The sequence below is a fragment of the Bacillus sp. Xin1 genome (genome assembly GCF_013314535.1).
Lineage (GTDB): Bacteria > Bacillota > Bacilli > Bacillales > Bacillaceae_G > Bacillus_A.
In genome coordinates this window covers 1-57,671 of sequence record NZ_JABUAE010000005.1, presented here as the reverse complement: position 1 = coordinate 57,671, position 57,671 = coordinate 1, and the positions used below count along the sequence as shown (strand labels likewise).

Annotated in this window: 53 protein-coding genes and 2 pseudogenes (1 of these 55 running past the window's edge); 34 read left to right on the top strand and 21 right to left on the bottom strand. The window is 35.9% G+C overall.

Annotation, left to right across the window (positions count from 1 at the left end; genetic code table 11):
• The 7 genes in view from HRG09_RS07955 to fsa are tightly spaced (at most 35 nt apart) and all read left to right on the top strand, a layout consistent with a single transcriptional unit that may run on beyond the window.
• Positions 1 to 99 carry the end of a LacI family DNA-binding transcriptional regulator gene (locus HRG09_RS07955; RefSeq protein WP_174100280.1) on the top strand. It extends 873 nt beyond the left edge of the window, so the window shows 99 of its 972 coding nt (coding positions 874-972); the start codon falls outside the window, past its left edge; the stop codon is at positions 97 to 99.
• A gap of 13 nt (positions 100 to 112) precedes the next feature.
• The gene (gene rbsK / locus HRG09_RS07950) at positions 113 to 1,009 is read left to right on the top strand and encodes a ribokinase (RefSeq protein ID WP_174100279.1); all 897 of its coding nucleotides are present in this window, start codon (positions 113 to 115) and stop codon (positions 1,007 to 1,009) included.
• On the top strand, positions 1,006 to 1,401 hold the full coding sequence (gene rbsD / locus HRG09_RS07945) for a D-ribose pyranase (RefSeq protein ID WP_174100278.1): 396 nt from the start codon (positions 1,006 to 1,008) through the stop codon (positions 1,399 to 1,401). Before rbsK ends, rbsD begins: the two co-directional genes overlap by 4 nt.
• Positions 1,402 to 1,419: 18 nt before the next feature.
• Positions 1,420 to 2,904 carry a sugar ABC transporter ATP-binding protein gene (locus HRG09_RS07940; protein ID WP_174100277.1) on the top strand — a complete coding sequence of 495 codons (1,485 nt, stop codon included), beginning with the start codon at positions 1,420 to 1,422 and terminating at the stop codon, positions 2,902 to 2,904.
• A gap of 3 nt (positions 2,905 to 2,907) precedes the next feature.
• Positions 2,908 to 3,843: an ABC transporter permease subunit gene (locus HRG09_RS07935; RefSeq protein WP_174100276.1), complete on the top strand. Its 936-nt coding sequence runs from the start codon at positions 2,908 to 2,910 to the stop codon at positions 3,841 to 3,843.
• 14 nt (positions 3,844 to 3,857) lie between these two features.
• Complete coding sequence (rbsB, locus tag HRG09_RS07930; protein WP_174100275.1) at positions 3,858 to 4,781, top strand: ribose ABC transporter substrate-binding protein RbsB; 924 nt, start codon at positions 3,858 to 3,860, stop codon at positions 4,779 to 4,781.
• A gap of 35 nt (positions 4,782 to 4,816) precedes the next feature.
• Positions 4,817 to 5,464, top strand: a complete 648-nt coding sequence (gene fsa / locus HRG09_RS07925; RefSeq protein WP_174100274.1) for a fructose-6-phosphate aldolase — start codon at positions 4,817 to 4,819, stop codon at positions 5,462 to 5,464.
• A gap of 80 nt (positions 5,465 to 5,544) precedes the next feature.
• Here the strand turns inward: fsa and HRG09_RS07920 are convergent, their stop codons facing one another.
• On the bottom strand, positions 5,545 to 6,333 hold the full coding sequence (locus HRG09_RS07920) for a helix-turn-helix domain-containing protein (RefSeq protein ID WP_375335753.1): 789 nt from the start codon (positions 6,331 to 6,333) through the stop codon (positions 5,545 to 5,547).
• A 364-nt stretch (positions 6,334 to 6,697) separates the two neighbouring features.
• Here HRG09_RS07920 and HRG09_RS07915 point away from each other — a divergent pair, with 364 nt between their 5' ends.
• A complete protein-coding gene (locus HRG09_RS07915) occupies positions 6,698 to 7,000 on the top strand; it encodes an RDD family protein (protein ID WP_254610042.1) in 303 nt (100 codons plus the stop codon).
• A gap of 260 nt (positions 7,001 to 7,260) precedes the next feature.
• On the opposite strand, the gene HRG09_RS07910 is transcribed toward HRG09_RS07915, so the two are convergent.
• Positions 7,261 to 8,415, bottom strand: a complete 1,155-nt coding sequence (locus HRG09_RS07910; RefSeq protein WP_174100272.1) for an MFS transporter — start codon at positions 8,413 to 8,415, stop codon at positions 7,261 to 7,263.
• 226 nt (positions 8,416 to 8,641) lie between these two features.
• Here HRG09_RS07910 and bdhA point away from each other — a divergent pair, with 226 nt between their 5' ends.
• The 5 genes and pseudogenes from bdhA (at position 8,642) to HRG09_RS07885 (ending at position 13,903) form a co-directional block, all read left to right on the top strand.
• Positions 8,642 to 9,694, top strand: a complete 1,053-nt coding sequence (gene bdhA / locus HRG09_RS07905) for a (R,R)-butanediol dehydrogenase (protein WP_174100271.1) — start codon at positions 8,642 to 8,644, stop codon at positions 9,692 to 9,694.
• 119 nt (positions 9,695 to 9,813) lie between these two features.
• The gene (locus HRG09_RS07900) at positions 9,814 to 10,158 is read left to right on the top strand and encodes a potassium channel family protein (RefSeq protein ID WP_174100270.1); all 345 of its coding nucleotides are present in this window, start codon (positions 9,814 to 9,816) and stop codon (positions 10,156 to 10,158) included.
• 234 nt (positions 10,159 to 10,392) lie between these two features.
• Positions 10,393 to 11,244 carry a phospholipase CerA gene (gene cerA / locus HRG09_RS07895; RefSeq protein WP_174100269.1) on the top strand — a complete coding sequence of 284 codons (852 nt, stop codon included), beginning with the start codon at positions 10,393 to 10,395 and terminating at the stop codon, positions 11,242 to 11,244.
• A 184-nt stretch (positions 11,245 to 11,428) separates the two neighbouring features.
• Positions 11,429 to 12,602 (top strand): annotated as a pseudogene (locus HRG09_RS07890) (amino acid deaminase/aldolase).
• Complete coding sequence (locus HRG09_RS07885) at positions 12,590 to 13,903, top strand: D-arabinono-1,4-lactone oxidase (RefSeq protein ID WP_174100268.1); 1,314 nt, start codon at positions 12,590 to 12,592, stop codon at positions 13,901 to 13,903. The pseudogene HRG09_RS07890 and the gene HRG09_RS07885 overlap by 13 nt, the downstream one beginning before the upstream one ends.
• A 3-nt stretch (positions 13,904 to 13,906) precedes the next feature.
• Here the strand turns inward: HRG09_RS07885 and HRG09_RS07880 are convergent, their stop codons facing one another.
• The 3 genes and pseudogenes from HRG09_RS07880 to HRG09_RS07870 all read right to left on the bottom strand — a co-directional run.
• The gene (locus HRG09_RS07880) at positions 13,907 to 15,058 is read right to left on the bottom strand and encodes a VanZ family protein (RefSeq protein WP_174100267.1); all 1,152 of its coding nucleotides are present in this window, start codon (positions 15,056 to 15,058) and stop codon (positions 13,907 to 13,909) included.
• 143 nt (positions 15,059 to 15,201) lie between these two features.
• A complete protein-coding gene (locus HRG09_RS07875; protein ID WP_174100266.1) occupies positions 15,202 to 15,504 on the bottom strand; it encodes an antibiotic biosynthesis monooxygenase family protein in 303 nt (100 codons plus the stop codon).
• Between the two features lie 350 nt (positions 15,505 to 15,854).
• A pseudogene (locus HRG09_RS07870) lies at positions 15,855 to 16,055 on the bottom strand (undecaprenyl-diphosphate phosphatase); the annotation flags it as partial.
• A 262-nt stretch (positions 16,056 to 16,317) separates the two neighbouring features.
• Here HRG09_RS07870 and HRG09_RS07865 point away from each other — a divergent pair.
• The 4 genes from HRG09_RS07865 to HRG09_RS07850 all read left to right on the top strand — a co-directional run bounded on the left by HRG09_RS07865 (position 16,318) and on the right by HRG09_RS07850 (position 19,302).
• Positions 16,318 to 17,571, top strand: a complete 1,254-nt coding sequence (locus HRG09_RS07865; protein ID WP_174100265.1) for a 3D domain-containing protein — start codon at positions 16,318 to 16,320, stop codon at positions 17,569 to 17,571.
• Positions 17,572 to 17,674: 103 nt separating this feature from the next.
• Positions 17,675 to 17,902 (top strand): helix-turn-helix transcriptional regulator, encoded by a 228-nt coding sequence (locus tag HRG09_RS07860; RefSeq protein ID WP_174100264.1) that lies wholly within the window; start codon positions 17,675 to 17,677, stop codon positions 17,900 to 17,902.
• Positions 17,895 to 18,368 carry a DUF2178 domain-containing protein gene (locus HRG09_RS07855; protein WP_174100263.1) on the top strand — a complete coding sequence of 158 codons (474 nt, stop codon included), beginning with the start codon at positions 17,895 to 17,897 and terminating at the stop codon, positions 18,366 to 18,368. The genes HRG09_RS07860 and HRG09_RS07855 overlap by 8 nt, the downstream gene beginning before the upstream one ends.
• A gap of 298 nt (positions 18,369 to 18,666) precedes the next feature.
• A complete protein-coding gene (locus HRG09_RS07850) occupies positions 18,667 to 19,302 on the top strand; it encodes a class A sortase (RefSeq protein WP_174100262.1) in 636 nt (211 codons plus the stop codon).
• A gap of 21 nt (positions 19,303 to 19,323) precedes the next feature.
• Here the strand turns inward: HRG09_RS07850 and HRG09_RS07845 are convergent, their stop codons facing one another.
• On the bottom strand, positions 19,324 to 20,709 hold the full coding sequence (locus tag HRG09_RS07845) for a peptide MFS transporter (RefSeq protein WP_174100261.1): 1,386 nt from the start codon (positions 20,707 to 20,709) through the stop codon (positions 19,324 to 19,326).
• A 544-nt stretch (positions 20,710 to 21,253) separates the two neighbouring features.
• Here HRG09_RS07845 and brnQ1 point away from each other — a divergent pair.
• Positions 21,254 to 22,555: a branched-chain amino acid transport system II carrier protein BrnQ1 gene (gene brnQ1 / locus HRG09_RS07840; RefSeq protein WP_395966563.1), complete on the top strand. Its 1,302-nt coding sequence runs from the start codon at positions 21,254 to 21,256 to the stop codon at positions 22,553 to 22,555.
• Positions 22,556 to 22,596: 41 nt separating this feature from the next.
• Here brnQ1 and HRG09_RS07835 read toward each other — a convergent pair whose 3' ends face one another.
• Entirely contained in the window at positions 22,597 to 23,133 is a 537-nt protein-coding gene (locus HRG09_RS07835; RefSeq protein ID WP_174100259.1) for a DUF3916 domain-containing protein, read from the bottom strand.
• Between the two features lie 184 nt (positions 23,134 to 23,317).
• On the opposite strand from HRG09_RS07835, the gene HRG09_RS07830 reads away from it, so the two are divergent.
• Complete coding sequence (locus HRG09_RS07830) at positions 23,318 to 25,045, top strand: DUF2339 domain-containing protein (protein ID WP_174100258.1); 1,728 nt, start codon at positions 23,318 to 23,320, stop codon at positions 25,043 to 25,045.
• 144 nt (positions 25,046 to 25,189) lie between these two features.
• On the opposite strand, the gene HRG09_RS07825 is transcribed toward HRG09_RS07830, so the two are convergent.
• Both HRG09_RS07825 and HRG09_RS07820 read right to left on the bottom strand, forming a co-directional pair.
• Positions 25,190 to 26,746 carry a DNA-binding protein gene (locus HRG09_RS07825; protein ID WP_174100257.1) on the bottom strand — a complete coding sequence of 519 codons (1,557 nt, stop codon included), beginning with the start codon at positions 26,744 to 26,746 and terminating at the stop codon, positions 25,190 to 25,192.
• A 182-nt stretch (positions 26,747 to 26,928) separates the two neighbouring features.
• Entirely contained in the window at positions 26,929 to 28,257 is a 1,329-nt protein-coding gene (locus HRG09_RS07820; RefSeq protein WP_254610045.1) for an amino acid permease, read from the bottom strand.
• Between the two features lie 478 nt (positions 28,258 to 28,735).
• Here HRG09_RS07820 and HRG09_RS07815 point away from each other — a divergent pair, with 478 nt between their 5' ends.
• The 3 genes from HRG09_RS07815 to HRG09_RS07805 all read left to right on the top strand — a co-directional run bounded on the left by HRG09_RS07815 (position 28,736) and on the right by HRG09_RS07805 (position 30,857).
• The gene (locus HRG09_RS07815; RefSeq protein ID WP_174100256.1) at positions 28,736 to 30,028 is read left to right on the top strand and encodes an NCS2 family permease; all 1,293 of its coding nucleotides are present in this window, start codon (positions 28,736 to 28,738) and stop codon (positions 30,026 to 30,028) included.
• Between the two features lie 181 nt (positions 30,029 to 30,209).
• Entirely contained in the window at positions 30,210 to 30,410 is a 201-nt protein-coding gene (locus tag HRG09_RS07810; RefSeq protein ID WP_174100255.1) for a helix-turn-helix transcriptional regulator, read from the top strand.
• A gap of 9 nt (positions 30,411 to 30,419) precedes the next feature.
• Positions 30,420 to 30,857: a hypothetical protein gene (locus tag HRG09_RS07805; protein ID WP_174100254.1), complete on the top strand. Its 438-nt coding sequence runs from the start codon at positions 30,420 to 30,422 to the stop codon at positions 30,855 to 30,857.
• A gap of 36 nt (positions 30,858 to 30,893) precedes the next feature.
• Here HRG09_RS07805 and HRG09_RS07800 read toward each other — a convergent pair whose 3' ends face one another.
• The 8 genes from HRG09_RS07800 to HRG09_RS07765 all read right to left on the bottom strand — a co-directional run bounded on the left by HRG09_RS07800 (position 30,894) and on the right by HRG09_RS07765 (position 39,374).
• Positions 30,894 to 31,331, bottom strand: coding sequence for a GNAT family N-acetyltransferase (locus tag HRG09_RS07800; protein ID WP_174100253.1), 438 nt, complete (start codon positions 31,329 to 31,331; stop codon positions 30,894 to 30,896).
• A gap of 14 nt (positions 31,332 to 31,345) precedes the next feature.
• Entirely contained in the window at positions 31,346 to 31,579 is a 234-nt protein-coding gene (locus HRG09_RS07795; protein ID WP_174100252.1) for a DUF4022 family protein, read from the bottom strand.
• Positions 31,580 to 31,694: 115 nt separating this feature from the next.
• Positions 31,695 to 33,524: a monovalent cation:proton antiporter family protein gene (locus HRG09_RS07790; protein WP_174100251.1), complete on the bottom strand. Its 1,830-nt coding sequence runs from the start codon at positions 33,522 to 33,524 to the stop codon at positions 31,695 to 31,697.
• A 374-nt stretch (positions 33,525 to 33,898) separates the two neighbouring features.
• A complete protein-coding gene (gene qoxD / locus HRG09_RS07785; RefSeq protein WP_174100250.1) occupies positions 33,899 to 34,210 on the bottom strand; it encodes a cytochrome aa3 quinol oxidase subunit IV in 312 nt (103 codons plus the stop codon).
• Between the two features lie 2 nt (positions 34,211 to 34,212).
• On the bottom strand, positions 34,213 to 34,815 hold the full coding sequence (gene qoxC / locus HRG09_RS07780; protein WP_174100249.1) for a cytochrome aa3 quinol oxidase subunit III: 603 nt from the start codon (positions 34,813 to 34,815) through the stop codon (positions 34,213 to 34,215).
• Positions 34,816 to 34,828: 13 nt separating this feature from the next.
• Complete coding sequence (gene qoxB / locus HRG09_RS07775; protein WP_174100248.1) at positions 34,829 to 36,763, bottom strand: cytochrome aa3 quinol oxidase subunit I; 1,935 nt, start codon at positions 36,761 to 36,763, stop codon at positions 34,829 to 34,831.
• A gap of 33 nt (positions 36,764 to 36,796) precedes the next feature.
• Positions 36,797 to 37,672: a cytochrome aa3 quinol oxidase subunit II gene (gene qoxA / locus HRG09_RS07770; RefSeq protein WP_174100247.1), complete on the bottom strand. Its 876-nt coding sequence runs from the start codon at positions 37,670 to 37,672 to the stop codon at positions 36,797 to 36,799.
• Between the two features lie 283 nt (positions 37,673 to 37,955).
• Entirely contained in the window at positions 37,956 to 39,374 is a 1,419-nt protein-coding gene (locus tag HRG09_RS07765; RefSeq protein WP_174100246.1) for an amino acid permease, read from the bottom strand.
• Between the two features lie 413 nt (positions 39,375 to 39,787).
• Here HRG09_RS07765 and HRG09_RS07760 point away from each other — a divergent pair, with 413 nt between their 5' ends.
• The 8 genes from HRG09_RS07760 to HRG09_RS07725 all read left to right on the top strand — a co-directional run bounded on the left by HRG09_RS07760 (position 39,788) and on the right by HRG09_RS07725 (position 47,673).
• Complete coding sequence (locus tag HRG09_RS07760) at positions 39,788 to 40,501, top strand: C39 family peptidase (RefSeq protein WP_174100245.1); 714 nt, start codon at positions 39,788 to 39,790, stop codon at positions 40,499 to 40,501.
• A 231-nt stretch (positions 40,502 to 40,732) separates the two neighbouring features.
• Positions 40,733 to 41,908: a M20 family metallopeptidase gene (locus HRG09_RS07755; RefSeq protein WP_174100244.1), complete on the top strand. Its 1,176-nt coding sequence runs from the start codon at positions 40,733 to 40,735 to the stop codon at positions 41,906 to 41,908.
• A gap of 1 nt (position 41,909) precedes the next feature.
• Entirely contained in the window at positions 41,910 to 42,107 is a 198-nt protein-coding gene (locus HRG09_RS07750) for a DUF3311 domain-containing protein (protein WP_174100243.1), read from the top strand.
• A complete protein-coding gene (locus HRG09_RS07745; RefSeq protein WP_174100242.1) occupies positions 42,104 to 43,576 on the top strand; it encodes a sodium:solute symporter family protein in 1,473 nt (490 codons plus the stop codon). Before HRG09_RS07750 ends, HRG09_RS07745 begins: the two co-directional genes overlap by 4 nt.
• A gap of 120 nt (positions 43,577 to 43,696) precedes the next feature.
• Positions 43,697 to 45,166, top strand: a complete 1,470-nt coding sequence (locus HRG09_RS07740; RefSeq protein ID WP_174100370.1) for a spore germination protein — start codon at positions 43,697 to 43,699, stop codon at positions 45,164 to 45,166.
• A 1-nt stretch (position 45,167) separates the two neighbouring features.
• Positions 45,168 to 46,283, top strand: a complete 1,116-nt coding sequence (locus tag HRG09_RS07735; protein ID WP_174100241.1) for a GerAB/ArcD/ProY family transporter — start codon at positions 45,168 to 45,170, stop codon at positions 46,281 to 46,283.
• Positions 46,267 to 47,457 carry a Ger(x)C family spore germination protein gene (locus HRG09_RS07730; protein WP_174100240.1) on the top strand — a complete coding sequence of 397 codons (1,191 nt, stop codon included), beginning with the start codon at positions 46,267 to 46,269 and terminating at the stop codon, positions 47,455 to 47,457. The genes HRG09_RS07735 and HRG09_RS07730 overlap by 17 nt, the downstream gene beginning before the upstream one ends.
• Before the next feature lie 69 nt (positions 47,458 to 47,526).
• The gene (locus HRG09_RS07725) at positions 47,527 to 47,673 is read left to right on the top strand and encodes a hypothetical protein (protein ID WP_174100232.1); all 147 of its coding nucleotides are present in this window, start codon (positions 47,527 to 47,529) and stop codon (positions 47,671 to 47,673) included.
• A 55-nt stretch (positions 47,674 to 47,728) separates the two neighbouring features.
• On the opposite strand, the gene HRG09_RS07720 is transcribed toward HRG09_RS07725, so the two are convergent.
• From HRG09_RS07720 to HRG09_RS07710, 3 genes are read right to left on the bottom strand one after another with little or no spacing between them, the layout of a single operon-like run.
• The gene (locus HRG09_RS07720; protein ID WP_174100239.1) at positions 47,729 to 49,129 is read right to left on the bottom strand and encodes a ferrous iron transporter B; all 1,401 of its coding nucleotides are present in this window, start codon (positions 49,127 to 49,129) and stop codon (positions 47,729 to 47,731) included.
• Complete coding sequence (locus HRG09_RS07715) at positions 49,107 to 49,829, bottom strand: FeoB small GTPase domain-containing protein (protein ID WP_174100238.1); 723 nt, start codon at positions 49,827 to 49,829, stop codon at positions 49,107 to 49,109. The genes HRG09_RS07720 and HRG09_RS07715 overlap by 23 nt, the downstream gene beginning before the upstream one ends.
• Positions 49,826 to 50,083, bottom strand: coding sequence for a FeoA family protein (locus HRG09_RS07710; RefSeq protein ID WP_174100237.1), 258 nt, complete (start codon positions 50,081 to 50,083; stop codon positions 49,826 to 49,828). Before HRG09_RS07710 ends, HRG09_RS07715 begins: the two co-directional genes overlap by 4 nt.
• Before the next feature lie 512 nt (positions 50,084 to 50,595).
• Between HRG09_RS07710 and HRG09_RS07705 the strand changes: the two genes are divergently transcribed.
• From HRG09_RS07705 to HRG09_RS07690, 4 genes are all read left to right on the top strand, one after another.
• Positions 50,596 to 51,498 carry a phosphate ABC transporter substrate-binding protein PstS family protein gene (locus tag HRG09_RS07705; RefSeq protein WP_174100236.1) on the top strand — a complete coding sequence of 301 codons (903 nt, stop codon included), beginning with the start codon at positions 50,596 to 50,598 and terminating at the stop codon, positions 51,496 to 51,498.
• 70 nt (positions 51,499 to 51,568) lie between these two features.
• Positions 51,569 to 52,459, top strand: coding sequence for a phosphate ABC transporter permease subunit PstC (gene pstC, locus HRG09_RS07700; RefSeq protein WP_174100369.1), 891 nt, complete (start codon positions 51,569 to 51,571; stop codon positions 52,457 to 52,459).
• A 2-nt stretch (positions 52,460 to 52,461) separates the two neighbouring features.
• Positions 52,462 to 53,379 (top strand): phosphate ABC transporter permease PstA, encoded by a 918-nt coding sequence (pstA, locus tag HRG09_RS07695; protein WP_174100235.1) that lies wholly within the window; start codon positions 52,462 to 52,464, stop codon positions 53,377 to 53,379.
• A 177-nt stretch (positions 53,380 to 53,556) separates the two neighbouring features.
• Positions 53,557 to 54,081, top strand: coding sequence for a P-loop nucleotide/nucleoside kinase family protein (locus HRG09_RS07690; protein WP_174100234.1), 525 nt, complete (start codon positions 53,557 to 53,559; stop codon positions 54,079 to 54,081).
• A 75-nt stretch (positions 54,082 to 54,156) separates the two neighbouring features.
• On the opposite strand, the gene HRG09_RS07685 is transcribed toward HRG09_RS07690, so the two are convergent.
• Complete coding sequence (locus tag HRG09_RS07685; RefSeq protein ID WP_174100233.1) at positions 54,157 to 57,201, bottom strand: efflux RND transporter permease subunit; 3,045 nt, start codon at positions 57,199 to 57,201, stop codon at positions 54,157 to 54,159.
• Between the last annotated feature and the right edge of the window lie 470 nt (positions 57,202 to 57,671).

The window sequence follows — 57,671 nt, the reverse complement described above, 5'->3', positions numbered from 1 at the left end:
GCAACTGAATTATTGTTAGAACAAATGGAAGGAAAACCATTAGAAATTGAACATTATCGTTTACCGATTAAAATTATAGAACGAAATACAACGAAGTAAGGAGATGAGATATATGCCAAACATTGCAGTAGTCGGCAGTATTTCAATGGATTTAGTCGCCGTTTCAAAAAAGCGACCGAAAGCAGGAGAGACGGTAATTGGTGAAGCGTTTCATACAGTGCCAGGAGGAAAAGGTGCCAACCAGGCAGTTGCTGCAGTTCGATTAGGTGCGAATGTAGCGATGATTGGAGCAGTAGGAGATGACGCTTATGGTAAAATTGTTAGAAATAACTTAGAGAATGAACGTATTTTTATCGATTGTGTGGTACCGGTTACAGGTGAAACGACAGGAATCGCTCATATCGTTTTGGCGGAAGAAGATAACAGTATTGTTGTTGTACAAGGTGCAAATCGGCTTGTGAATGAGCAAATTGTAGATTGTGCAAAAGATCTTCTCGTAAAAGCGGATATGGTTGTACTGCAGTTGGAAATACCACTGGAAACAGTGGAATATGTTCTTAATATTTGCGAAGAGCATAAAATTCCAGTGATGTTAAATCCAGCACCGGCACAATTTTTATCAGCAGATATTTTGGAAAAGGCAACATATATTACACCAAATGAGCATGAGTGCCGCATCGTATTAGATGATTTTACGTCACCAATTGAAGAGTTACTTGCGAAATACCCAAATAAGTTATTGATGACAGAAGGTAGTAAAGGCGTTCGTTTCCATAATGGTACAGAAGTTGTTCATGTTCCAAGCATTTCTGTAGAAGTAGTAGATACGACAGGAGCTGGCGATACTTTTAACGGTGCATTAGCGGTTGCACTTGCGGAAGGTGAGCTACTGGAAAAAGCAATTCGATTTGCAAATATTGCTGGTGGTCTTTCTGTAACAAAGCTCGGAGCACAAGGCGGTATGCCAACACGGGAGAGACTCCGAGAAGTGCAGGTGATTGTCGGATGAAAAAGCATGGAGTATTAAATAGTGAAATCGCTGCTGTGCTTGCTTCACTTGGGCATACAGATACAATTGTGATTGCGGATTGTGGCTTACCAATTCCTGACGGTGTGAAACGGATTGATTTAGCTGTTGAACTTGGAAAACCATCTTTTCTAGATGTATTACAAGTTGTAGCAGATGATATGGCAGTTGAAAAACTAACATTAGCAGAAGAAATTACTACGTATAATGCAGAGGTAAACCAAGAAGTTGAAGAACGCTTGAAAGAGGCTGCTGTTGAATATGTAGCTCATGAACAGTTTAAAGAACGTACAAAACAGGCGAAGGCAATTATTCGTACAGGAGAAGCAACACCATATGCGAACGTTATTTTACACGCAGGCGTGATTTTTTAATAAAGGGATGTGATGAGAATGCGAATTGAAATGAAAAATATTTCAAAAGCGTTCAATGGCAATCCTGTTTTGAAAAATGCACAGTTTAGCATTGAAACAGGAGAAGTCCATGCACTGATGGGGGAAAATGGAGCAGGTAAATCAACGCTCATGAAAATTTTAACAGGTGTATATACAAGAGATGGTGGTCAGGTCACGATTGATGGACAAGAACGAACTTTTAAAAACGCGAAAGAAGCAGAAGAGTACGGAATTGCTTTTATTCATCAAGAACTAAACATATTGCCGAATTTAACAGTAGCTGAAAATATGTTTCTTGGAAAAGAGCTTATGTACGGAAAAACAGGTATTCTGCGTACGCGTCAAATGAATGCTATTGCGCAAGAGCAATTAGCAAGTCTTGGGCTACATGTAAAAGGGGCTATGCTCGCTGGGGAATTATCTGTTGGGCAACAGCAAATTATTGAAATTGGTAAGGCATTAATGACAAATGCAAGCGTTATTATTATGGACGAGCCTACCGCGGCTTTAACAGATCGTGAAATTGAAACACTCTTTACGGTTATTAATAAATTACGCACAGAAGGTGTATCGTTCGTTTATATTTCACATCGTATGGAAGAAATTTTTTCAATCTGTGACGCTATTACTATTTTACGTGATGGAGAATATGTGGGAACACGGTTAATTCCTGAAACGTCATTTGATGAAGTGGTAAGCATGATGGTTGGCCGTAGTATTGGTGAACGTTATCCAGAGCGAAATGCTAAGATTGGCGAAGTTATTTTTGAAATGCGTAACGGCACGAAAAAAGGAAAGTTTGAAAATATTTCGTTTCAAGTGAGAAAAGGAGAAATTCTCGGTGTCGCTGGATTAATGGGAGCTGGTCGCACAGATATTATGAAAGCGATTTTTGGCTATGAACCATTAGATTCAGGGCAAATATTAATCAATGGACGAGAGGTGAAAATTGACAGTCCAATTGATGCGATAAGGCAACGGATTGCTTTTATTACTGAAGATAGAAAATCCGAAGGGCTTGTATTAGACTTTTCTATTCGTGAAAATTTAGCATTACCTAATTTAGAAAGTCTTTCAAAAGGTAGTGTGATGGATAAAGGAACGGAAGAGCAGTTTACAAGGGATATGATGAAGCTTCTGAATGTAAAGGCGGCAAATGGGGAACAGCCTGTCAAATCACTTTCTGGTGGCAATCAACAAAAGGTCGTTATTGCAAAGTGGCTAGGAATACAGCCGCAGTTGTTAATTCTAGATGAACCAACGCGCGGCGTCGATGTTGGAGCGAAAAAAGAAATTTACTCAATTATGAATAAGATTACTCATCAAGGCGATGCCGTTATTATGGTTTCATCCGAATTACCTGAAGTATTAGGAATGAGCGATCGTGTTCTTGTTATTCATGAAGGAAAAGTAGGCGGCATTTTAGAGAAAGATAAAGCAACACAAGAGTCCATTATGGCATTAGCTACAGGGGGAGAATAAGTTATGGCTAAAAAGGGGAATGTTCTGCAACAACTCGGTTCTTTAATTGGATTAGCACTTATTATCGTAGTTATTACGGCATTAAATCCAGCATTTATTGAAATTCCAAACTTATTTAATATTTTAAGGCAAGTATCGATAAATGCACTCATTGCATTTGGAATGACCTTCGTTATTTTAACAGGAGGTATTGACTTATCGGTGGGTTCTATTTTAGCATTATCAAGTGCACTTGTTGCTGGAATGATGGCAAGTGGCATGGATCCGTTCCTGGCAATGGCAGTTGGACTATTGGCTGGTCTTGTAATGGGGATTGTAAACGGTATCATCATTGCGAAAGGAAAAGTGGCACCATTTATTGCGACTTTAGCAACAATGACCATTTTTCGTGGGCTCACACTTGTTTACATGGACGGACGTCCGATCACTGGCCTTGGTGATCATTTAATGTTCCAAATGTTTGGTCGTGGCTATTTCCTTGGTATTCCGGTGCCAGCTGTAACGATGATGATTGCTTTCGCAGTTCTGTACTTCATTTTAAAGAAAACGACATTTGGTCGCCGTACTTTTGCAATTGGTGGGAATGAAGAAGCAGCGGCATTATCAGGTATTAATGTAGCGAGAATAAAAGTAATGATTTACGGTCTTTCTGGAATTTTGGCAGCGCTTGCGGGTATTGTCTTAACATCACGATTAGATTCTGCACAGCCAACTGCTGGTACTTCTTATGAATTAGACGCAATTGCTGCAGTTGTATTAGGAGGAACAAGTCTTTCGGGCGGAAGGGGTTGGATTGTCGGCACCTTCATTGGTGTACTGATTATCGGTGTATTAAATAACGGTCTAAATTTATTAGGCGTATCTTCCTTTTTCCAACAAGTTGTCAAAGGACTTGTTATCTTACTTGCTGTATTAATTGATCGTCGAAAAGAAGCGTAATGGAGGGACAATTTATGAAAAAATGGTTACTTGTACTCGTTGCACTTATCATGGTAATCACTGCTGGTTGTTCAATGGAACCGCCAGAATGGGCGAAGGATTCTAGCGATAAAGGTCGAAATAAAACTATTAAAGTTGGATTTTCTGTTTCCACTTTAAATAATCCATTTTTCGTTACGTTGAAAAAAGGTGCAGAAAAGAAAGCGAAAGATAGTGGCATTGAGTTGATTGCTGTTGATGCGCAAAATGATGCAGCGAAGCAAACGAATGATGTCGAAGATTTAATTCAAAAAGGCGTTGATGTCGTTGTGATTAATCCAACTGATTCAGATGCGGTTGCTTCAGCTGTAAGTGCAGCGAATGCGGCAAATATCCCTGTTATTACAGTGGACCGCGTTGCAAACTCAGGAAAAGTTGTTTCACACATTGCATCAAATAATGTAGAAGGTGGCAAAATGGCTGGTGACTACATTCGTGAACTTGTTGGTGAAGGAGCAAATGTCGCTGAGTTAGAAGGGATTCCTGGATCTTCTGCTGCTCGTGAGCGCGGGAAAGGATTCCATAACGTAGCTGACAAAGGATTAAAAGTTGTTGCAAAACAAGCTGCCGATTTTGATCGTGCCAAAGGATTATCAGTTATGGAAAACATATTACAAGCAAATAATGATATTAAGGCAGTATTTGCTCATAATGATGAAATGGCATTAGGGGCGCTTGAGGCATTAAAATCTGCTGGGAAAGCAGATGTCGTGGTTGTTGGATTTGATGCAACTGACGATGCTGTGAAGGCAGTTAATGATGGGCGTATGGCAGCAACTGTTGCGCAAAAACCAGGGTTAATCGGAGAGAAGGCGATGGAAACAGCAAAACAAGTGAGCCAAGGTAAAAAAGTGGAAAAATTCATTCCGATTGAATTAGAGCTTATTAAGAAAAAATGAAATATAAACTTACATTTAGGAAGGAAGAAATACAAATGAAATTTTTTATTGATACAGCAAACATTGATGAAATTAAAGAGGCAAATGATTTAGGCGTATTAGCAGGTGTAACAACAAATCCATCACTTGTAGCAAAAGAAGGCGTAGATTTCCATGAACGTATTCGTGAAATTTGCAGCGTTGTAGAAGGACCTGTAAGTGCAGAAGTAATTAGCTTAGAAGCAGATAAAATGATTGAAGAAGGAAAAGAATTAGCAAAAATTGCTCCAAACGTTGTTGTTAAAGTACCAATGACAAAAGAAGGCTTAAAAGCAGTAAAAGCATTCTCTGATCTAGGAATCCGTACAAACGTTACGTTAGTGTTCTCAGCAGTACAAGCATTGCTTGCAGCGCGCGCTGGTGCAACATACGTATCTCCATTCTTAGGACGCTTAGATGATATTGGTCATAACGGTATGGACTTAATTCGCCAAATTGCTGATATCTTTGTAATTCACGACATTAAAACAGAAATCATCGCAGCATCTGTACGTCATAGCGTTCACGTAACTGATGCAGCATTAAACGGTGCACATATCGCAACAATTCCAGCGAATGTAATCGGAGCATTAGTAAAACACCCATTAACAGATCAAGGAATTGAGAAGTTCTTAGCTGATTGGGAGAAAACACAAGGGAAATAAGTATGAAAGAAAATCACAACTCATTTGTTTGAGTTGTGATTTTTTGTTATATAGAAAAGCTTAATCAGTTTGTCGTACTGTTAAAAGTCATTCACCTTTTTTCTCACTTTCTGTTTAAGTTTAAAAAATAAGCGATTACTATGTTCTTCATTTTCTACTAAAAGTTTATATGCTTCTAATATTGCTGCTATGCGAATGAAAATGTAGATACCAACAGCAATTAATGCCACACAAATCGGATAATAGGGAACTAAAACTCCTGAAGTTATATTTTTTTTCTCTAACAAAAATGGTATTCCACCTGCTGCTATTGAACAAATTCCAACTACTATTACTGGAGCATATCTCTTTTTAATAGTTGTATATTTTGCTGCTAACTCTTTAAGAAAGTTTTGATCAAACATCAAAGTCTCTTTTTTAAGGGTTTTATATTTATTATCTTCTATAGATATGGCTGTCACAATCGTTCCGATACCGAGGACAGCAATTATAATGATAAGAAATGTATAGATTGCTGGATCCTGTTTAAAAAGCAAATATGGTACGGAAGATAAAATAAGTAGGCTAAACCCTAAAGCAATATATTTAGAAATTTTTTGTTCATACAACAAATACCCTTCTGCCATTTCTCTACTTACATAATATCCTGGTTCATTTTCACTGCTTTGCTTAGCTGTATCCTTTAGTAAATAATCAACAGATACTTCGAAAATATTTCCAATCATTAAAAGTTTTTCAGTTTCAGGAAATCCTTGACCATTTTCCCACTTACTAATCGCTTGCCTTGAGGTGTTTAATTTTTCAGCTAAAGCCTCTTGAGAAAGGCCTTTTTCTTTTCTTAACTTAAAAAGTTTTTCACCAAAAGCCATATGTATAACCCCCTTTGTTTTGATAACTAAATTGTATATAAACATTGCTGTCTGTTCTATCCTATGAGAAATGCACTTTGTCAACTTACGGTTGCAATTATGTTATTATGATGCATTTTTTATATGATTTAACTGTATAACCAATATTTAGAATTTTCAAGCGTTAAAATCGCCGAATGCTATGTTATAACGATTTCAAAAACAAAGGCTTATCAAATACTGTAGGGAAAAGAAATATTTCCAAGGAAATTGTCGAGATATATGCAAGAGTTATCCAATCTCTATTGGAAATGATGAAAGGGAACCTGCAGGGTTTTGGAAGAGATTTTTAGCTTGTATTGTTGATGGGTTATTGATTGTTCCTATGTATATTATGTTTTTAAGTTTAGATGTATCCAAGTCTCATACGGAAATAATCGTAAATATTTTAAACTTGTTATATTTCTTGATTGTACCTGCAATATGGTTAGGGTTTACAATAGGGAAGAGAGTGATAGAAATCCAAGTTATTCGTATAGATGGCGAAAAGATTACATTATGGACTACATGTAAGCGTTATTTGATAGCTATGATTGTATATATACTTACATTAGGAATTGGCTTTATCATTTTAACCGAGAAGCCCCCTTCCTCTAAACGAAGTGAAGGTGGGGGTAGTTCAATGTAAGTGCATTTATGGTAGGGTTACGTGAGGATAAAAGAGCAATTCGTGATCTGATTGCTGGGACACAAGTGATAGAAGTATTAGATGAATAGAAGATAAAGGCGACCCAAGTTATTACATAGATGAGGATACTAGAATAACTCCTGGATCATACAATATAACATTAACTGATATTCAGGATGGACATGTTACAGCATACGTCCTAGATACAAAGTGCTTTCAGTAAAACACTTACTTGAAAATAAAAAGACAATGATGGGACTCTAGCCCATCATTGTCTTTTTCACTTTTCCTCTTACATAAATCATAGAAGCAAATGTGAGTAAGAATGCGGTTCCAATTACAAAGCTTACGCTCGGTGATGCACCGATTATCCCCACTGTAAAAGATCCTGCGACAACGCCTAATGAGAAGAACGCATAAAATAATCCGAATGCCTTCCCGCGTTTATCTTCAGTTGTATTTTCAACGAGTAAAGCATTAATAGATGGGAAGAGGATGGCGAATCCAATTCCATAAATCATCATCACAACAAAGAGCATACCTTTTGTTGTAAAGATGCCAAGTAATGATAAGGCAAATGCCATGACTGCAATACCAATTAGCATCATTTTTGAACGGTCAAAGCGGTCAAAAATACGATTTGTCGGTAGCAAGAAGAAGAGGATAGCGGTAATCCCAAATACACTTAGCATCATGCCTGTTGTTGATGCTTTAAGCGCTAATGCTTCTACTTTTACGGGTAACATATATGTGACGATTCCTTGTGAAAACATCAATGTAAAAGCGCCAATATATGCTTGTAATAATGGTTCGGATTTTAGTAATCCTATCATATCTTCTTTGTTCATCATTTGAGTTCGTGAAGTATCTTTTCTAGTTACATTGTTTGGTAACAAGAAAAGGGAAACGATTGTACCGAGTACCATTAAAATCGAAATCGTAATAAAAACCCATTCAACGCCTGCAGTTGCTTTCATAATTCCACTGAAGGCAGGACCAACGATAGCTGCTGTTCCGACAGCAGCACCGGATAGTGCCATTGCTTTTCCTTGTTTTGTAGATTTCGTTTGCTTAGATAGGAAAGTAAAGGCTGCAGGGATTAAGAAACCATCACTAAATCCGTGTAAAAAGCGAACGACAAGTAATTGTTCGCCGCTCTGAACAACGGTATACAATAATACTATGAAACTCGTAATTCCCATGCTTATATAAAGTACTTTCTTTGCTCCAAACTTATCAACAGATGCACCTGCGATAATATTGCCGATCATATTGGCAAACGAGTACATTCCGACAACAAGACCGATAATAAGGGGAGTTCCACCAAGGCTTTGCGCGTAAGTACTCATAATTGGTAATTGTGAAAATGTATCTAAAAACGCTACGATAACAATAAAATAAATGAAATATTTCAAGTGATGTTCACCTCTCCTCTGCTATTATGGCACAATGCGAAATTCACCTGCAATGAAATTGAATTAACAGATGTGGGAAAAAAGTACAAAGTGACAAAAAAGTGAACTTTTTCTGTTAAAATTTAGTGAAATTTAGATTAGTATTTTGGAATATATGGATAGTAGTACTATAATAAAATTGTAAACTTCACCAGGTTAAGTATATACATAGAGAGGGATGCATAAAATGAAAGCATTACTTTGGCATAATCAACGTGATGTAAGAGTAGAAGAAGTTCCAGAACCAACTGTACGACCAGGAGCAGTAAAAATCAAGGTTAAATGGTGTGGTATTTGCGGAACAGATTTACATGAATATTTAGCAGGACCTATTTTTATTCCAACAGAAGAACACCCACTAACACATGTGAAAGCACCTGTCATTTTAGGTCATGAATTTAGTGGTGAAGTTGTTGAAATCGGTGAAGGCGTTACAACTCATAAAGTAGGGGACCGCGTTGTTGTAGAACCTATTTATTCTTGTGGTAAATGTGAAGCTTGTAAACATGGTCATTATAACGTTTGCGAACAACTTGTTTTCCATGGCCTTGGTGGCGATGGCGGTGGCTTCTCTGAATATACTGTAGTACCGGCAGATATGGTTCACCATATCCCAGATGAAATGACTTATGAACAAGGCGCACTTGTAGAACCAGCAGCAGTTGCAGTTCATGCAGTGCGTCAAAGTAAATTAAAAGAAGGTGAAGCTGTAGCTGTATTTGGCTGTGGCCCAATCGGACTTCTTGTTATTCAAGCTGCTAAAGCGGCAGGTGCAACACCTGTTATTGCAGTTGAGCTTTCGAAAGAACGTCAAGAGTTAGCAAAATTAGCAGGTGCTGATTACGTCTTAAATCCAGCAGAACAAGATGTGCTAGCAGAAATCCGTAACTTAACAAACGGTTTAGGTGTAAATGTTAGCTTCGAAGTAACAGGCGTTGAAGTTGTACTTCGTCAAGCAATTGAAAGTACAAGATTTGAAGGTCAAATAGTTATTGTCAGCGTATGGGAAAAAGACGCAAAAATCACTCCAAACAACTTAGTATTAAAAGAAAAAGAGCTTGTTGGTATTCTTGGATACCGTCACATCTTCCCATCTGTTATTAAATTAATTAGCTCTGGTCAAATTCAAGCAGAGAAATTAATTACGAAAAAAATTACAGTAGATCAAGTTGTAGAAGAAGGATTTGAAGCGCTTGTAAAAGATAAAAATCAAGTGAAAATTCTTGTTTCACCTAAATAACATATAATATAGAAGAAAGTAGTCTTTTTCTAGAAATAGAAGAAGGCTACTTTTTTTATGTATAGAAAGGTGATAGACTTTCCTTTGAAGAATTAGCTTGAGTATGAAGGGAGAGTCGTATGCTTTCATTTTTACTTACTTTGAAACGAATGTTAAAAGCTTGTTTAAGGGCTTGGAAAGATAAAGAATTTCAAGTGTTATTTGTGTTAACCATTCTAACGTTAATATCAGGGACTATTTTTTACAGTACGGTAGAGGGATTGCGCACAATTGATGCATTGTATTTTAGCGTTGTAACGTTAACGACAGTTGGTTATGGTGATTTTAGCCCACAAACAGACTTTGGAAAGATTTTTACGATCTTCTATATTTTCATTGGAATTGGTTTAGTGTTTGGGTTTATTCATAAACTAGCAGTAAATGTTCAATTACCAAATATATTATCAGGTCGAAAAAAAGAGTAGAAGCAATCAGGTGCATATCTTGATTGCTTTATTTTTTTTACAATATTTTAGCTGTTTCTTTGCAGAGGATTAATATTTGTCCACTACAATGAAAATTACAGGATTAATAATGATATGAACATTTGCATCATTTATTTTCTCAATAAAAATCAAGAGAAAGGTAGTGTATTCTAATCATAGGTTAACTATATGCTATTAATTATATATTAAAAGAATGAGTAATGGGGGTTCCGTATGAAAAAGAAAGTATTAGCCTTAGCAACAGCTATTACATTAGTAGCACCATTGCAAAGTGTAGCATTTGCCCATGAAAATGAGGGCGGAAATAAGGTAAGAATCATTCAATATTGGTCTGCTGAAGATAAGCATGCAGAAGGCGTAAATTCCCATTTATGGATTGTCAATCGCGCAATTGATATTATGTCCCGTAATACAACGATTGTACAACAAGATCAAGTGGCACTATTAAAGGAATGGCGTACAGAGTTAGAGAATGGTATTTATGCTGCTGATTATGAAAATCCTTACTATGATAATAGTACATTTGCTTCTCATTTCTATGATCCTGATACAGGGAAGACATATATTCCTTTTGCTAAGCAAGCAAAAGAAACTGGAGCTAAATACTTTAAACTTGCAGGTGAATCGTATCAAAAACAAGATATAAAACAAGCATTCTTTTATTTAGGTTTATCGCTTCATTACTTAGGGGATGTCAATCAACCAATGCATGCAGCAAACTTTACGAATCTTTCTTATCCACAAGGTTTCCACTCCAAATATGAAAATTTTGTAGATACAGTTAAAGATAATTATAAAGTAGTTGATGGGAATGGATATTGGAATTGGAAAGGAACGAATCCTGAAGATTGGATTCATGGAGCAGCTGTAGCTGCTAAGCAAGATTATGCTGGCATTGTAAATGATACTACAAAAGATTGGTTCGTTTGGGCAGCTGTATCGCAAGAATATGCTGATAAATGGCGTGCAGAAGTTACACCAGCAACAGGAAAACGTTTAGTAGAAGCGCAGCGTGTCACAGCTGGATATATTCAGCTTTGGTTTGATACATATGGGAATCGCTAGAAGGTGCGGTACTTCTTAAAAAAACATATAGGTATAATGAATCATAATCCAATGTAAGTAAACATTTCTATGAAATAGTTAAAAAGTTTCTTCGTAAAGAAGAAACTTTTTTATGTTTAGGAACAGGAAAATGGTAGTTTCTTTCCAATATGTATAAGACATATATAGAAGGGGAGAGGAAAGTGTGGAGCGTAACATATTTCAAAAAGTTCCCTTACCATGTGCATTTCTTGATGAAGAAGCGTTAGAAAGAAATATTCAATCCATTGTTCAATTATGTAGAGGGAAAAAAGTCCGTATTGCTAGTAAATCGTTACGATCTGTTCCAGTGATGAAGAGAATTTTTATCTTCTAATAGTTGTTTTCAAGGCATTATGTGTTTTTCACCACGAGAAGTACCATTTCTAATAAAACAAGGATTTAATGATTTGTTGCCTGGATACCCTGTATATGATGAACAAGCACTGCAAGAAATTAGTTTGCTTACAAAAAAAGGATTTATAATTACTTGTATGGTAGATTGCATCGAACATATTAGTTATTTAGAGAAAATTGCAATAGAAACAGGTGGACATTTTCGAGTTTGTATTGATATCGATATGAGCAGCCGTTTTTTTCAATTTCATTTTGGTGTTAGACGTTCTCCTATACGTACTACTACTGAGGTTTTAAAAGTTATTGAAAAAGCAATTCAATCTTCCGTTTTACAAATAGATGGTGTAATGGGCTATGAGGCACAGATTGCAGGAGTTGGAGACAATGCACCAAAACAAGTTTTTAAAAATAAAGTTGTTTCCTATTTGAAAAGAAAAGCAGCAATGGAAGTAGTGAAAAGAAGACAAGATATTGTAAAAACGATACAAGGGGAAGGAATTACAATGCGCCTTGTAAATGGAGGCGGTACAGGAAGTATAAAAACGACAATGCAAGATGAATCTGTCACAGAGATTACAATAGGTTCTGCTTTCTACTCTCCTAAGCTCTTTGATTATTATAAAGATATTCGTTTTGAACCAGCTATTGGCTTTGCGTTATCGATTGTTAGACAGCCAGACTTTCATATATATACTTGCCTAGGTGGTGGATATATTGCTTCAGGATCAGTTGGGAAAGACAAACAACCTGAAATTTGGGAGCCAAGTGGGGCAAAGTTGTTAGCTTTAGAAGGAGCTGGAGAAGTGCAAACACCCGTTTTTTATAATGGTTCAGAATATCTAACTGTTGGAGATGTCATGTTATTTCGACACAGTAAAGCTGGAGAACTATGCGAGCGTTTTTCATCGTTACATCGTATTGTAAGTAACAAGATTATAGGAGAGTATTCCACATATCGGGGGGATGGACAATGCTTTCTATAAAAGGACAGAAATGGAGAAACTGGACGGGAAATGTAGAGGGAAATCCGCAATATATGATGTATCCTAAAAATATAAAAGATGTAATAAAAGTAGTACATTTGGCAAAAGAAATGGGGAAGCGAATTCGCATTGTTGGTTCATGGCACTCGTTTACACCACTTGTTCAAACGGAAGAAATTCTTCTTTCGTTAGATGAGTTACAAGGGATTTTGAGTATAGATTCACAATCATCAATAGTAGAGGTGTGGGCTGGAACAAAGTTGTCGTATTTAGGCAGAATGTTACAAGAAAAAGGCTATGCACAAGAAAATTTAGGAGATATAGATTCACAATCTATTGCAGGGGCTATTAGTACAGGAACGCATGGAACTGGTATTACATTTGGGAGTTTGGCGACACAGGTTGTGGAAATTACCGCTATTCTTGCCACAGGTGAAATTATTGTTTGTTCTGAGAAGGAGCATCCTGAGTTTTGGAAAGCATTTCAGTTATCACTCGGTATGCTGGGGGTTATTGTAAAAGTGAAATTAAAAGTCGTTCCAGCCTATTTGCTTATGTATAAAAGTAAAAAGGAAACATTCCCCACTGTTATGAACAGACTGGAAGAATATAAAAAACATCGTCATTTTGAATTTTTTGTGTTTCCATATTCAGATGATGTTCAAGTGAAAATTACAGATGAAACGACAGTGAAAGGTATGGATTTAAAGTGGCATAAGTTTAAGACAGAACTACTTGAAAATATAGTCTTTTCACTATTGTCTAAAGGATGCAAGCTGATGCCAGTTATAAGTAAAGAGGTTAGTAGGCTGTCTGCAAAGGCGGTACCGAATGCGCAAACAACGGGTCCAAGCTATCAAATATTTGCGACATCGCGTAATGTTCGTTTTTATGAAATGGAGTATAGTATACCTGCTCAATATATGAAAAAAGTAGTACAAGAGATTCATAATCTTATACAAGAAAAGAGGTTTCAAGTACATTTTCCGATTGAATGCCGCTATGTACGAGGAGACGATATATGGCTTAGTCCCGCATATGAAAGAGATTCAGCTTATATTGCTGTGCATATGTATAAAGGTATGAAATATGCTGCGTATTTTACAGCGATAGAGCGTATTTTTCAAAAGTATGAAGGACGTCCACATTGGGGGAAAATGCATACAATGGGATATGAACAATTGCAACTCGTTTATCCTAAGCTAAGTTCTTTCTTGGAAGTTAGAAAAGAGGTAGATTCAATGGGGATGTTTTTAAATCTGTACGTAGCAAAAATGTTTTCTATTCATGAAAAAAGCTGACAATTATTTGTCAGCTTTTTTGAGTGTAATTGCATTTCTGGTATGGCTTATATGCTCATAAAATAATAATTTATCTCGACTAAATACATGTAATAGTACATGTAGAATGAAGAGACCATTAATTGAGAACATAAACAGTAATATAATGAACATAATTAATGGATTAGTCTGATTCAATATGGAACTACTAGAGAGAATATAGTTCATTCCACCTAAAACAAAATAGAACAGACCGTAACGAATCAATAATTCTTTAATGGTAATTCGCCCATTTTTACCTTTTATGTGAATACGAAGCAACGCTTTCCCAATTGTTTTTCCGTTCGTCAAATATGGAATGACGATGAAGTAAATGAAGACGGCACATATGGTGAAAATAAGTTCATATAGATTCGTATAAGACTGGATACTAGAAATAAAAATAGAATTCCCTTTATTTTTTATAACTGGTACAACAATGGATAAGAAAATCCAATCAATTTGCAGTGCGATTAGGCGGCGAATAAATCCAACTGGTTTCGTAGCTAAGTCGATATGTGCATCTAATTCATTTGATTTAGGAAGGAAGTACGTGAATATTGGTGCAATGAAATAACCAACTGCTCCTCCTAGTGTATTTAAAAATAGATCGTCAATATCGAATAAACGATACGCACAATTATATATACCGTACAATCCAGTTACTTGTGTCACTTCAAAAAATAGTGAGAGACAAAGTGAAAAGAAGATTGTTCGTAAAAAACCAAGGCGGAAATAGTAACGTAAATATATGCCGAATGGAATCGTTAACAGTGCATTGAATGCAACTTGTAAAAAGGCAGATTCTTTTAATAAGTAGAAATAGGTAGCAGGCTTTGCTAATATCGCTGCTGTATGGTTGCTAATTTCTTGGATGAAATAAAACGGTACAAGCTGAACGTGTTGTGTATTAGCTGGCTGCAGGCTGCATGTATCGTAAGTTTGCGGCAGCGGTAAGATAACAAGAAAATAAGCGTTTAGCAAGTAAAGCAGCAAAGAATATAAAATAAATGAACGCCATTTATTTAAATAGCCATATTTTCTGTAATTAAATATTAAAAATGGAATCAATAGAATCATTGCTAAAATGGGGAATAGAATAAATGCCGTTTTAATTGGAAATAAATAAGTTGTCAAAATGTGGATCCTTTCAAAAAAATTCGGAATCTATTATAACTTTAATAAAATGTAAAATCAAATTTTATTTTTTAGATGCCGAATTGTTTCAATAGGAAAGAGGGGTGAAGAAGAGCCTTACTGCAATTTTGCAGAAGGCTTTTTTAGTGCGGATATTTAACATGCGTAGCATTGGATTTTGATGAGAGAATATAGCTTTGGAATTGTTCCTTCCATGGCATAGTTGTAGTTTCTTGTTTTTGAGAAATCCACTCATGATAATCTGATTGTGTTTTCCATAATATACGAATCATATATTCGTTACCATGTTCAGTACGCTTCATACGAGAGAATTCTAGATTAATAAACCCGTATGTACCAGAGTTTGGATAGTATTCTTGTAAAGAACGAATAATTTTTTCTTCATAACCGAATTTAATATGAATGAGTTTAGTAACAATAAACATGATTGCACCCCTTTTGTATTAGTAATGAGAAATTAGAGTCAATATCCTGTTTCAGTCATAACATGTGCAATTCCTCCTGTTATTCTTACGAGGCTATGGTATGTTTGAATAGCGATTTATCCCGTTCGTAATGAAAAGTATAATATATCTAATATTATACTTTTCTGAAAATTCTAAGTAAATAAAAGGAAGACGACAAATTTTTTATCCAGCATTACCAGACAGTAAGGCCCCCACCTCAAAATTATGCAAAAACAAAGAAGTTAGGTGGGAGATCAAGAAAACCCGGCTGATTAAAGTTTCAATTTATAAAAATAGAGCTATCCTCCGATGGGACAACTCTTTCATTCTTATAGAAAAATGATAGCGAGTACACCCACAACGATACAATAGAAAGAGAAGTATTTAAAATTCCCTTTAGCTATAATATTCATAAACCATTTCAATGAAATATATGTCATGATAAATGTCGCAATGAAAGCAACGAGGTAAGGTACAAATAATGTATTTAAATTTGGATCTTTTGCAATGTCTGTAATATTTTGTAACAAGCTGTCAAAAGAATAATTTTGAATCAGTAAGGTTCCTGAAGGATTTGACAATGTTTTTAATGTCGTGTAATCTGTTGTTTCTAATATGTGAATCTATTTTTTTGTAAGATTTGTATGAAAAACAGTTATTAAAAGTTAAGAGTTTATTACATTTTATGGTTTGTTTTGCATTTTTTGTTATGAAAAATAAAATGTATTTAATGAGTTTGTAAACAAACTGTAAAATAAATCATGTATAACTGTATGAGAAGGGAGTCGGATTATGAACTATTTTAAGCGAATCAGTAGTCTAGTATTAGCAGGAATTATTGGTCTTTCTAGTACAGTCGCTGTAAAAGCTGAGTCAAACGACGAGAAACTGAACAACATGCAACAGCAATTGCAGCAGAATGACAATGATATTCAGCAAAAAGAACAAGAGAAGCAAGCTGTTAATAAAGAAATACAAGGTATTGAAAGCGAACTACATAATTTAAATAATACAATTACAAAAAACAAAGAGGAACAAGCTGCTATTCAGAGTAAAATCGATGAAACACATAAGCAAATTGAACAGAAAAAGGGAGAAATTATCGTTTTAGAAGATAAAGTACTTGCTCGTAAAGATATTATGAAAAAACGTATGGTTTCTGTTCAAAATAGCTCAAATACGAGTTTAGTAGTCGAAGTTGTAGTAGAATCAAAGAATTTTGCTGATTTCTTACAACGTATGAATGCAGTATCTACAATTCTAGATGCAGATAAAGAGATTTTACGTCTTCAAGAACAAGATCTTCGTCAAATTGAAGAAGATAAAAAAGTAATTGATGAAAAAGAGGCCTCTTTGGAAGGGGATAAACAAAAGTTAGCAAAGGCACAAGCGAATTTACAAGAAAACTTGAAAAAACGTCAAGAAAACTTACAAGCTGTGCAAACAAAATATAATCAAATTGCAGGTCAAATTAATTTAGCTGAACAAGAAAAAGCAAAAATTGAATCTGATATGAAAGCATTACAAGAAACAATTGCTCGTGAGCAAGAAGCTGCAAGATTAGCAGCAGAAGCTCAAGCAAAAGCAGAAGCAGAAGCGAAAGCACAAGCAGAGGCTTTAGCGAAGGCGAAAGAAGAGGAAAAGGTAAGACAAGCAGAAGCGGCTAAGCAAACGACTTCAGCACCTGCACCTGCACCTGCACCTGCATCTCAGCCAGAACCAGCACCTGCTAAAGGCGGTCGTGAAATTTATGTAGAAGCAACTGCTTATACAGCTGATCCAGCTGAGAATGGGTATAAACCAGGTGAAATTGTAAAAACTGCAATGGGTCATAACTTAACTGCAAACCCAGGAATGAAATTAATTGCTGTAGATCCAAGTGTTATTCCATTAGGATCCACTGTATATGTTGAAGGTTATGGAAAAGCAATTGCAGGTGATACTGGTGGCGATATTAAAGGTCATAGAATCGATGTATTGATGCCGGATAAAGCTTCTTCTAGCACGTGGGGGCGTAAAAGAGTTAAAGTTACAATTTTAAGTTAAAATCAAATCCAACTTTACATGAGGTAAAGTTGGATTTTTTTGTGATTTTAATGTTAAGTTGAGTTTACATTTTGTGAAGTCTAGCATACAATAATAGTAAGGGGTGGTAAATTTGTCCATTTGCAATAGGGTAAAGGAGCTAAGAGCTCGTTTTAACTTCACCCAAAGTGTATTAGCTGAAAAAGTTGGTGTGACACGGCAAACGATTGCTGCAATTGAAAAGGGTGATTACGTTCCATCGTTGTTATTAGCACTGACGATTTGTGATGTATTTGATTTAAAGATGGAGGATGTGTTTGTTTTAAATAAGGAGGGAGAAAAAGTTGAATAGAATTATGTTGTCATATGCAGTGAATGTGTTATTTATCGGATTGGCTAGTTGGGCGTTTGTTGAATTTTATTATGCTGTTATAGAGTTGGAAAATATTATTCAAAGTGAGAAAGTACCATTCGAGGTAACAATAAATATCATACCGTTTTTATTGCTATTGATTATGGCTGTTGTATCAACTATTTTTTATAAAGTGCAAAAGAAAAAATATAAGAAATTATCCTTTTGGATGTTTCCTCTTTTATTTCCACAAGATGATGAGCGTGAGGAAGTCATTACCGCAAAAGCATGTCGTACGACTTTTATGGCACTTTGGTTTGTCGTACCGACTGGAGCTGCACTACTTGTGATGCATCCGATTGTTAGTCCGTATATTCCAGCATACCCATTATATGTTGTATTGTTAATCTTTTTTATACAAATGACGATATTTCATATTTCGCTGTACCGAAATAAAATTGCTTAAAGACGTGCCACGTGTGCGTCTTTTTTTATGCTACTTTTACAAAAAGTTAACGCATATTGAAGGGAAGGTTTACAAATATTTCTTATAATAGAAATGGAATTTATCCATCGGCTGGCGCAGCGCCGGAAGGTATTCATAAAATAAACGGTCGAGACCTATTTGTGAGTGCAGATAAGGTTAATGGAGTGTTGAGCTGTAAATAAATTTCTTTTCCTTTTGGTCTCATACTTGTACATGTAGCTATCTTACTTTATCATCTTATATAGAAGTAATTTTTTGTAAAGGGAAGGAATTATGTATGAATAAGCGGAGAATATATAGTATACTATCAATCCTTTTATTTATTGTAGGTGGCATTTTAATTGGTAAGCCATTTTATGATGGGTATATGGCAGAGAAGAAGCAAAAAGAAAATGTACAAGCTGTTCAGAAGATGGAATATCAAAAACAGGATACACAATTTGTAGATGCATCTAAAATTAACCAACCTGATTTATCAGAGGTAGCAAATGCATCATTAGATAAAACACAAGTAATTGGTCGTATTGAGATTCCAAGTATTTCATTGAAACTACCAATTTTAAATGCTTCTACTGAGAAAAACTTATTATCAGGAGCAGCAACTGTAAAAGAGAAGCAAGAGATGGGAAAAGAAAATTATGCATTAGCAGGACATAATATGTCGAAAAAGGGTGTTTTGTTTAGTGATGTATCCTCGTTAAAAAAGGACGATAAAATTTACCTGTATGATAATGAAAATGAGTATGAGTACGCTGTTACGAATGTGTCAGAAGTAACACCTGATAAATGGGAAGTTGTAGAAGATCACGGGAAAACAGAAGTTACACTTATTACATGTGTGTCTGTATCAGATAACTCCAAACGTTTTGTTGTTACAGGGGATTTTGTTCAGACTAAGAAAATAAAAAGCTGAGGGAGCAATCCCTCAGCTTTTTTAGTCCATCCATTTTACTAGTTTTTTAGAAAGTAATAATAAAACACACCCTAAAACAATAGCGACAGCACCTATAACTGTGAATACTTCTGCATATCCAAGTGAAGTTGTAAAACTAGCGAGCTGTCCCCCTAAAATGTTGGCAATCCCTGAACTAGCTAGCCAAACGCCCATTAGTAATGAAGCAAGTTTTACTGGTGCTAAGGAACTAACCATTGATAGTCCAACAGGTGATAAGAACAATTCACCTAATGTATGGAAAAGATAAGTGAAAACAATAAATAATAGGTTTGCTTTCTCTGTAATGTTGTGTTCATCACTACCTGTTTTTAATGTAGCGATAACAAGAACTATATAACCGATTCCAAGTAAAATCATACCGAGTCCCATTTTAGTTGGGATTTTTAAGTCTCCACGTTTGGTTGTAGCAAGCTTAGCCCATAGTGCTGAAATAGCAGGGGCGAGTAAGATGATAAAGAGTGGATTGACTGATTGGAACCAAGATGTTGGGATTTCCCATCCGAATACAGAACGATCAACAAACTTGTTTGTATATAGTGTTAACGAGCTACCGGCTTGTTCAAAACCAGCCCAGAAGAAGACAACGAAGCAAGTTAAAATAACGATAACTGCTGTATGTTGTTTTTCTTTTTTTGTGAGTGGTGTATTACCAGCTGTTTCTTTACCTGATGCTGTTTGTAGATCTCTTGTTGGTTTTTTACCGATATCGCCAAGGAATCGGTTGGATAACGTTGTAAATAATATTTGACCGATAATCATACCAATTGAAGCGGCTAAGAATCCGTAACGGAAGCCGTAATGAACAACGCCATCTACTGTTGTTTTGAATAAATTTTCTGATAAAAACCCGCAAACGAGTGGAGCTAAAAATGAACCGACGTTAATACCCATATAGAAAATTGTAAATGCACTATCACGTTTTGGATCATTTTCTTCATAAAGTTCCCCAACAAGTGTAGAGATATTTGGTTTGAAGAAACCATTACCAATAATAATAAGCGCTAGCCCAATGTATAGCCCGATTTGATTTTGCAAAGCGAATAACGTAAGGTTACCGATTGCCATTGTAACGCCGCCTATTGTGATTGCTAAGCGTCTTCCAAGAAAACGGTCTGTTAAGTATCCACCAATCATTGGAGTAAAATAACAAGCTCCAGTATAAAATCCGTAAATTGAAAGTGCCCAAGCTGGACTAAACCCAAGGCCACCGCTTACTAAAGCTGTTGTTAAATATAGTGTTAATAATCCTCGTAATCCATAGTAACTAAATCGTTCCCACATTTCAGTGAAGAAGAGTAGATATAAACCTGGAGGATGTTTCTTGTTTCTTTGTTGTTTTTTCTCAAGTTGTATCGCTGATTCCATGTAAGTTTCCTCCTGACACAAACGAAAACAAAGTTAATAGTTTTGTATATTTAATAGTTTACTTTATTAACTATTAAAAGTCAATAAAGGTCGATTTTTCAGAAGAAATTGGAAACCTTCAAAGATATAGAATGGGAATTTCTTTTGTGATAGACTATGGACTATGTTTGTTTTAGTGTATAAGTTCAAAAAAATTGAAGAAACATCTAAAACCTTTCTTTTTTTAGATGGAAGAGAGGATCCGGCGATGGCTAGAAGCGGTCAGTGCCTTTTTTAGCCCCATGCCATGGAAAACAAAAGTAGAAAACGAGTGGAGGTCTGCTTTTGTTTGCGTAGCTGTAACTTATAAGTAGTTAAAAAGCTGATATTCCTCAGAGATCAGTCAGAGACCTTTTTAGCTTCATGCGATGGTAAACAAAGGGAGCAAATGAGTGGAGGTCTGCTTTTGTTTACCTAGCCGCAATTTATATGTTGAAAAACAAAAATAGATGTATATAGGATGAGAAGGATTCCATCTTATTTAAAAGTAAAGAAGGAGAAAGAAATGAAATCATTACAGAAAAAAGAAATTTTGCTTATGAGCCTTATGCTATTCTCGATGTTTTTCGGGGCCGGGAATTTAATTTTTCCACCTTTCCTTGGATATGAAGCAGGGGAACAGGTGTGGGTTGCATTGCTTGGCTTTATCATATCAGCAACAGGACTTCCGATATTAGGTGTAATTGCGATTGCGAAAGCAGGGAGTTTTCAAATTTTAGCAAATCGTGTACATTCTTCGTTTGCAATTATTTTTCCTTGTTTAATTTATTTGTTTATCGGTCCGGGGCTAGGGATACCACGCGCTGGGAGTTTAGCTTTTGAAATGGGACTAGGTCAGTTCTTTCCGGAAGCGGGTAGTGTATTACTACTTATTTATACAGTCATCTTTTTTAGTAATGTATATTGGCTAAGTTTATCACCATCGAAATTGATGGGGCTGTTTGGAAAGCTATTAACACCCTTATTATTATGTATGATTGCTCTTATTTTTATAAAAAGTATGATTACACCAGTTGGAGAAGTTCAAGCACCTATAGGGAACTATAAGCCATCTGCGGTATTTCAAGGGTTTTTAGATGGGTATTTAACGATGGACGCTTTAGCGGCGCTAATTTTTGGTATTGTTATAGCCAATGCTTTGCGTGCGAAAGGAGTAAACGACGAAAAAGGTTTAGCAACATGTATGAGTATGGCTGGTATCGGCGCAGGCCTTTTATTATCTCTTATTTATGTTATTCTCGGATATATTGGATCGATAAGTGGCTCACTTGGAAAGTTTGATAATGGTGCACAAGTGTTAGCTCACGTTATGACTGCATTATTTGGACAAAGTGGTACCGTATTATTAGGAATTATTTTTACTGTTGCTTGTTTATGTGTGTCAATTGGACTCGTTACATCATGTAGCCAATTTTTTGCGGAAGTATTTCCTAAAATTTCTTATAAAGTGTGGGCTTTTATTTTAAGTGCTACTAGTATGATCCTTGCGAACTTAGGGTTAACACAAATTTTACAAGTATCAGTTCCAATTCTTGGATTCATTTATCCAATTGCTTTAACACTAATTATTTTAGGACTATGCCATAAGTATATCGGTAAGTATACGTATATATATCCAGTGACCATTGGACTAGTAGCGATTTTCAGTGGAATAGATATTTTAAATCGTAATGTGTTCCTTTCAAAATGGACACCTATGTTAAAAGACATTCCTTTATATACAGAAGGCGTTGGATGGGTTATTCCAGCGATTGTAGGCGGTTGTTTAGGAATGTTTGTAAGTGTTTGTACGAATAAAAAGGATTAGGAGGAGAATGTGTTTTCTATACTGGAAAACGCCTTTTTTGTTTACTCTAATTCGCCTATAAACCACATCTCTTTATCGTTGTAATGAGGATCAGTGAAAATTTCTGTGTACCCTTTTACTTGTAATTCTTTAGGGATATGTAAACCTAGTTCCTTTTTTATATCGCGTTCTTGTGATAAGGAAATCCACTGTGGCTCGTCCATAGGGCTACCTAAAAAACCTTCAAAAAATCGTTCTATGTCTTGTTTACTACATACAATTAAGATATTAGAAGTTTGTAAGCTAGGAAATGAGACACAAAAGTAAATACGATATTCTTTTTCAGCTGTAGTTTTTAAATGGATGAAAAATTCTACTCGGTTAATGATTGTTTGTAAATAAAATTGTTTCACTGATTTTGATTTCAGATGAGAAGGAGGAAACGGAAGATGAATAGACCAACAGCCTAGAGAAGATAGCTCAGTTGTGCTTGGCAAAGAACTTGTATGCGTGGTGGTATATTTTAAAAAATTTCGGCATACTCTCCTTAAACCACGAATTTTCCTTTTTGAACGACGATTCCAAACTGACTTTTTCATAGAAACACCTCATTTTACGAAAAAAGATTTCCATTTACTACTATAATAGCGAAAACAGGAGGTTATTAGGAGGAAATATCTTAAAAAATAGATAGTTAAAGAGTATGATATAAATAACTGGTAATTTATCCAATTGTTATGATGTGCTTTACTGTTTCATCAGCATGATTAGAGGGGGGAGAAAATGAAAAAGGATTTGAGTAAAAGAATAGAAGCGCTAGAAACAACGATTGATACGTTGCAGGAGACGCTTTATGAGTTAAAAGCGCAGCAAAGAGTAATGGAAGAAGAAAAAGTTCAGCAATTCAGGGAACCGATTAAAGAGGAAATAGAAGTTGGTATTCTGAAACCAAATGTAAAAAAAGAAGAAGTTTTTGCTGATCAAGAAAGTGTGAAGGAACCAGAAATAAAGCAGGTAGATATATCTGCGTTTAAGCCAGAGCCATTTGATATTATAAAATTTTGTCAAACATGGCTGCCAAGAATTTTCGTTGCAATTATGTTGCTTGGAGTCATTTGGCTATTTAAGGCAGGAGTAGATGCAGGATTACTTACGCCAGTCATTCGGATTGTATTTGGGGTAGCGTTATCAGTTGGATTGTATTATATAGGGGATATGCAAATCAAACAGGAACGTCAAGCGCTTGGCCTCGTGCTAGCTGGTGGTAGTGTGACAAGTATTGTTTTAACAACATTTGCTGCACATTATTTGTACAACTTTTTTCCGGCCAGCATTGCATTCATCTTAAATATTATTTGGATTATACTCGGTATTTATCTTGCTAAGCGATATCAATCAGAGTATCTTGCTATATTTGTATCGGTAGGAGCATTTTTTGTACCATTTTTATTAAATAGTGCAGCCCCTAATTCCTACATTTTCTTTGGATATGAAACGTTATTAACAGTGAGTTTATTATGGTATGCATATAAAAATCGTTATCAATATTTATATATGGTGTCTTACGCTGTTTCTGTACTTGTAACGTTCATCTTCTTTGTAGTTATGACAGTATTGTTAGGAAATCTACACGTACAATTAACAGTTGTTTATGGACTGATTCATCTTACACTATTTTGGCATATGTTCATTGATCGAACCTTTATTTATCAACCGAGAATGGCAGCATTTAGCGCCAATGCAATCTTCTTTATAATGTCAATTGCGAAGATTCCTGAATTTACAACATGGGGATTATTGATAAGTGCGATTGTACACGTTGTAATGTTTGGAGCTGAATATAGGAAAAATAAAAAATCGTTATTTACGGATCTTTTATTCGGTTTTGCGATGGGGTCGTTTAGTTTAGCGATTTTATATGAATTTAGTTTAGTGAATGGAGCAATTGTATTGATGTTACAAGGATTTTTAGGTGTTATTACTTCTACAAAGATGAAACAAGAAGTGAAATTGTATATAAGTGCTACCATCTATGCAATTGGTATGCTTCAGACGCTTGTTAGTCCGTTTGAGGCATTTATGTCAGCTGCTTTTGTAGCTCATCTCATTTTAGTTGGAACATTCTATTATGGCATGATGAAAGTGAAACCTATGTTACAACATTTTGGAAAATATATATATTCTATTACGATGTATGGATTTATGGTACTGGTATTTATTACGATTACTAGAATAGGAGAAGTGCTTTCAACGGATGGCAGCATTATAAGTGTATATGTGTCACTTTTATGGATGATATATGCTTTAGTATCAGTTTGGTTTGGTCGTAATAGAAGAATGAATGAAATATTATATGCTGGACTTGTTGTATTAGTTGTAACAGTTGGTAAGCTATTTTTCTTAGATTTACCAGAAGTATCGATGATGATTCGCGCAGTGTTATTCTTACTTGTTGGTGGGCTAGGAATTGTTATTTCAAGAATGTTCTTCTCGAAAGAAAAAGATAAGTAGTAAAAAAGCAATCCATTTAGGATTGCTTTTTTACTATTTATCCCGTATTAACGGGCAGTAATACTCCCACCTCAAAATTCTGCGAAAGCAAAGAAGTTAGGTGGGGGATCAACTGCCCGTAAAAGCTCGATTCGTGAGGGCTGATTAAAGTTTCACTTTATTATTAATAGTGACAGCTTCATTATATTTTGTCATTGTATTTTGACGAAGACGCAAAGTGGCTTGTCCAGTTGTATTCGGTGCGAGTTGTACATTTACTATTTTTTCAGCAAAACCTAGGCTATTTGTCGTGAAAGAGAATACACTACTATATCCAAAAGTAGAAGGCCAAGTACCATTTTCATTTTGTACTTTCGCAACTTGTGTTCCTCCAGTTGTAAAAATCCCTAGAGAATAATTATTGTATGTCGCATTAGGTAATAAATTGTTCGCTTGAAGTTTTATTTGAAATACTTCGTTGTTCGGTAGAATACTAGGGTGAATGACTGTATAATCGCTAGTTGTTACAGACCCCTTATATCCATAAGAACCAAGCTTAAATGTATTTGTATTGAACCATTGATATCCTTGATTTGGAGCACTCCAAGGTTCTGGTTGTGGCTCAGTTGATAAATTAGGTTGTTCAAATGTTTGCAAAGGTGTCGGGTTATCAAGTTGTAAGCCATTTATTTGATCTAAACTTGTATAAGGTTCTTGTTTAGATAACCAATTTACAATATTTTCTAACAGAATAGCATCATTTTCTTCTTTATATCCATCATATGTTTTTTTTGTTTGTCCTGTATCTTCACGAACATATTTTGGTGAGGCATCCTCAACAGGAGAAGAATCGCCGATAAATGCTGCTTTTCCAAGACCGACTTTAGCAATAGCAGCGTAAGGACCTTCTGCAATACCGCCACCATTATAAACACCACTATCAACAGCGTTATTCCATTTTGATGGGTTTTCTGGAAGGTACACGATTCCTTTTGCTAATTTAGGGTTTGTAATGGCAAGTGTAGAACCAGCATGCATTGCTACGGATGAAACACCTTTTGTAATACCAAAGGATTGTTCAGGTGATACAATATTTTTGGCAGAAACATCTCCAAGCGCATTATAGCGAAAGCGAATACCAAAGTTTTGAGATAACCAATCGGAGCTTTCTACTCCTTGCATTGCTGGCGAGTTTGCTTCTTCATTAGACATACCTTTTGCAGGGTTGTCCCATGCACCACGTCTGTATCCATTAAATACCTCTGAAGAATCCCAGCGGTTTTTATTTCGGTCAGCATTATAATGATCTGCGATAAAGAAAATACTACCACCATTTTTAACATATTGTAACATTGCATCTTGTTCAGATTTTTTATAAGGAATATTTGCTTCAGGAACGATAAATACATGATAATCTTTTAAATTTTCATATGTAATAGGTGTAGATTGGCGAAGCTCTTTTACAAAATATCCATTTTTAGCAATACCATTTCCAAAATCAGAAAAACCACCATCAATGACCCAATCAGCTGTACCTGCTGTTTGCCCATGTGTATTATCAAATAATACTTTCTTCCCATTGTTTTGATTTACAACTTTTGCAGTAATTTGAGGTGCTGGATCTGTAGCACTTTCAGCGAAAGTAGGTGGAATATAAGCGCTTCCGATACTGAGTGTAATTGCTGTTGCTAAAGAAAGTTTAAGCCATTTTTTGTTCTTCATAGAAGAACCCCCCTAATAATAAATATATGTGCCTTAATAATGTAATGGATTTTTTTATGAAAATAAAGATGGAAAATGTAAAATATACAAAAAAATTGTAAAAATAACATGAATTTTGTTGATAAATATTTGTGTGAAAAATAAGAAAGTCCCTTCCTCGCTATAAGGAAGGGGTAACATATTTAACTAATTTTTGAATTTTGTGCAGCATCTATCCTATGGAACCCTTTTAAATAATATACAGCTGCTAATGAAATTAACCAAATCGGACCAACAATTAATGCAATTCGTGTGTCCTCTGAATAAGCCATAATTCCTAATACTAATGCAAGGAAACCAAGCGAGAAATAAGAGCTTAAAGGATGTAATGGCATCTTGTACGTTAGTTTTTGTACAGATTGTGCTGGTAATCCTTTGCGGAAGCGGATTTGGGCAACTAATATGATCCCCCATGTCCAAATCGCGCCGAACGTTGAAATGCTAGTAAGCCATGTAAATACTTTTGCAGGAACAAGGTAATTTAAAACAACACCAACGAGTAAGACGAAGGAAGTTGCTATAATTCCGTTACTTGGAATGCCATTTTTATTTAAACGGCCGAATTTTTCAGGTGCCTTTTTTTGCTCGGCTAATGTAAATAACATACGTCCCGTACTAAATAAACCACCGTTACAGGATGAAAGAGCTGCTGTTAAGACAACAAAGTTAATAATTCCCGCCGCTTTTGCTATACCAATTTGTTGGAATGTTAATACGAACGGGCTTCCTTTATCGCCAAGTTCATTCCATGGATAAATTGCCATCATAACAAATAAAGCACCAACATAGAACAGTAAAATACGCCAAAATACGTTATCAATTGCTTTCGCGAGTGTTTTCTTCGGGTTTTGTGCTTCACCAGCTGTAACGCCGATAAGTTCGACTCCTAAATAAGCAAATAGAACCATTTGTAAGGAAAGAAGTAACCCAGAAAAACCATTTGGGAACCAGCCGCCATGTGACCAAAGATTTGAAATTCCAGTCGCGATACCATCATTTCCAAATCCAAATAGAATAATGCCTGTCCCAATTACGATCATACAGATAATTGTGATAATTTTAATTAAAGCAAACCAAAATTCAAGTTCCCCGAATACTTTTACAGATAAAAAGTTGAATGCACTCATTAATACGAGAGCCATTAATGCCCAAATCCAGCGCGGGATATCTGGGAACCAAAACTCCATATAGATACCAGCGGCAGTAATTTCCGCCATGCAAGTAATAACCCATAAAAACCAATAGTTCCAACCGGTGATATAGCCTGCTAACGGCCCTAAATAATCATATGCATATTTACTAAAAGAGCCAGCAACTGGTTGTTCAATTGCCATCTCTCCAAGAGCACGCATAATGAAGAAGATAACGAGTCCAGCAATCATGTAGGCTAATAGAATAGAAGGTCCAGCTAATTTTATAGCGGAAGCAGATCCTAAAAATAGTCCTACGCCAATAGCGGATCCGAGAGACATCAATGTGATGTGTCGTTGTTTTAGACCGCGGTTTAAAGTTCCTGATTTGTTTGCTGCATAAAAAGTCCTCCTTATAGGATGAAAAAAATTGAATACGCTTACTTGAAGTGAAACTATTTTAAATTATAAAACATTTCTGTCTGTTATGCTACAAAAACAATTATTGTACGCTGTACTATATAAAACTATTTGGATTTTTTAATATATAATTGAGGATAACTTGTATTTGTGTTTTCTCTTTTTTCTAAACGTAGCATGGGGCTAAAATAGGACCTGACCGCTTCTATGTATGGCCGGACGCTCTTTCCCACCTATAAGAAAGGTTTTTCAATTTGTCAGACCTAAACTTAAAATTCGAACTATTAGTGAATATATTGACTCTTCTTTTTATGGATTGGTATGATTAAGTATTACATTTTCTCAATAATAAGAAAAGAATGTGTGATAATAATTCATTGTGTAGGAAGGGTACCTAAGTATGTTTCAATTACAAAAGTATAACACTTCTGTGAAGCAAGAGATTTTAGCTGGCATCACAACATTTTTTACATTTGCGTACATTCTGGTCATCAATCCGAAAATATTAGCTGATGCAGGTGTACCATTTGATCAAGCATTTACGGCAACCATTATTGCAACAGTTGTTGGAACATTATGTATGGCGTTTTTAGCAAACTATCCGATTGTTATTGCTCCAGCGATGGGGATGAATGCGTATTTTGCTTATTCTGTTGTACAAAAGGCAGAAGGTATTACATATGTTATTGCGTTTTCAGCAGTATTTGTTACAGGTATTATTTTTCTTTTATTGTCTTTCACATCATTTCGTCAAAAGCTTATTGTGGCGATTCCAGACAGTTTAAAACAGGCTATTGCAGGTGGGATTGGGTTATTTATTGCTTTTATTGGTTTTCGTCTATCTGGGATTATTGTTGATCATCCATCTAATTTAGTTACAATCGGGAATTTTCATTCACCATCTGTTATATTAACTTTATTTGGATTAGCGTTGGCAGCTGTATTAATGGCTTTACGTGTGAGTGGATCATTATTTATTAGCATGATTGTAACCGGGATTGTTGCCTTTTTTACAGGACAACTGAAGTTTGAGAATGAAATTGTAGCGATTCCGCATTTGCCGGAAGGGATTATCGTTTCAAATCCAATCAATGCTTTTTCTGATGTAATTGAATATGGATTGTATGGTGTTGTCTTTTCTTTTTTACTCGTTCTTTTATTTGATACAACGGGTGCGTTACTTGGTTTAATTAAACAAGCTGGTTTAAATACAGATAATGCCGAAAAACGTTTCGGTAAAGCATTTATTGCGGATGCAATCGGCGGTACAACGGGAGCCGTGTTTGGGACAAGCCCAACAGCAGCAACGATTGAATCATCAGCTGGAATTGCGGCAGGTGGTAAAACTGGATTAACAGGTATTGTAGTAATTTGCTTAACGATCGTTACTGCATTTTTCAGTCCTGTTATTGCTTCGTTATCTAGTGTAGCAGCAATTACTGCTCCATCACTAATCATTGTAGGAAGTCTAATGGCGCAAAGCATAAGAGATATTAATTGGAGTGAATTTGAAGATGCACTGCCGGCATTTTTAATTTTTATCGGAATTCCGTTAACATCTAGTATTGCAAATGGAATTGCACTTGGATTTTTAATTTATCCGATTTTAAAGATTGTAAAGGGAAAAGGGAAAGAAGTTCATCCGCTACTTTATTTCTTTGCAATTTTATTTGGATGTCATTTGTTCTTATAATCGTGTAGAAAAGGGTGCTTCCATTAGGAAGTGCCTTTTTTTCATGTATAATGAATTGAAAGTTTGATTTGTAGAAGTTTAAAATTGGTTATAAAGAATAAAAAGTGGAATATTTTATGTAATTTATAAATTGAATAATGAAATATATATGTTACAATTAATGGTGAAGGAGGGACATGGATTGGCTGTAAGTAAAATAAAAGTCGCTCGTGTTCAGTTAGATTTAACACAACAACAATTAGCAGAAAAAGTAGGAGTTACAAGGCAAACGATTAGTTTAATTGAAAAGGGGAAATATAACCCTTCTTTAGAGTTATGTTTAAATATTTGTTATGCACTAAATAAAACGTTAAACGATTTATTTTGGGAGGAGAGGGAGTGAAGGGTAACCATGAGGATCGTGAAAGATGAACGGTTAATGGTTCAAGGATTAAAACATATTAGAATGGCATTTATGCTACAGAACTGTATAATATTAAGTATGATTTTTTATCGTTATGTTATAAAGGGAACTGGATATGAAGGGGTTTCTGACTTGCTAATGTTATTTATGCTTGGGATCATATCCGTCAATGTTTTAAATCTAAAGCAATCAGTTGAGGTATATGAAAGCGGAGAGCCGGAAAAACGTAGCTATTTTTTCAAATTGTTACTTATTCCGATTATACTTACGGGTGCTATCATGGGAATTCAAATGATTATAACACCTGATGCTTCTATACTAGATGCAGGGATAATTGGTATTGTTGTATTTCTTTGTTCTTTAGTTCCTTTTTTATATGTCTATTATTATAGAAAATCAATAAGAGATGAAGATGATGAATTATAATATAGCCCTCTCCATATGGAGAGGGCTATATTATGATTATAACGCTTTATACATCAATTTATGAAGTCCAATCGGATGGATATCAAACATTTCGCCGTGTTCATGGAATTCTAATCGTTTGTAGTAATCGGTAACCGTAATTCGGGCATTGCACCACAGCAGCTCTGCTTGGCGTTCCTTTAAGATTATTTCGGCATGATTAATTAATGAGCGACCAGCATGTTGCTTTCGAAAAGCGGGAACTGTAGCCATGCCTCGTAAGCGATAATGGTTATTACCTTGTAAGGAAGGCTCTGCTTCAGATGAGAAAGAAGCGATACTAATGAGTTCATCATGTAAGAAGGCACCGAGATGAAAGGAATTTGTTTCGTAATCAGATGTGTATTTGCAAGCATCTAACTGTTGATTTGGTCGCAAAATACCTTGCCGTAGTTTATATGTTTCAGAGGCATCAATATGTTTGATTGTAATCATATTATTGTCCTTTCTTATGAGGATTTCTCAATAAGTTGCAGAAAAAAATAGGCCGGCGCAACACAAAGACCTAATATGCTACCAGTACCAATGAGAAGGGAAAGAAAGAGACAAAAGTATTTCGTACCATTGGATTTCTTCCATCCATAGCTGCAAATTTCAATGCTAATGCCAATAAGAATAATGGCAACGAGTACTTCTGCTAATAACAAAAGAGCTAAAGTTGAAATAGACATAGTGTGATTCATCCCCATAATATGTGATAGTAATATTTTACCATTAAAAAACGAGAATCTTAAGAAAAATTTTGCGAATGTTATGTACTAAAAAAATCCCCTCTCAATTTTGAAAGGGGACCTGCTGCTATTCTAATATGCTTTTCAGTGTATCGATGTGCTCTTTTGAGCCTGTTACAAGAAGCGTATCGCCATGTTGTAATTTTGTATCACCGTGTGGTACGAGTGCTTGATTACCACGGTAAATTTGAATGATGAGCACGTCACCTAGGAACGGCAGACGACGAAGCGGTAAACCGTTATATTTATTACTACGTAATTCAACTTCACGAACTGTTTCATTTGCTGTCGTAATTAAACGAACGAGACTGGGTCTATCGATGAGTGCGCGTAATAAAATTCGTGTAGAGTTGATGGTGGAGAATACGGCAATATGTTCTTGTGTTGCTTTTTCCTGTAGAAGTGGATCTTCTACACTTGCAATAACATGTTCAACGCCTAATTCTTTCGCATGTTCTGCTAATAATAAGTTTTGTTCATCATCGCTTGTTGCAACTACAACGCGATCTGCATCGAATGCTTTGTGTTCTTCTAATAGTTCTATCGTAATTGTATCTAGTTTTACAATCGGGAAGTCATGGGACTTTGCTTCCTCTGTATTTACTTTATTTTGACGCATCATGTATAGGGTCACATCATAATCTTCACGTTTTAAATCAAGTGATAGTGGAAGAGTGATTCGACTTGCGCCAATAATAGAAACTCTTGGTTTTGGTGTTTCCATTTTTGGAAACATCTTTTTAAAGAATATAGGTGCAAAAATACATGTAATAACTGCACTCAAAATAAGTGAAGCAGATAGACTGGGACTAATGATATTTAGCTTTTCACCAATTTGTGCTGCGGCAATAACTAATGAAAGTGTCGATGTTAATAAAATCGCACTTCCTAATACAATATTACGTGGGTACCATTTTCTTAGTACAAGTGATGGCAGTAGTTTTGAAATAAAGAGTCCCACAATTAAAATCGGAATCATTAGCATACTAGAAGGCTCTTTAAAAATAGACCATACTTCTAAATTAACACCAACCATAACGAAGAAAATTGGGATGAAGAAGCCATATCCGATGGAATCAAGCTTTTCGACCATATCTTCATTTGGTGATAATAGGGATACGAGCACACCTGCTAAAAAGGCCCCTAAAATATTTTCTGCACCAACAGATTCAGATAAACCGACTAAGATTAAAATGAGTGCAAATACGGCACGTGTGTCAATTTGGACACTACCAGCCTTTAAATTTTCTAGGTATGGAATATTTTTAAAGCGTCTTGCCACAAAGTAAATGACAATACCTGCGCCAAATAGAACGAGAAGAAGCCACATGCTTTGACCGCTTTCCGAGTTCAGTCCGACGAATACAGCGAGTAGGATCATCGTAACTAAATCGGCAATAACAGCAACTAATAAAATGATTTGGCCAATTGCTGTTTTCCCTAAGTTATTTTCTTTTAATGTTGGAACAACAACACCTAAAGAAATTGTTGAAATAATTAATGTCATAAATAAGGCACTATCTACAAATTCAAGCCATACGAATATAAGTGATATAGCGTAGGATAAGATGAAAATGAATAAAAAGATAATGCTTGCTACTTGGAACGTGTTTGGTTCGTTCGTCGTATTCTTTTTCCCTTTTTGTTTAAAGATAGAAAAATCGATTTCTAAACCGCTTAAGAACATTAAGAAGATAAATCCTAGTGTTGATAAGACTTGAAGCCACATGTCTGGCTCGATGACATTAAATCCACTTTTTCCTACAAAAATTCCTGCGATAATTTCTGCAACTACGACAGGAAGTGCTTTTAATTTAAAGCGTTGTAACAAAAGGGGAATGAAAAACGCGATTGCGACAACAATCATAAGTGATAGGACTGAGGAATGATGTTCCACTGCGTTCTCTCCCTTCAAATAATATAGTACTTATTTTAGCCATATTATAGGAAGAAAAGCAATGCATGTGAACTCGATTTCATAAAGAAAGAGTTTTCTTAACATTTGTCATAATAAGTATGGTTTACATGATAATGTTGTAATTTCCGTAATATGGATAGAAGAGGAGGGGAATAAAGTGAAACTTTAATCAGTGGGGGTTTTCTTCATCTCCCACTGATTATTAGTTGAACCAATCGGGCTTTTACGGGCAGTTTATCTCCCACCTAACTTCTTTGCTCCCGCCGAATTTTGAGGTGGGGGTATTACTGCCCGTTAATGCGGGATAAATAAAAAGACTGCTGAGATAATCTCAACAGTCCATTTTCTATTCATTACATAGAGAAGAAAATCCATACAGTAAGACCGATTGTTGCGATTGCAACGAAGAAACTGTATATCATTGTAAGAATTTGAATTGTACCTTCTCCTTCTCTTAAGTGCATGAACATAATTAATTGTAATAAAGCTTGCGCAAGTGCCATTACGATAATAGTTGTTAATATCGTTGAAAGTGGCAAGTCTGTGTAAAGCGCAACGTATAAAGCAAGAAACGTTAGTGCAAGCGATAAAATGAACCCGAAAACGTGTGACCATGGAAACCCGCTATGCGAATGTCCATTTGCTTGAGTATTGTTTTGTCCCATTATTACGCCACCATCCCGTTCAAGTAAACTAGTGTGTAAATGAAGATCCAAACAAGGTCAAGGAAATGCCAGTATAAGCTGATAATGAATACTTTACGAGCTGTAACTGGTGTTAAGCCTCTTTTTAAAATTTGGATGATTACACAAGTTGCCCAGATGATACCACCCGTTACGTGGGCACCGTGCGTTCCAAGAAGAACGAAGAATCCAGATAAGAACGCGCTTGTTTGAAGCGTAGCGCCTTCCCCAACATACAGGATGAACTCTTCAATTTCAAAGAATAGGAAGCCTGCACCTAAAAGTAATGTGAGAATGAACCATCCTAACATAGCTTTTTGGTTATGCTTACGCATTTCATGAATTACGATACCGCATGTAAAACTACTTGTTAAAAGTAGGAGTGTTTGAATTAAAAGTGTTTTAACTTCAAACAATTGCGCTGGTGTTGGGCCATCTGCCGTACGACCAGCAAGGACTAAATAAGAGGCGAAAAGTGTTGCGAACAGCATAATTTCAGCCCCTAGGAAAATCCAGAACCCTAGAATATTCAATCTGCTTTGTTCAGATTGATATTCTAAAGGTAAGCTTTTATCTAAAGCCGCCATTTCGTTTCACCTCTCATGCTACATGTTCTGTTTTTTTAATTTCATCAACGCTTACGTAGTAACCATCGTCATAATCAAATGAACGATAGATCATACAAGCTAGCATACCGATACCGCCAATAATTGCTAACCAGAACCAGCTAAATACTAACGCAAAACCAGCAAGACCGATAAAGCTAGACATAATAATTGGCACACCAGAGTTACTTGGCATGTGAATTGGTTTTAATTCATCTGCTTTTGGTGTAATTGTTTCTCCGCGTTGCTTCATGAACCAGAAAGCATCAGCTTCTTTAATTTCAGGAAGTTTAGCGAAGTTGTAATGTTGTACAGGAGATTGAGTTGCCCATTCAAGTGTACGACCATTCCATGGATCTCCAGTAGTGTCACGCTCACCGTGACGTGCACTCCAAACTACGTTGTAGCAAAGGATTAGGAAGCCGATACCCATCATTACCGCACCGACAGATGCGATTTGGTTTAGCCAACCCCATCCTAAATCAGCGGAGTAAGTGTACATACGACGAGTCATACCATCTAAGCCTAAGAAGTACATTGGGAAGAAACAGATGTTAAATCCACTCATAAAGATCCAGAATGTCCATTTACCTAGGCGTTCGTTTAACATATGACCAGTCATTTTTGGATACCAGAACGTAAATCCAGCAAGCATTGCGAATACTGTACCTGCGATTAATACGTAGTGGAAGTGGGCGATTAGGAAGTAGCTGTTATGGTATTGATAGTCAGCTGCTGCCATTCCAAGCATAACCCCTGTAACCCCACCGATTACGAAGTTTGGAATAAATGCCAATGACCAAAGCATTGGAACTGTAAAACGAATACGTCCTTTATACAGTGTAAACAACCAGTTAAAGATCTTAACCCCGGTTGGAATCGAAATCGCCATTGTCGAAATCGAGAAGAATGAGTTAACGGCTGGACCAGATCCCATTGTAAAGAAGTGGTGAAGCCATACAACGAAACTTAGTAAAGAAATTGCAATCATTGAGTACACCATTGCGCTGTATCCGAATAGACGTTTACGTGCGAATGTACTAATGATTTCAGAGAAAATACCGAATGCCGGTAAGATAACAATATATACTTCAGGGTGACCCCATACCCAGAACAGGTTGGCCCAAAGCATTGGCATACCGCCGCTCGCCATCGTAAAGAAGTGAGCATCAAATAGACGGTCAAATGTCATTAATGCAAGAGCAACTGTTAATACTGGGAAAGCGAAAATAATGATAATTGTTGTGATTAAAATTGACCAAGTAAACATTGGCATTTTCATTAATGTCATACCAGGTGTACGCATTTTTAAAATCGTAACAAGGAAGTTAATACCTGTCATTAATGTACCAAGACCTGAAATCTGTAATGCAATTGCGTAGTAGTTATTTCCTACGCCAGGAGTAAATTCGGTACCAGCCATTGGGAAGTATGATGTCCACCCAGCGTCTGGAGAACCTCCGATAACGAAAGCGATGTTGAATAACATTGCTCCGATAAAGAATAACCAAAAACTTAATGCGTTTAAGAATGGATATGCAACGTCACGAGCACCAATTTGTAATGGTACAACAACGTTCATTAATCCCATAACGAATGGCATGGCCATGAAAAGAATCATAACTGTACCATGCGTTGTGAAAATTCCGTTATAGTGTGTAGCGTCTAAATATGTTGTGTCTGGGAAAGTTAATTGAGCACGGATCATTAGACCGTCCATCCCACCACGGAATAACATTAATACTGCCGATATAATATACATTATACCGATTTTTTTATGGTCAACAGTTGTTAACCATTCATCCCAAAGCCATTTCCATTTTTTATACTTTGTCAGTACGAAAATGATTGCTAATGTCACAAGAACAATAGATGCGTCAGCTCCGTAAATAATCGGATCGCCTGTGACAAAAAATTCATCAAGCTTCACTGTGTTCACTCCAATCTGTTGGAATAATATCTGTTACTTTTTGTTTTTGTAGTAGTTGTAATCACAGTATTCAAGTGATTTTGGATCTACATACTTTAAGTGGTGACTAGAGAATGTCATACGCCCTACTACACCAGGTTTAATGATTTCGTTATATTTTTCTTCTGTCAGTGGTTTAGCAGTTTCTTTTACTTCTTTTACCCACTTGTCATAATCTTCTTTTGTTTTTGCTTCAAGCTCAAATTCCATGTGAGTAAATCCTTCACCGGAGAAGTTTGAGCTACGACCAAGGTAAGAACCTGGCTTATCAGCTTGTAGGAATAAATCCATAATCATGCCGTCCATTGTGTATTTCATACCACCAAGTTCTGGAACCCAGAAGGCATTCATTGGACCAACAGATGTTAATTTAAATTGAATTGGTGTACCAGCTGGTACGTTTAAATAGTTAACGGTTTCAATATTTTCCTCTGGATAACTGAATAACCATTTCCAGTTAGCTGATGTAACATAAATTTCAACTGGTTTAATATGTTTAGACTCTTTTGGAACCTCTTCTGATGCATAAGTTGCTTTTACCGTTGGAATTGATAATGCAATAACGATAATAACTGGGAAGAGTGTCCAAATAATTTCTAATAATGTGTTACCGTGTTGATCAGGTGGCTCATAGTCCATGTTTTCTGGTTTTTCACGATAACGAATCAAGATGACTGTAAACAAAATGAATACAATTGCAATAATCAACAACATAAGTACGAATGACCAAACGATCAAATCATACTGTGCTTTTGCAACAGGCCCCTGTGGATTTAATACTGCAAGTTTTTTCTCACAGCCACCGAGGAACAAGAGTAGTGATAAAGGAAGAAGTGAAGCCAACTTCCAAAACGATTTCTTTAGTTGCACGATTGAAAATCTCCTTTCTCCTTGGATTGAAACTATGCCAATAAAACAATATAAACCTATTAATTTATAGAAGGCAATAGTTTTTGTTAGATTGTTAAAAAATAGACACAAATGCACACTTTTTAAGGTGAATATCATTTGTAACTTGATTACATTGTAAACCATTTTTCAGACGAAACTATGATTGTGAGAATTTTAAGATAATTAAAGTTATACCAGCATATCCAAGAAATAGAAAAAAACTATCTTATCATAAGGTAAGATAGTTGAATATTTCATATATTTAGTTTATTTCTTGTGTAATACTTCGTTGCTGTTCAAATGTGACAACTTTTTTATATTTCACTTGATACAAGATATAGCAAATAATCATAAATGGAATCCCGCAGTAAAGTGCAATGCGTTGATCTGGAATGAAAGCTAAACTAACGAATGTAATAAAATTTAAAGAGAAAGCTAAAATTGGAACGATTGGATAAAGTGGTGTGCGATATTTTAAATCGTTTATATTTCCGCCATTTTTTATAAATTCTCTTCGGAAGAAAAATTGTGAAGCTGCAATTGACATCCAGACAACAACTGCTGCCATTGCGGCAATGGATGTTAATACTAAAAAGACGGTATCTGCTGCAAATACGCTTGTTAATAGCGAAAGGCTCGCAAAGATAAGGCTGAAAACTAATACGTTCAGTGGCACACCTTTTTTCGTTAGTTTTGTAAATATAGGGCTTGCCATGCCTTGTTTTGACATCGCCCAAAGCATACGTGAATTCGCATATAGTCCTGAATTAGCTACAGATAATACAGCAGTAATAATAACAAAATTCATAATATCTGCTGCGTATGGAATTCCCACTGTGTCAAAGACGAGTACGAATGGACTTTCTACAAGATTGGCCTCTTGCCATGGAAGTAAGCCAACAACAACTGTAATTGCTAGTACGAAAAAGAATAAAGTTCGCCAAATTGTATTTTTAATTGCTTTTGGAATTGTTTTTTCAGGGTTTTCACTTTCACCTGAAGCGATACCAATTAATTCCGTTCCCTGGAAAGAGAAATTTACTGTAATCATTGTAAATAGAACAGCTAAAACACCGTTAGGGAATAGTCCACCATTTTCTGTGAAATTATGTAGCATTGGTGCTGGTTTTTCATTGAAATCTAGGAATCCAAACATAACGGCGCCTCCAAGTACGATGAAGACGATGATTGTTGCAACCTTGACGCTAGCAAACCAAAATTCTGCTTCTGCATATGCTTTTGCTGATAAAGCGTTTACAACGAAAAGTAATGCTGCAAATATAACGCACCAAATCCATGAAGAAACATCCGGAAACCAGCGCTTCATTAAAATACTAACAGTCGTTAGTTCGACACCAACTGTAACGGCCCAGTTTAACCAATACATCCAGCCAACGACAAATCCAAAACCAGGTGAAATAAATCGGCTTGCATAACTTTGGAATGAGCCTGCTTCTGGCATTGCAACAGATAGTTCACCAAGACAAAGCATTGTTAAATACATAACGAAGCCACCAACTAAAAATGCAAGGATGGCTCCACCAGGTCCGGCGTTATGAACGATTTGTCCTGATCCCATGAATAATCCTGTACCGATAACACCTCCGAGTGCAATCATAAAAAGGTGTCTGCTTTTCATTGTCCGTTGTAAACTTGTTTGTTCTGTATTAGTTTGATTCATATTCTCTTCACCCCGTGTTCTTTTCCTTGTTTGTTTTGCTCGATGAATATCGAGCGTGCTTCATTTCACTAATCATTAGTGGGGGATGAAAAACATACTGATAGTAGTTTTCTGTATATCACTATAGAAATTGATTATGTATATTTTCTGGGTGTAAGAGTGGTGATAAAAACAACTATGATTAGTCTCTCATTTCATGTTTTGTGAATAAAAGAAGGCCCTTTCTAAAACACATAACGCTTTTGATTATAGCGGAATATTCTGAAAAAGTACATGTATTTTTCTTTTAATTACAAAGAATTAGAATTTTAAAACAGTTAGATTGAATAATAATTCATATAATCTTTCTGGCAAACTAGACGGAAGAAAGGTACAATAAAAGATGAAAATGATGATGTAATGGAGTTTTGAACATGTCAAAGAGATTCAAATATATATGTATTATAGGGATTATACTTGTTGCTATTATTTTTATAGGGAAAAATAAAATTCTTCAAAAAGTCCAAGAGTTACGAGTAGATTTTTTGTTTGATATGAAAGAAACAGCTATGATTGAAAGTGTTCCATTCATAAAACAACTTCCAGAACTGCAGCGAGGTTGTGAGGTTACGAGTCTAGCAATGTTATTGCAGTATAAAGGTGTACAAGTAGATAAGATGCAACTTGCAAGTGAAATCAATAAAGTTCCATTTAAAGAAAATAACCTTCGAGGAAACCCTTATGAAGGATTCGTTGGAAATATTTATACGAAGGCTGAGCCTGGATATGGTGTGTATCATGAGCCTATTTTTAAACTTGCCGAAAAGTATATGCCTGAAAAAACCATTGATTTAACAGGAAAAGATATTCAGGATATTTATAAAGTCATAAGTTCAGGTTCACCAGTATGGGTAATTGCGAATACAACGTTTCAACCGCTAGCTGAAGGTAGTTTTGAAACATGGAATACAAATAACGGTGATATAAAAATTACATATTACGAGCATAGCGTAGTAGTTGTTGGATATGATCAAAACTACGTATATATGAACGATCCGTTAGCTAACAATCCGAATAAAAAAGTATCACGTTCTGAATTTGAAAGAGCATGGGAGCAAATGGGAAAACAAGCGATTACTATTCTATAAAAATAAAAAGCTACCTAATTAGGTAGCTTTTTATTTTTTTCGTTATTCAGGATTGAGAACATTTCTACCTAGAAATTCAGAGAAAATAAAGAGGTTAGATGAAGAGTGCAGAAAAAACGATGTTTAAAGATACGCTCCTCATTAAAATAAATAATATTCAGAATATTATTTATTTTAATGAGGATTCAAGTTATAATAACATTTAACTTGGTGAAGAAAGGAAGAGGAGAAATGGATGAAGTAAAAGATATTGTTCTTTCTAAAGAACAATTAATAGAATGGAGAAGGCATTTTCACAGGTATCCGGAGTTATCTTTTCAAGAAGAAAAAACATCTCAGTATATATACGACATACTTCAAACAATTCCTCATCTAGAACTCTCACGACCGACAAAGTATAGCATCATGGCAAGATTAATTGGTAAACACCCTGGGAAAGTGATTGCGATTCGTGCAGATATGGATGCGCTTCCCATCCAAGAAGAAAATCAATTTGAATTTGTTTCTACATATCCAGGAGTGATGCATGCATGTGGGCATGATGGTCACATTGCGATGCTCCTTGGTGCTGTATATACACTAGTGGAGCAAAGAGAAAAAATTAAGGGAGAAATTCGTTTTCTATTTCAACATGCTGAAGAAGACTTTCCAGGTGGTGCTGAGGAAATGGTTGCAGCAGGCGTGATGGAAAATGTGGACTATATTATTGGAGCGCACCTTTGGGCTTCTTTAGAAGTGGGGAAAGTTGGTTTCATTTATGGTCCAGCGATGGCAGCGCCTGATGTGTTTAGAATTACAATAGAAGGAAAGGGCGGACATGCCGGTATTCCGCATGAAACAGTCGATAGCATTGCTATTGGTACACAAGTAGTTACCCAACTTCAACAAATCGTATCGCGCCTTACGAATCCGTTAGATTCTCTCGTTTTATCTGTAACGCAATTTCATGCCGGAACAACACATAATGTAATTCCAGAGCAAGCGAAGATTGAAGGTACGGTAAGAAGTTTAAAGCATGAATTACGAGAACAAACTGCGCAGCGAATTGAAAAACTTGTTAAACATATTACAGAATCTTATGGCGCAAATTATACATTTTCATATGAGTACGGCTATCGTCCGGTTGTAAATGATGAACAAGTTACACAACTTGTCGAAAATGCGGCATTAGAACTTTACGGAAGAGAGCGGATAGTACGGTTACAGCCGACAATGGCGGGAGAAGATTTTTCGGCCTTTTTACAAAAAGCACCAGGTACATTTTTCTTCATTGGTGCTGGAAATAAAGAAAAAGGGATTGTATACCCGCATCATCATCCTCGTTTTACAATTGACGAAGATGCATTGCCAGTTGGGGTGGAAGTTTTTGTTTCATCTGTTTTGAATTTTATGAGAAAAGGAGAATGAGATGAAAAAAATACACGTACTAGCACTTATTCCAGTTCTTTGTTTAGTTGTTGGACCAGTGTTTACAAATTCAGTTACTCCTTATGTATTCGGGATGCCATTTTTATTGTTTTGGATTTTACTCTCTGTATTTATTACATCTTTTTGTATGGGATTTCTATATTGGTTAGACCCTGCTAATAAGGGGGAAGCGGAATGATAGCACTTATTATTATTACTTTGTTTTTGTGTTTGTCTTTATTTTTAGGAATTCGGGCACAGCGCGGGAAAGATATGAACTTAGAACAATGGTCTGTTGGTGGAAGAGGGTTCGGAACGATTTTCGTTTTTCTGCTTATGGCCGGAGAGATTTACACGACGTTTACATTTTTAGGAGGCAGGGGCTGGGCGTATAGTAAAGGTGCTCCTACATTTTATATTTTAGGATATGGGGCACTAGCTTATATTTTATCTTATTTTTTATTACCACCAGTTTGGAAATATGCAAAACAGCATGGACTTATTTCACAACCGGATTTCTTTACAAAAAAATATAATAGTCAGGCACTTGGGATTATCGTATCGATTATCGGTGTTGTTTCGATTATTCCGTATCTTGTACTGCAGCTAAAGGGGCTTGGAATTATTGTTTCTGAAGCTTCGTATGGAAAAGTATCACCGGTTTTTGCAGTGTGGATCGGTGCGATTGCAATTACAATATATGTAATGATTTCTGGTATACACGGCTCTGCTTGGACAGCTGCATTAAAGGACATTATGATTTTATTTATCGTTATGTTTTTAGGAATATATTTACCGTATCATTATTACGGAGGATTTCAGCCGATGTTTGAAGCGGTAGAAGCAGCAAAACCAGGGTTTCTAGCTTTACCTGAGGAAGGGATGAGTATTTCTTGGTTTGTTTCTACTATTATATTAACAGCATTAGGGTTTTATATGTGGCCACATACATTTGCCTCAGCTTTTTCGGCCAAAAGTGAAAAAGTTTTTCGGAAAAATGCGGCGATTATGCCATTATACTCTTTAGTGTTGCTCTTTGTATTTTTTGCTGGCTTCGCTGCTATTTTACAAGTGCCAGGATTACAAGGAGCGGATGCAGATCTATCGTTATTCCGCCTTGCTATTCAAACCTTTGATCCGTGGTTTATTGGCGTTATCGGTAGTGCAGGATTATTAACTGCACTTGTGCCAGGGTCTATGCTTGTTATGGCAGCTTCAACGTTACTTGCAAAAAATATTTATCAGGTTCTAGCGCCGTCTGTATCAGATCAGCAGGTAGCAAGGGCTGCAAAACTATTTGTTCCCGTTGTAACACTTGTTGCTGTGTTCTTTACATTTAAAGGCGGAGAAACAATCGGTGCACTTCTTCTTATGGGATATAGCATTGTTACACAGCTTTTTCCTGCATTAGTTTGTAGTTTGTTTCATCGTCAATTTGTAACAAAGCAAGGTGCCATCGCTGGAATGGGAGTTGGATTATTAGTAGTTGCCTATATTACATTGTCTGGTTCGACTATAGCTAGTATGTTTCCATCTTTTCCGCAATATATTAAGGATCTAAACGTGGGTATTGTGGCGTTAGTGGTAAATATTATTGTCATGTTCGCAGTAAGCATTGTGACTAGAAATATTGAAGTGACGCGCAATTCTACTGTGTTGGAGAAATAGGAATGGTATACAGTAAAAAAGTTATCTTTCTTTAGGGAGATAGCTTTTTTCATTGCATACATTTTCCCTAGATGGAGAAATATAACGGTAATATCTTGAGAGGAAAGTTAGGTGAGGAAGATGACGAGTTTAGAGACAAACGTATCTGCAATTACAAAATCTATTCGAGACACGTTACAGTCTCCAAACGATTTAACAGTACGAGAGTTTGCACTTTCTTCTTCCTCTACGCGATGTGCAGTTATTTTTTTATGTGGGCTTACCGATAAAGATTTAATTTATCGATTTATTATCCGTCCATTGCAACAAGAAGAGATTCCGAATCAAGCTCCAATCATACAAACCTTAGTAGATAAATTTATTTCTATAGGAGAAGTAAATACAGTGAAGATGCTCCCGGATGTTATTAATTCCGTTCTAGTGGGAGATACGGTTGTTTTAATTGACGGAATCCCTCACGCATTAGTAATTAATAGTCGAGCGTGGGAAATGCGAAGTTTAGAGCCACCGATTACAGAAAATATTATTCGGGGTCCGAAAGTAGGATTCACTGAGGATATTGCAATGAATAAAATGTTAGTCAGACGCGAGTTGCGTGATCCAAAACTTCGATTTCAATCCTATATTATGGGGAAGCGGTCCCAGAAAGAAGTTACATTAATTTATATTGAAGACATCATTAATCCGTATATTGTGAAAGAATTAAATCGTCGATTGCAATCAATTGAAACAGATATGATATTAGACTCAGGAAAGATTGAGCAGCTACTTGAGGATAATAACATGTCTCCTTTCCCACAATTTTTAAATACAGAAAGACCAGATAGAGCGATAGCTTCTTTAGCAAAAGGAAAAGCGATCATTTTAGTCGATGGGTCGCCGTTTGCAGTTATTGCACCTATGGTAATTGTCGATATTTTTCAATCGCCAGAAGATCATTACGAAAGATGGATTATTGGCACCTTACTAAGAGGGCTTCGTATCGTAGCTGGACTTATGGCAATCTTACTTCCAGCGGTATATGTTGCGCTTGTTTCCTATCATCAAGGACTTATTCCATCTAATCTTGCATATTCAATCGCTGGAGCAAGAGAAGGGGTGCCATTTCCTGCCTATATTGAAACGATTATTATGACATTAACAATGGAGTTAATTCGAGAAGCGGGGCTTCGTTTACCTAAGCAAATTGGACAAACCGTTGGGATTGTAGGGGGACTTGTTATCGGAGAAGCTGCAGTAAGCGCTGGGATTGTAAATCCTTTCATGGTTATTATTATTGCTGTCACGGCTATCGCTACCTTTTCTTTGCCTGTATATAGTATAACGATTACATTCCGTTTCTTGTTATTTGCGTTTATTCTAGCAGCTACTATGTTAGGATTGTATGGAATTATTTTAGCGCTAATTGCATTAGCGATACATATTACGAATCTAAAAAGTGTTGGAATCCCATATTCTACGCCACTAGCTCCTGCCTTTTATAAAGATTGGAAAGATGAAGTGGCATTGTTGCCTAAGGCAATGTTAAAGACGAGACCAGATTATTTGCAGACACAAGATAAAACATTGCGTTCAAAGGAGAGAAAATAAATTGAAACCGTTTGAATACGGAGATGAAGAAATTGGATCGCGCGAGTTAACATTTGCGGTATCTTCCGTCATTATTGGTACAGGAGCGCTTTCGATGCCCCGTATAATTGCAGAAAAGACGCTTTTTACAGACGGCTGGATCATATTACTTCTTGGCGGAGTGATTTGCGCGCTTTTTGCTTGGATTATTACAAAAATAGCGAATTTATTTCCAAAACAAACGTTTTTTCAATATACAAGTACATACTTATCAAAGCCGATAGCATTCCTTGTTACAAGTATTATGGTGTTAACATTCACTGGAATTACTGCATATCAGGCACGAGCAATTTCAATTATTTCACAAACATATTTATTCGGTAAAACGCCTATTGAACTTCTATCCTTTTTTTACTTACTTGTTGTTATCTATGGAGTAAGTGGTTCTAGAGCAGCGTTACTTCGCCTTAATTTGTTATTTTTGCCAGTTGTAGCGAGTGCCATTTTTGCTTTGTCGTTATTAAATATAAATTTAATGGATACTCATAATTTGTTGCCGCTCTTTCAAACAAAATGGAGCCAGTATGCTCTTGGGATGCAGGAATCGATATTTACATTTATTGGGTTTGAGATTGTTTTATTTTATTCTGCAATTGTAAAGCAAAGAGACAAAGCTCCTTTAGCTGCTGCAAAGGGAGTAATGATTACAAATTTACTATATATCCTTATTTATCTCACTTGTATTACTGTCTTTTCTTATTCTACAACGAGAAGTTTAACGTATCCTGTTATTGAGTTAGGAAAAGAGATTGAAATTGGTGGAGGTTTCTTAGAACGTTTTGATGCTATTTTTTTTACGACTTGGATTATTACCATTTTTAATACAACCGCTATGTATTATGACATTGCCATAATGGGCTTCTGTTCAATGTTTCCTTCTATTAAAAAAAAAGCATTTATTTTTGTAAGTGCACCAATCATTTATTTGTTCAATATGCTGCCTGAAAATGTTACGAAGTTAACTCAGTATGGTACTTACTTAGCTTGGGTAGATATGGCGTGCGTTATCATTGTCCCTATTCTTGTTTTTATTGTTTATAAAATAAAGGGGGGCAAAAGTAGTGAAAGGTCTTCATAAATATATTTGTTGTATTGTTTTGGTTATATGTATGACTGGCTGCTCAGAACGGAAAGAGATTGAAGAGAGAGGTTTTGTTGCAGGAGCAGCTTTTGATGTTGCAAAAGAAGAGGAAGAAAGTGAATCAAAGACACCACCTCGTATGAAAGGAACGTATCAACTTGTCTTACCGAGTGCGTTAGCACAACAGGGAGGAAAAGGTGGAGGCGGGGGTGGAGCTGAGGATAATTATATCAATATTAGTGCAACCGCTGATAGTATTTTTGCGCAAGTTCGCGAGATATCCAAAAAAATTAGTCGGTCTTTATTTTTTCCGCATATCCAAGTTATAGTTTTTTCAAAAGATTTATTAAAGCAACAAAACCTGTTAGAACAAACTTCAGATATCTTTTTTCGTGATCATGAAATGAGGAGGAATATTAGAATTTTCGTCTCTAAAGATCGAGCTGAAAAGATTTTACAGCAAAGATCGAAACCAGAAAATTTACCAGCAAAATATATTGATTTATTAGCAGATCATGCAGATGTTAATGCGTTTATGTTAGAGGCAGTTCGTCTTGGTGATTTACAAGAAATGATGATTGCTAAGAGAAGCTTTGTGCTTCCGGTTTTACAATTAACAAAACAAGGTGTGAAAATGGAAGGGGCTGCCGTATTTAAAGGGCATAATAATAAATTGATTGGCCTGTTAACAGGAAAAGATACGCAAGGATTAAACTATATAATTGGAAAGAAAGCGAGCGGGTTTTTGACCATTCGAAAAAAGGAGAAAGAGATCACGTATGAGATTCATAAAATAAGACGCAAAATACACGCTTCCTTTACAGAACCTCGGCGCCCGAAATTTACAATTGATATTTATCCTGAAGGTGTGCTAGCAGAAGTATATTCAGGAGGAAGCGGAAAGATGTGGAGTGAAAAACAAATGAATGCATACATTTCCAAAGAAATGGAAAGTGTAGCAATGAGAACGATAAAAAAAATGCAAAAAGATTTTAAAACAGATGTTCTTGAATTAGGAGACTATTATAAAAGGCATAATTATAAAGAATGGAAGAAGATAGAAAAAAATTGGGATCATGGAAAGAACTATTTTACTAAGAGTGACATAGTTGTTCGTGTTCATCCGGTGGTAGAACATTCAGGTTCTTTGGTACCAAAAGGTGGTCAGTAATGTGGAGTTGAGTATCTTCTATTGATATTTTCCGTATCTTTACATGTAAATAGGAGCGATAGTAATAATATGAAAATGCCTTCTATGTTTACGATTATAAATACGATTTTGATGGGGATTATCCCATATGCTGTTTATTTTTTGAATAAGAAAATAAAAAAATATGGTGCACAGCCGTGGGAAAATCCAAATGAAGATGAAAAAGGAAACCCGTAGATAGGTTTCCTTTTTATTCATCCCGCTATTTTCGGGTATTGATGGAAGTCTCACTTTATACAAGCCCTAACCAATGTACCAGTTGCGTAGAGAGGAATGTAACAACAATGGCGATAACGGTAGGGATTGCAAATGCTAGAAATGTCCATTTCGGACTTTTTGTTTCTTTATATATGTTAACTAGTGTGGTTCCGCATGGGAAATGAAGAAGGGAGAACAACATTGTGTTTAATGCAGTTAACCAAGTCCAGCCATGCTCTAAGAACAAGTTTTTAATTTGGTTTAAATCATCTATTTCTGTTAAAGCGCCGGTTGATAAATAAGACATTAATAAAATTGGAACGACAATTTCATTGGCTGGTAACCCAAGAATAAATGCAGCTAGAATAAATCCGTCAAGACCGAGCATTTTAGCAAATGGGTCTAAGAAATTTACAAAATACATAAGTATGCTTGTATCACCAATATAAATATTTGCTAATACCCAAGTCAATACAGCCGCAGGAGCAGCGACGATAACTGCACGTTTTAAAACATATAATGATTTATCGAGTGTGGAACGTACAATTGTGTTCCAAATTTTCGGCTTACGGTATGGTGGTAATTCTAACGTATAGTGAGTTGGGACACCTTTTAAAGCGGTTTTTGATAATACCCAAGATACGGTTAGTGTTACAATAACTCCAATTACAACCATTCCAACTACAACACCAGCCGTAACAAGTGTTTGCATGCTACCAGTATAGCCAGCTGCCATAAATAATGATGCCATTAATATTAATGTAGGCCAACGTCCATTACATGGAACGAAGTTGTTTGTTAAAATCGCTAACATACGCTCGCGTGGTGATTCAATAATACGAGTTGACATGATGGCAGCGGCATTACAACCAAATCCCATTGCCATTGTTAACGATTGCTTCCCGTGTGCACCGCTCCGTTTGAATAAGCGGTCCATGTTAAATGCAACACGTGGTAAATACCCGTAGTTTTCTAATAAAGCAAACATAGGGAAGAAAATAGCCATAGGTGGTAACATTACACTAATAACAGCTCCAGTACCACGGAATAGGCCAAGAATTAAGATGCCGTGTAACCATTCTGGTGCATTCATTGCTTGGAACCAAGCAGTTAAATGACCTTCTGCCCACCCGAAAAATTCAGCAATCATATCAGAAGGGACATTAGCTCCGGCAATTGTAAGATAAAAAATAATCGATAAAATTCCGAGCATGATTGGGAATCCGAATATAGGAGAAGTGAAAATTTTATCTAGCTTCTCTGAACGGTATAACTTATCAGTATTTGTGTATTGAACAGCTTCCTTACATATAATTGCGGAAGTTTGATAAATATCACCTACAATATCATCGCGGATATCTTCTTTTGTAAGGGTTTGTGCATGCTGAACAATATAATCTAATGGAAGAGCCTTATTGGCTGAGTGAGATTCCATTTATGACGACCTCCCTTACAAGCGGTTCCTTATGATGTTTTTGGAGTGCTGCTAGAAAATTTTTATCTCCATCTAATATGCGGAGTGCCACCCAGCGTGCCGGATAAGTATCCCCGAACACTTTATAAATCTCTGGTTCTAATTCCTGAATCATATTTTCAATTTGTTCATTATAAGTAATTTGAACTGGTGTAGGAATTAGTTTTTTATTTGCTACTTTAGCAATTACACTTAGCAATTGGCCGATTCCTACACGGTTTCGAGCTGAGATTTTCACTACAGGAACTCCAAGTGATTTTGCTAATTTTTTCTCATCGATGACAATACCCTTTTTCTCTGCTTCATCTATTAGGTTAACGCAAACAACAACATCTTTCGTCATTTCCATAACTTGCAAAGCTAAATTTAAATTTCTTTCCATTGCGGTTGCATCCACCACAACAACAGTTACTTCAGGTTTTTCAAAAATAATATAATCACGTGCCACTTCTTCATCTGTAGAGTTTGAATACAAGGAGTATGTTCCAGGTAAATCGATGACTGTATATATACTTCCGTTATGTTCATATTCGCCTTCTGCTTTTAAGACTGTTTTTCCAGTCCAGTTTCCAGTATGTTGTTTTAACCCTGTTAATGTATTAAATAATGTACTTTTCCCGGTATTAGGGTTTCCTGCTAGTGCAATACGATGTTTTATCATTTTGAATCATCTCCTAGTATTCTCCCGAAAATAAGGGAGCTTTCTTCACTACGCAGTGCAATGGTTGTATTGCTTACTTGATAAGCAATTGGATCTCCGAGCGGGCTTTTTTGCAATACTTTAATAGTAGCTCCGGGAATAAAGCCTAGATCTAATAATCGACGTTTCATAGTTCCTTCTAATTGTATCTTCTCGATTTGTACAAACTGCCCTGTTTGAAAACTTGAAAGGGGTTTGATATTAGCCGATACCATAAAAGTTACCTCTTCTCTATATTTTTAGTTTTGATTTAAAAAGTTTGCCGAGGGAAACTTTTTGCTACTAATATAGTAGGTTACATTGGATGATGTTGTCAATTGGTACTTTAAAAATATTCAATTATTTTTAGAATTGTTCCAATTTATTTTGTTGTATAGAAAAATATTACTAAAATTATGTGGGATGAATAGAAGATAACATCTCTAAAGTTCAAAAAATGAGGGGATTTGTAAATGTAGTTTTAATATCGGTAGTGAAAAATAAGGTTTTATTTACGTTAAATTTACATTATTAAAAGTAAATTTACAATATGGGATAATTTGTGTGGATTCTTTTGGTTTTTTAAATGCAAAGAGGTGATGTATATAGGTTTTGAGGCATGTTACCTCTATTTACTTAAAATTAAAAATTGCTTAACACTAACATAATATTATTGTCCTACAATGAATTTGTGTTCGAAGAAGTCAATGAATGTGAAAAAGTGATAATCCAAATGGGGGTACAAGACATGGTTATGAAAAAAGGTTTGAAGTTTTCGTTAGCGGCATTGGTGGTTGCTGGTGCTTTAGTTGGATGTGGTAAATCAGAAAGTGCAAATAGCGAAGGAAAAGCACAAGGAAACAATGATGCAAAACAAGAATTGTCAGGTACAATTGCAGCAGCTGGTTCTACAGCTCTTCAACCTCTTGCTGAAGAAGCAGGTAAAAAATTCATGGAAAAGAATCCAAACGTTTCTATTCAAGTTCAAGGTGGCGGTAGTGGAACAGGGATTAACCAAGTAGCTTCCGGTGCGGTTCAAATCGGTAACTCTGATGTTCCATCTGCAGATAAAATAAAAGATCCAGAAAAAGCGAAAGAATTAGTAGATAACAAAGTGGCAGGTATTGCATTTGCGCTTGTTGTAAATAAAGATGTGAAGGTCGACAACTTAACTGTGAAACAAGTACAAGATATCTTCAGCGGGAAAGTTACAAACTGGAAAGAGCTAGGCGGTAAAGATGAGAAAATTAATGTAATCAACCGTCCAGCATCTTCTGGTACACGTGCTACATTTGAAAAAACAATTATGAAAGATGCGAAGATTAACGATGGAACAGGTACAACACAAGATTCTAACGGTGCAGTAGAACAAGCGATTAACTCTACTCCTGGCTCTATTAGTTATCTTGCAATGTCTTATATGGTGGGCGATAAAAAAGGTGCATTACAAACTGTGAAGATTGATGGTGCAGAGCCGAAAGTTGAAAATATTTCTTCTGGCAAGTATCCATTCTGGTCTTATGAGTATATGGTAACAAAAGGGGAAGCGAAAGAAGCTACAAAAGCTTATATCGATTATGTAAAAGGTAAGGACTTCGAAAAACAAGTTGAAGATATGGGTTATATCCCGATGTCTAAATTGAATAAGTAAACATTCAACGGGGCTGGCTGCGAGGTCAGTCTTGTTCATTTCAATCTATAAAGTGGGGTCATGTCCTGTGATGAAGGGGAAAAAACAAATTAATTATGTAAAAAGTGAATATATCGGAAGAACACTTGTTACGTTTTGCGGTATATTTATTGTTCTTGTTACATTAGCAATTATTGCATTTATTTGTGGGAAAGGAATTCAATCTTTTACGCAAAGTGGTATTTCATTTTCTGAGGTATTGACGTCAACGAAATGGAATCCGAATGCTGATCAAGGTTCATTTGGTGCTGTTATCTTTATTGTGGGATCAACACTCGTTTCATTAGGTGCAGTCGTTATTAGTGCACCAATTGCGCTAGCTCTTGCGATATTTATGAATTTAATTTCACCAAAGTTTGGGAATAAAGTACTAAAGCCTGTTTTGGAGTTATTAGTTGGTATTCCTTCGGTAGTATATGGTTTATTAGGGGTTACGATTTTAGTTCCGCTTTTACGTGATTCATTCGGTGGCGTTGGTTTTAGTTTAATTGCAGGTATTATTGTGCTAAGTATTATGATTTTACCTACTATTGCTAGCATTGCTTCCGATGCAATACGCTCAGTTCCATTTGATTACTTGGAGGCCTCTTATGGTTTAGGTTCGACGAAATGGCAAGCGATTAGCCGTGTTATTGTGCCGGCTGCAAAAAAAGGTATTTTAACAGGGGTTGTTCTCGGGTTAGCTCGTGCGTTCGGTGAAGCGCTAGCGGTTCAAATGGTAATCGGAAATACGATTAAATTGCCAGAAGGAATATATAGTCCGACGGCGACATTAACGGGTATTTTAACAATGGATATGACGAATACGCTAAATGGAACTGCCTGGAATAACGCTTTATGGACATTGGCAATGATATTACTTGTTATTTCATTCCTATTCATTTTAGTAATTCGAGCAATTGGCCAAAGAGGTGAACGATAACGATGAACGCACGAAAAATAAATAATATTTGGACGGGAATTTTATATGCTGTTGCAGCATTCGTAGTAGCTTTACTTGTTTTTCTAGTATATGAAATTCTGCAAAAGGGCTGGGGATTTTGGGATCCAAGTTTCTTATTCGGAGAACCAAGCAATACAAGAGCTGGAGGTGGAATTGGTCCGCAATTATTCAACTCTTTCTATATGCTTGTTATTACACTAGTTATTTCAATTCCACTTGGATTAGGAGCAGGGATTTATCTTGCAGAGTATGCAAAGCAAGGGCGTTTTTTAGGGTTTGTTCGTTTATGTATTGAAACGATGGCATCATTACCTTCTATCGTTGTTGGTCTATTCGGTTTATTAGTATTTGTTACGATGACAGGTTGGGGCTATACGGTAATGGGTGGTGCGCTCGCTTTAACGATTTTGAATTTACCAGGTTTAACACGTGTTTGTGAAAGTGCAATTACAGAAGTTCCGTCTAATGTAAAAGAAGCAAGTCTTGGGCTTGGTGCGACAAAGTGGCAAACGATTGTACGAATTATTCTCCCGACATCATTGCCGCAAATTATTACGGGGGTTATTTTAGCGGCGGGGCGTATATTTGGTGAGGCAGCGGCATTAATTTATACAGCGGGATTAACATCACCGATTTTAAATTCTGCAGCGGACTTCTCAAGTCCTGCGCATCCATTGAATCCATTTCGACCAGCTGAAACATTAGCAGTTCATATTTGGAAATTAAACTCTGAAGGAATTATTCCGGATGCGAAGTTAATTGCAACAAAATCAGCAGCAGTATTAATTATTATGGTATTACTGTTTAATATCATTGCTCGTTTTACTGCATCTGTACTTCATAAACGTTTTACGGGAGTTAAGAAATCTCGTAAAACAACGAAAGTAAAAGCAGCTTAAATGCTTGTACCCTTAATAGATGAGAAGCCCCCTGTTTGTAAAAAACAGGGGGCTTTTTGTAGGTTTTATATGCGAGATGAATCAAGTAGTTTCATCTATAGGAGGAGTATAAGGGAAAGGGGGTGTATATGTAATGGTATAAATAAATATTGGAATGTGAATAGGGAAGGTGTTTTTATGTTTTTTCTTCAAATGTCAGGTTTTCCGGGTTCAGGAAAATCAACGCTTGCTAGACGTGTAGCAAAAAATACAGGTGCAATTGTTATTGATCATGATATTGTAAAAACAGTCTTACTCCAGTCGTTGGAAACTCGTCAGATTGAAACAACAGCCGCCGGCGGAATTTCGTACGAAATCGAATGGGCATTAATAGATTTTCATTTGTCTAGGGGACATAGTGTAATATTGGATAGCCCGTGTCTCTATATAGAAATGTTAGAAAAGGGAATAAAGGTGTCTAAGAAGTATAATGTGAAATATAAATATGTTGAATGTTACCTTAATGATATAGAGGAGATTAATAATAGGTTAAAGAAGCGAAAACGAATGATAAGTCAAATTAGAAAGGTGGAATCTGAAGAAGTGTTTAAGAAATGGTTAGATGGTAGTAAACGTCCGTCTGAGTTTACATACCTTATTGTAGATTCTGGACAACCGTTAGAAGGCTATATAGATGAAGTGATGACTTATATGAATGAGTAGTCATAAAATTATAATTGCATATCATAGTAGAAATAAAAAACGTTATCTCCAGAACGGAAGATAACGTTTTTGGTGTTAAGCTTTTGGTGTATCTATAGAAGAGTCTATTTTTCTACGTGAGCTTCTCTTTTTGCCGAATTTATCTAACAGTTCATACATAACCGGAACGACAACTAGTGTGAGTACAGTTGAAACTGCTAAACCACCGATTACGACAACCGCTAAACTTTTCGAAACCATACTGCCGGATTGTGATTGTCCGAATAATAACGGCAACATTGCTACGATTGTTGTAATGGCGGTCATAATAATTGGTCTTAGCCTTGTAGAGCCTGCTTCTAGTAAAGCTTCCCGTGTTGTCATACCTTGTTCTCTATTTTGTTGAACGCGTTCAATTAAGACGATAGCGTTTGTGACGACAATACCAATTAGCATTAATGCGCCAATTAGTGCATTTAAGTCGACTGGTGTTCTTGAAATGATTAGCCCTAAAATACCGCCAACAGCAGCTAATGGTAAAGAGAATAAAATCGCAAATGGAGCTCGCGCCTGCCCAAAAGTGATAACCATAATTAAGTAGACAATCCCAATTGCGATACCCATGATTTTGAATAAATCTGTGAAATTTTCTTGCATAGATTCAGTTGCACCAGCAACGTTAACTTTTGCTCCGGTTGGTAAATCTAATTCAGATATTGCTTTATTTACCTCGGCGCTTACTTTACTTAAATCATCATTTGTTGCCTGAGCACTTATTTGAATGGTTTCTTTTCCATCTTTATGGAAAATTTCGGTTTGTAATTGTTTCTCTGAAATCGTTGCAATATCTTTTAAAGGAATTGGTCCAGTTATAGGTGATAAAATATTTGTATTAAGAACATCTTCTTTCTTATTTATCTGTTCTTTCTTATGCTCTAACATGATTGTTGTTTTCTCATCGTCGATTGTTAATTGTCCAATTGGTGATTTCTTCATAAGGAATGAAACTTGTTGCCCAGCTGTTTCTGGTGTTAATCCGATCTGTTCTGCTTTTGCTTGGTCGATATGAATTTGCCATTCTTGTTTTGACTCTTCTAGATTTGTTTTTACTTTAGAAAGACTGTCAATACTTTTTAGTTTTGATTCGACAATATTAGCAGCTTTCTTTAAGTTTGTTTCGTTGTTTGCTGTTACGTTAAATTGTAAGTTGTTGCCTCCACCAAAACTTGAATAGCTTGTTTTTATATAATCGAATTCGGCAGGTTTGAAGTCTGCCTGTTCTTTTTTTATTTTTTTGATGTATTGATCAATATCTGTGCCTTTTTTAAAAACTACAAATATAGATGCAAGGTTGCTTTTCATTGTTTGTCCCCACTGGGCATCTTCTGCGCTGGATCCCATTCGTAATATAATATCTTTTACATCGTTGTTCGAAAGTAATTTTTTTTCAAAATCAAAAGCTGTTTGTTTTGTGGATTCAAGGTCGTAATTTGTTGGGAATGTCATTTCAATTGAAAGCATCGTATCGTCTTCTGATTTTATATTTGCTTTTGGTAGCAATATATAAGCGGCGATTGACCCGGCAAATAATAAGAAAGAAGAGAATAAAATAATAAATTTATGCGAAAGTGCCCATTTTAAAGTAGCTATATACTTTCTTGAAGGCTTTGGACTTCGTTGTTTTGTCTTTTTGAGTAATAAAAATGCCATAAGTGGAACAACTGTTAGTGCGATAACTAATGACGAAAGTATAGAGTATACAACTGCTAGTACCATAGGTAACATAAGTTCACCGATTGTACCTGATACAAGACCAATAGGTAAAAAGACAGCAACTGTTGTTAAAGTAGAAGAGGTAATAGCTACGGCTACCTCTTTTGTAGCATCTAGAATGATGTCTTTTGAAAAGTGGTCTTTTTGTAAACGCCGGAAAATATTTTCAATGACAACAATACTATCGTCAACAAGTCGACCAACTGCTACCGCTAAGCCCCCGAGTGTTAAAATGTTTAATGTAACATTAGATTGATCAAGTAAAAATAGTGTTAGTAAAATGGATAACGGAATACTAACGACAGCGATTAAAGTTGTTCGAACGCTACGTAAAAAGATTAAGATAATAAAGGTCGCGGCAATTGCTCCTAAAATGACTTCTTGCCCCATACTCATAACAGCATTTTCCACTTGTTCGTGAGTAGAGGAAAGTACCTTAATTGTATAAGTGTCTTTATATTCTTTACTTATGTTTTTCACTCTCTTATCGATTTCTTTTCCAATTTCAACTGCATTTTTGCTAGGTTCTTTCATAATAATTAATGCAGTTCCGTCTTCGCCGTTTATATGTGAGATGGTGTCATAATGTTGTTTTGCTTCTACTTGCGCAATATCCTGTAACTTCACTTGAGGTGCAAGTGTCATGTTTTTAACTTCATTTATATTTTTTACATTTCCAATGATACGAAGGGTGTGCTCTTTGTTATTAACAGTAACTTGCCCAACTGGAGTGGAAGTTTCTTTTCCTTGTAAAGCAGTTAATACTTGCTGTGGTGTTATATTTTTGTTTTTCATTTGCTCTGTATCTAGCGTGATTGATAACTCAGATGTTGATTTACCGAAATAGATGACGTTAGCAACCCCATCGATATTTTCAAGCTGCGGGATAATTTCTTTTTCGATTTGTTTTTCGTCTGCTTTTGTAAAGCCATTTTGTTTTTGTACGGTAATTTGTGCAAGTGGAATCATAGAGGTGTTAAGTTGGCTGACAACTGGTTTTGTAATTTCTTTTTGGAAGGCCATGTTGTTAGTGATTTTTTCAACTTCACGTGCGGCATCTTTCATATTAACTTTAGAATTATAAGCGATATCGATGCGTGATAAACCTTCATAAGTAGAAGAGGTGATTGTATCGACGTGTTCCAAATTTCGAAACTTTTTTTCGAGAGGTTCGGTTACTTCTTTTGTCAATGTTTCAGCATCTAACCCTTGAGACAATGTAGTGACAGTTATTGCGGGGTTATCGACACTAGGTAGAAACTCCATTGGTAATTTCGAACCAGAATAAATGCCGAGTACAGAAATGAGAAAAACCATGATGATAATAGCGGCTCGGTTTTTTAATGAGAATTTTGTTAACCTATCCATAAAAGTAATTCCTCCGTTTAAGTTGTTTTTTAGCCTACTTCGTTACTATATAACAAAATCTGGATGTTTTCATTAATTAAATGTAAAAATATTCTAAATTTATCCTTAAGATTAGAGAGGGGATAGGGTTTTGTAAGTGAGAGTTAGAGCGTTGCTTGAGGGTTTTGTGTTTAAAAGTTCTGTTGAATTAAGGGAGAAGAAAGTCTATTTAATATGAAATAGAGAGGTGGAATTATGAAACGAAAAACATTTTTATATTTTTTTTAAAAAACACTTGTGATTTTAAAATGAGGGTGGTATATTAATAAACGTCGCTGATGCGGGAAACGCAGAAAGCGAAAAAAGAAATTTAAAAACTTAGTTGACATCAAAAAATGAAGATGCTATCATAAGGAAGTCGCCAATCGGCGATGGACAAGTTCTTTGAAAACTGAACGAAACAAACAACGTGAAACGTCAATTTTTATTTT

What these genes read in the sequence shown, in the direction of transcription:
- HRG09_RS07760 (WP_174100245.1), top strand. Translation starts at nt 39,788, where the DNA reads ATGTCAAAGAGATTCAAATATATATGTATTATAGGGATTATACTTGTT.
- HRG09_RS07765 (WP_174100246.1), bottom strand. Translation starts at nt 39,374, where the DNA reads ATGAATCAAACTAATACAGAACAAACAAGTTTACAACGGACAATGAAA.
- HRG09_RS07920 (WP_375335753.1), bottom strand. Translation starts at nt 6,333, where the DNA reads ATGGCTTTTGGTGAAAAACTTTTTAAGTTAAGAAAAGAAAAAGGCCTT.
- HRG09_RS07885 (WP_174100268.1), top strand. Translation starts at nt 12,590, where the DNA reads ATGCTTTCTATAAAAGGACAGAAATGGAGAAACTGGACGGGAAATGTA.
- HRG09_RS07710 (WP_174100237.1), bottom strand. Translation starts at nt 50,083, where the DNA reads ATGGTATCGGCTAATATCAAACCCCTTTCAAGTTTTCAAACAGGGCAG.
- HRG09_RS07725 (WP_174100232.1), top strand. Translation starts at nt 47,527, where the DNA reads ATGAAAATGCCTTCTATGTTTACGATTATAAATACGATTTTGATGGGG.
- pstC (WP_174100369.1), top strand. Translation starts at nt 51,569, where the DNA reads ATGAAGGGGAAAAAACAAATTAATTATGTAAAAAGTGAATATATCGGA.
- HRG09_RS07685 (WP_174100233.1), bottom strand. Translation starts at nt 57,201, where the DNA reads ATGGATAGGTTAACAAAATTCTCATTAAAAAACCGAGCCGCTATTATC.
- pstA (WP_174100235.1), top strand. Translation starts at nt 52,462, where the DNA reads ATGAACGCACGAAAAATAAATAATATTTGGACGGGAATTTTATATGCT.
- rbsD (WP_174100278.1), top strand. Translation starts at nt 1,006, where the DNA reads ATGAAAAAGCATGGAGTATTAAATAGTGAAATCGCTGCTGTGCTTGCT.
- HRG09_RS07720 (WP_174100239.1), bottom strand. Translation starts at nt 49,129, where the DNA reads ATGGAATCTCACTCAGCCAATAAGGCTCTTCCATTAGATTATATTGTT.
- HRG09_RS07865 (WP_174100265.1), top strand. Translation starts at nt 16,318, where the DNA reads ATGAACTATTTTAAGCGAATCAGTAGTCTAGTATTAGCAGGAATTATT.
- HRG09_RS07800 (WP_174100253.1), bottom strand. Translation starts at nt 31,331, where the DNA reads ATGATTACAATCAAACATATTGATGCCTCTGAAACATATAAACTACGG.
- brnQ1 (WP_395966563.1), top strand. Translation starts at nt 21,254, where the DNA reads ATGAAATCATTACAGAAAAAAGAAATTTTGCTTATGAGCCTTATGCTA.
- HRG09_RS07835 (WP_174100259.1), bottom strand. Translation starts at nt 23,133, where the DNA reads ATGAAAAAGTCAGTTTGGAATCGTCGTTCAAAAAGGAAAATTCGTGGT.
- HRG09_RS07875 (WP_174100266.1), bottom strand. Translation starts at nt 15,504, where the DNA reads ATGTTTATTGTTACTAAACTCATTCATATTAAATTCGGTTATGAAGAA.
- rbsK (WP_174100279.1), top strand. Translation starts at nt 113, where the DNA reads ATGCCAAACATTGCAGTAGTCGGCAGTATTTCAATGGATTTAGTCGCC.
- HRG09_RS07795 (WP_174100252.1), bottom strand. Translation starts at nt 31,579, where the DNA reads ATGAATCACACTATGTCTATTTCAACTTTAGCTCTTTTGTTATTAGCA.
- bdhA (WP_174100271.1), top strand. Translation starts at nt 8,642, where the DNA reads ATGAAAGCATTACTTTGGCATAATCAACGTGATGTAAGAGTAGAAGAA.
- HRG09_RS07755 (WP_174100244.1), top strand. Translation starts at nt 40,733, where the DNA reads ATGGATGAAGTAAAAGATATTGTTCTTTCTAAAGAACAATTAATAGAA.
- HRG09_RS07705 (WP_174100236.1), top strand. Translation starts at nt 50,596, where the DNA reads ATGGTTATGAAAAAAGGTTTGAAGTTTTCGTTAGCGGCATTGGTGGTT.
- HRG09_RS07715 (WP_174100238.1), bottom strand. Translation starts at nt 49,829, where the DNA reads ATGATAAAACATCGTATTGCACTAGCAGGAAACCCTAATACCGGGAAA.
- qoxD (WP_174100250.1), bottom strand. Translation starts at nt 34,210, where the DNA reads ATGGGACAAAACAATACTCAAGCAAATGGACATTCGCATAGCGGGTTT.
- HRG09_RS07690 (WP_174100234.1), top strand. Translation starts at nt 53,557, where the DNA reads ATGTTTTTTCTTCAAATGTCAGGTTTTCCGGGTTCAGGAAAATCAACG.
- qoxC (WP_174100249.1), bottom strand. Translation starts at nt 34,815, where the DNA reads ATGGCGGCTTTAGATAAAAGCTTACCTTTAGAATATCAATCTGAACAA.
- HRG09_RS07900 (WP_174100270.1), top strand. Translation starts at nt 9,814, where the DNA reads ATGCTTTCATTTTTACTTACTTTGAAACGAATGTTAAAAGCTTGTTTA.
- HRG09_RS07845 (WP_174100261.1), bottom strand. Translation starts at nt 20,709, where the DNA reads ATGGAATCAGCGATACAACTTGAGAAAAAACAACAAAGAAACAAGAAA.
- fsa (WP_174100274.1), top strand. Translation starts at nt 4,817, where the DNA reads ATGAAATTTTTTATTGATACAGCAAACATTGATGAAATTAAAGAGGCA.
- HRG09_RS07820 (WP_254610045.1), bottom strand. Translation starts at nt 28,257, where the DNA reads ATGTCTCTCGGATCCGCTATTGGCGTAGGACTATTTTTAGGATCTGCT.
- HRG09_RS07825 (WP_174100257.1), bottom strand. Translation starts at nt 26,746, where the DNA reads ATGAAGAACAAAAAATGGCTTAAACTTTCTTTAGCAACAGCAATTACA.
- cerA (WP_174100269.1), top strand. Translation starts at nt 10,393, where the DNA reads ATGAAAAAGAAAGTATTAGCCTTAGCAACAGCTATTACATTAGTAGCA.
- rbsB (WP_174100275.1), top strand. Translation starts at nt 3,858, where the DNA reads ATGAAAAAATGGTTACTTGTACTCGTTGCACTTATCATGGTAATCACT.
- HRG09_RS07815 (WP_174100256.1), top strand. Translation starts at nt 28,736, where the DNA reads ATGTTTCAATTACAAAAGTATAACACTTCTGTGAAGCAAGAGATTTTA.
- HRG09_RS07850 (WP_174100262.1), top strand. Translation starts at nt 18,667, where the DNA reads ATGAATAAGCGGAGAATATATAGTATACTATCAATCCTTTTATTTATT.
- HRG09_RS07805 (WP_174100254.1), top strand. Translation starts at nt 30,420, where the DNA reads ATGAGGATCGTGAAAGATGAACGGTTAATGGTTCAAGGATTAAAACAT.
- HRG09_RS07940 (WP_174100277.1), top strand. Translation starts at nt 1,420, where the DNA reads ATGCGAATTGAAATGAAAAATATTTCAAAAGCGTTCAATGGCAATCCT.
- HRG09_RS07745 (WP_174100242.1), top strand. Translation starts at nt 42,104, where the DNA reads ATGATAGCACTTATTATTATTACTTTGTTTTTGTGTTTGTCTTTATTT.
- HRG09_RS07935 (WP_174100276.1), top strand. Translation starts at nt 2,908, where the DNA reads ATGGCTAAAAAGGGGAATGTTCTGCAACAACTCGGTTCTTTAATTGGA.
- HRG09_RS07740 (WP_174100370.1), top strand. Translation starts at nt 43,697, where the DNA reads ATGACGAGTTTAGAGACAAACGTATCTGCAATTACAAAATCTATTCGA.
- HRG09_RS07830 (WP_174100258.1), top strand. Translation starts at nt 23,318, where the DNA reads ATGAAAAAGGATTTGAGTAAAAGAATAGAAGCGCTAGAAACAACGATT.
- HRG09_RS07915 (WP_254610042.1), top strand. Translation starts at nt 6,698, where the DNA reads ATGTATATTATGTTTTTAAGTTTAGATGTATCCAAGTCTCATACGGAA.
- HRG09_RS07750 (WP_174100243.1), top strand. Translation starts at nt 41,910, where the DNA reads ATGAAAAAAATACACGTACTAGCACTTATTCCAGTTCTTTGTTTAGTT.